At 72.3% G+C, this 56,758-nt stretch carries 49 protein-coding genes (1 of these 49 only partly in view); 29 read left to right on the top strand and 20 right to left on the bottom strand.

The window, feature by feature from the left end; all coding sequences use genetic code 11:
- Positions 1-127 precede the first annotated feature (127 nt).
- The gene (locus tag ACIBG6_RS35590; protein WP_317594017.1) at positions 128-343 is read left to right on the top strand and encodes an I78 family peptidase inhibitor; all 216 of its coding nucleotides are present in this window, start codon (positions 128-130) and stop codon (positions 341-343) included.
- Positions 344-417: 74 nt separating this feature from the next.
- Here ACIBG6_RS35590 and ACIBG6_RS35595 read toward each other — a convergent pair whose 3' ends face one another.
- On the bottom strand, positions 418-1,299 hold the full coding sequence (locus ACIBG6_RS35595; RefSeq protein ID WP_399226869.1) for a phosphatase PAP2 family protein: 882 nt from the start codon (positions 1,297-1,299) through the stop codon (positions 418-420).
- Positions 1,300-1,705: 406 nt separating this feature from the next.
- Between ACIBG6_RS35595 and ACIBG6_RS35600 the strand changes: the two genes are divergently transcribed.
- The gene (locus tag ACIBG6_RS35600) at positions 1,706-3,430 is read left to right on the top strand and encodes an MFS transporter (RefSeq protein WP_399226870.1); all 1,725 of its coding nucleotides are present in this window, start codon (positions 1,706-1,708) and stop codon (positions 3,428-3,430) included.
- Positions 3,431-3,470: 40 nt separating this feature from the next.
- Here the strand turns inward: ACIBG6_RS35600 and ACIBG6_RS35605 are convergent, their stop codons facing one another.
- On the bottom strand, positions 3,471-3,905 hold the full coding sequence (locus ACIBG6_RS35605; RefSeq protein ID WP_317594014.1) for a cell division protein SepF: 435 nt from the start codon (positions 3,903-3,905) through the stop codon (positions 3,471-3,473).
- A gap of 311 nt (positions 3,906-4,216) precedes the next feature.
- Between ACIBG6_RS35605 and ACIBG6_RS35610 the strand changes: the two genes are divergently transcribed.
- The gene (locus ACIBG6_RS35610; protein ID WP_399226872.1) at positions 4,217-5,524 is read left to right on the top strand and encodes a DUF5685 family protein; all 1,308 of its coding nucleotides are present in this window, start codon (positions 4,217-4,219) and stop codon (positions 5,522-5,524) included.
- Positions 5,525-5,582: 58 nt separating this feature from the next.
- On the opposite strand, the gene ACIBG6_RS35615 is transcribed toward ACIBG6_RS35610, so the two are convergent.
- Together ACIBG6_RS35615 and ACIBG6_RS35620 are read right to left on the bottom strand one after the other, a co-directional pair.
- The gene (locus tag ACIBG6_RS35615) at positions 5,583-6,623 is read right to left on the bottom strand and encodes an ABC transporter substrate-binding protein (RefSeq protein WP_399226873.1); all 1,041 of its coding nucleotides are present in this window, start codon (positions 6,621-6,623) and stop codon (positions 5,583-5,585) included.
- Positions 6,620-7,099 (bottom strand): GNAT family N-acetyltransferase, encoded by a 480-nt coding sequence (locus ACIBG6_RS35620; protein ID WP_399226874.1) that lies wholly within the window; start codon positions 7,097-7,099, stop codon positions 6,620-6,622. Before ACIBG6_RS35620 ends, ACIBG6_RS35615 begins: the two co-directional genes overlap by 4 nt.
- Positions 7,100-7,503: 404 nt before the next feature.
- Between ACIBG6_RS35620 and ACIBG6_RS35625 the strand changes: the two genes are divergently transcribed.
- The 8 genes from ACIBG6_RS35625 (at position 7,504) to ACIBG6_RS35660 (ending at position 16,025) form a co-directional block, all read left to right on the top strand.
- Positions 7,504-8,352, top strand: coding sequence for an amino acid ABC transporter permease (locus tag ACIBG6_RS35625; RefSeq protein ID WP_399226875.1), 849 nt, complete (start codon positions 7,504-7,506; stop codon positions 8,350-8,352).
- Entirely contained in the window at positions 8,349-10,208 is a 1,860-nt protein-coding gene (locus ACIBG6_RS35630) for an FAD/NAD(P)-binding protein (RefSeq protein ID WP_399226877.1), read from the top strand. The genes ACIBG6_RS35625 and ACIBG6_RS35630 overlap by 4 nt, the downstream gene beginning before the upstream one ends.
- A gap of 45 nt (positions 10,209-10,253) precedes the next feature.
- A complete protein-coding gene (locus ACIBG6_RS35635) occupies positions 10,254-11,156 on the top strand; it encodes an amino acid ABC transporter permease (RefSeq protein ID WP_399226878.1) in 903 nt (300 codons plus the stop codon).
- Entirely contained in the window at positions 11,153-11,953 is an 801-nt protein-coding gene (locus ACIBG6_RS35640) for an amino acid ABC transporter ATP-binding protein (protein WP_399226879.1), read from the top strand. Before ACIBG6_RS35635 ends, ACIBG6_RS35640 begins: the two co-directional genes overlap by 4 nt.
- A gap of 65 nt (positions 11,954-12,018) precedes the next feature.
- A complete protein-coding gene (locus ACIBG6_RS35645; RefSeq protein WP_399226880.1) occupies positions 12,019-12,993 on the top strand; it encodes an ABC transporter substrate-binding protein in 975 nt (324 codons plus the stop codon).
- A gap of 50 nt (positions 12,994-13,043) precedes the next feature.
- Complete coding sequence (locus ACIBG6_RS35650) at positions 13,044-13,832, top strand: DUF1684 domain-containing protein (RefSeq protein WP_399226881.1); 789 nt, start codon at positions 13,044-13,046, stop codon at positions 13,830-13,832.
- Positions 13,833-14,091: 259 nt separating this feature from the next.
- Positions 14,092-14,946 carry a S1 family peptidase gene (locus ACIBG6_RS35655; RefSeq protein ID WP_399226882.1) on the top strand — a complete coding sequence of 285 codons (855 nt, stop codon included), beginning with the start codon at positions 14,092-14,094 and terminating at the stop codon, positions 14,944-14,946.
- Between the two features lie 185 nt (positions 14,947-15,131).
- On the top strand, positions 15,132-16,025 hold the full coding sequence (locus ACIBG6_RS35660) for a S1 family peptidase (protein ID WP_399226884.1): 894 nt from the start codon (positions 15,132-15,134) through the stop codon (positions 16,023-16,025).
- A 334-nt stretch (positions 16,026-16,359) separates the two neighbouring features.
- Here the strand turns inward: ACIBG6_RS35660 and ACIBG6_RS35665 are convergent, their stop codons facing one another.
- Complete coding sequence (locus ACIBG6_RS35665; protein ID WP_399226886.1) at positions 16,360-17,397, bottom strand: DUF3533 domain-containing protein; 1,038 nt, start codon at positions 17,395-17,397, stop codon at positions 16,360-16,362.
- 204 nt (positions 17,398-17,601) lie between these two features.
- Here ACIBG6_RS35665 and ACIBG6_RS35670 point away from each other — a divergent pair, with 204 nt between their 5' ends.
- The 4 genes from ACIBG6_RS35670 (at position 17,602) to ACIBG6_RS35685 (ending at position 24,175) form a co-directional block, all read left to right on the top strand.
- Complete coding sequence (locus ACIBG6_RS35670) at positions 17,602-21,111, top strand: DNA polymerase III subunit alpha (RefSeq protein ID WP_399226888.1); 3,510 nt, start codon at positions 17,602-17,604, stop codon at positions 21,109-21,111.
- Entirely contained in the window at positions 21,108-22,067 is a 960-nt protein-coding gene (locus ACIBG6_RS35675; RefSeq protein ID WP_399226889.1) for a DNA polymerase thumb domain-containing protein, read from the top strand. Before ACIBG6_RS35670 ends, ACIBG6_RS35675 begins: the two co-directional genes overlap by 4 nt.
- A gap of 341 nt (positions 22,068-22,408) precedes the next feature.
- Entirely contained in the window at positions 22,409-23,296 is an 888-nt protein-coding gene (locus tag ACIBG6_RS35680) for an esterase/lipase family protein (RefSeq protein ID WP_399226890.1), read from the top strand.
- A 126-nt stretch (positions 23,297-23,422) separates the two neighbouring features.
- Entirely contained in the window at positions 23,423-24,175 is a 753-nt protein-coding gene (locus ACIBG6_RS35685; RefSeq protein WP_399226891.1) for a D-Ala-D-Ala carboxypeptidase family metallohydrolase, read from the top strand.
- Positions 24,176-24,181: 6 nt separating this feature from the next.
- Here the strand turns inward: ACIBG6_RS35685 and ACIBG6_RS35690 are convergent, their stop codons facing one another.
- Entirely contained in the window at positions 24,182-25,201 is a 1,020-nt protein-coding gene (locus ACIBG6_RS35690) for a lytic polysaccharide monooxygenase (protein WP_399226892.1), read from the bottom strand.
- Between the two features lie 168 nt (positions 25,202-25,369).
- Positions 25,370-26,038: a response regulator gene (locus ACIBG6_RS35695; RefSeq protein WP_317593995.1), complete on the bottom strand. Its 669-nt coding sequence runs from the start codon at positions 26,036-26,038 to the stop codon at positions 25,370-25,372.
- 133 nt (positions 26,039-26,171) lie between these two features.
- On the opposite strand from ACIBG6_RS35695, the gene ACIBG6_RS35700 reads away from it, so the two are divergent.
- The 5 genes from ACIBG6_RS35700 (at position 26,172) to ACIBG6_RS35720 (ending at position 30,126) form a co-directional block, all read left to right on the top strand.
- Positions 26,172-27,155, top strand: a complete 984-nt coding sequence (locus tag ACIBG6_RS35700; protein WP_399226894.1) for a Bug family tripartite tricarboxylate transporter substrate binding protein — start codon at positions 26,172-26,174, stop codon at positions 27,153-27,155.
- Positions 27,152-27,658, top strand: coding sequence for a tripartite tricarboxylate transporter TctB family protein (locus ACIBG6_RS35705; RefSeq protein ID WP_399226895.1), 507 nt, complete (start codon positions 27,152-27,154; stop codon positions 27,656-27,658). The genes ACIBG6_RS35700 and ACIBG6_RS35705 overlap by 4 nt, the downstream gene beginning before the upstream one ends.
- Before the next feature lie 3 nt (positions 27,659-27,661).
- A complete protein-coding gene (locus ACIBG6_RS35710; RefSeq protein ID WP_399226896.1) occupies positions 27,662-29,158 on the top strand; it encodes a tripartite tricarboxylate transporter permease in 1,497 nt (498 codons plus the stop codon).
- The gene (locus tag ACIBG6_RS35715; protein WP_399226897.1) at positions 29,155-29,619 is read left to right on the top strand and encodes a GNAT family N-acetyltransferase; all 465 of its coding nucleotides are present in this window, start codon (positions 29,155-29,157) and stop codon (positions 29,617-29,619) included. Before ACIBG6_RS35710 ends, ACIBG6_RS35715 begins: the two co-directional genes overlap by 4 nt.
- Positions 29,620-29,706: 87 nt before the next feature.
- Positions 29,707-30,126, top strand: a complete 420-nt coding sequence (locus ACIBG6_RS35720) for a DUF6299 family protein (protein ID WP_399226898.1) — start codon at positions 29,707-29,709, stop codon at positions 30,124-30,126.
- A gap of 46 nt (positions 30,127-30,172) precedes the next feature.
- Here ACIBG6_RS35720 and ACIBG6_RS35725 read toward each other — a convergent pair whose 3' ends face one another.
- Positions 30,173-30,670 (bottom strand): DUF402 domain-containing protein, encoded by a 498-nt coding sequence (locus ACIBG6_RS35725; RefSeq protein ID WP_399226900.1) that lies wholly within the window; start codon positions 30,668-30,670, stop codon positions 30,173-30,175.
- Entirely contained in the window at positions 30,651-31,574 is a 924-nt protein-coding gene (locus ACIBG6_RS35730; RefSeq protein ID WP_399226901.1) for a GNAT family N-acetyltransferase, read from the bottom strand. Before ACIBG6_RS35730 ends, ACIBG6_RS35725 begins: the two co-directional genes overlap by 20 nt.
- A 73-nt stretch (positions 31,575-31,647) precedes the next feature.
- Between ACIBG6_RS35730 and ACIBG6_RS35735 the strand changes: the two genes are divergently transcribed.
- Entirely contained in the window at positions 31,648-32,022 is a 375-nt protein-coding gene (locus ACIBG6_RS35735; RefSeq protein ID WP_399226903.1) for a GntR family transcriptional regulator, read from the top strand.
- Between the two features lie 101 nt (positions 32,023-32,123).
- On the opposite strand, the gene ACIBG6_RS35740 is transcribed toward ACIBG6_RS35735, so the two are convergent.
- From ACIBG6_RS35740 to ACIBG6_RS35755, 4 genes are all read right to left on the bottom strand, one after another.
- On the bottom strand, positions 32,124-33,242 hold the full coding sequence (locus ACIBG6_RS35740) for a DUF5925 domain-containing protein (protein ID WP_399226905.1): 1,119 nt from the start codon (positions 33,240-33,242) through the stop codon (positions 32,124-32,126).
- Between the two features lie 102 nt (positions 33,243-33,344).
- A complete protein-coding gene (locus tag ACIBG6_RS35745; RefSeq protein WP_399226983.1) occupies positions 33,345-34,109 on the bottom strand; it encodes a polysaccharide deacetylase family protein in 765 nt (254 codons plus the stop codon).
- A 50-nt stretch (positions 34,110-34,159) separates the two neighbouring features.
- Complete coding sequence (locus ACIBG6_RS35750) at positions 34,160-35,266, bottom strand: glycosyltransferase family 2 protein (RefSeq protein WP_399226906.1); 1,107 nt, start codon at positions 35,264-35,266, stop codon at positions 34,160-34,162.
- Complete coding sequence (locus ACIBG6_RS35755; protein ID WP_317601816.1) at positions 35,263-36,093, bottom strand: glycosyltransferase family 2 protein; 831 nt, start codon at positions 36,091-36,093, stop codon at positions 35,263-35,265. Before ACIBG6_RS35755 ends, ACIBG6_RS35750 begins: the two co-directional genes overlap by 4 nt.
- 660 nt (positions 36,094-36,753) lie before the next feature.
- Between ACIBG6_RS35755 and ACIBG6_RS35760 the strand changes: the two genes are divergently transcribed.
- On the top strand, positions 36,754-37,560 hold the full coding sequence (locus ACIBG6_RS35760) for an SGNH/GDSL hydrolase family protein (protein ID WP_399226908.1): 807 nt from the start codon (positions 36,754-36,756) through the stop codon (positions 37,558-37,560).
- On the opposite strand, the gene ACIBG6_RS35765 is transcribed toward ACIBG6_RS35760, so the two are convergent.
- The gene (locus tag ACIBG6_RS35765; protein WP_399226909.1) at positions 37,544-38,539 is read right to left on the bottom strand and encodes a protein kinase; all 996 of its coding nucleotides are present in this window, start codon (positions 38,537-38,539) and stop codon (positions 37,544-37,546) included. The two genes, ACIBG6_RS35760 and ACIBG6_RS35765, sit on opposite strands and share 17 nt — an antisense overlap.
- 313 nt (positions 38,540-38,852) lie before the next feature.
- Between ACIBG6_RS35765 and ACIBG6_RS35770 the strand changes: the two genes are divergently transcribed.
- Positions 38,853-39,125, top strand: a complete 273-nt coding sequence (locus ACIBG6_RS35770) for a hypothetical protein (RefSeq protein WP_317593982.1) — start codon at positions 38,853-38,855, stop codon at positions 39,123-39,125.
- Between the two features lie 206 nt (positions 39,126-39,331).
- Here the strand turns inward: ACIBG6_RS35770 and ACIBG6_RS35775 are convergent, their stop codons facing one another.
- From ACIBG6_RS35775 to ACIBG6_RS35785, 3 genes are all read right to left on the bottom strand, one after another.
- Positions 39,332-40,528: a CaiB/BaiF CoA transferase family protein gene (locus ACIBG6_RS35775; RefSeq protein ID WP_399226910.1), complete on the bottom strand. Its 1,197-nt coding sequence runs from the start codon at positions 40,526-40,528 to the stop codon at positions 39,332-39,334.
- 233 nt (positions 40,529-40,761) lie between these two features.
- A complete protein-coding gene (locus tag ACIBG6_RS35780) occupies positions 40,762-41,538 on the bottom strand; it encodes an ABC transporter permease (protein WP_399226911.1) in 777 nt (258 codons plus the stop codon).
- Entirely contained in the window at positions 41,535-42,473 is a 939-nt protein-coding gene (locus ACIBG6_RS35785; protein ID WP_399226912.1) for an ATP-binding cassette domain-containing protein, read from the bottom strand. The genes ACIBG6_RS35780 and ACIBG6_RS35785 overlap by 4 nt, the downstream gene beginning before the upstream one ends.
- 62 nt (positions 42,474-42,535) lie before the next feature.
- Between ACIBG6_RS35785 and ACIBG6_RS35790 the strand changes: the two genes are divergently transcribed.
- The gene (locus ACIBG6_RS35790; RefSeq protein ID WP_399226913.1) at positions 42,536-43,267 is read left to right on the top strand and encodes a TetR/AcrR family transcriptional regulator; all 732 of its coding nucleotides are present in this window, start codon (positions 42,536-42,538) and stop codon (positions 43,265-43,267) included.
- Positions 43,268-43,274: 7 nt separating this feature from the next.
- Here the strand turns inward: ACIBG6_RS35790 and ACIBG6_RS35795 are convergent, their stop codons facing one another.
- Genes ACIBG6_RS35795 through hmgA form a run of 3 tightly spaced genes read right to left on the bottom strand, consistent with a single transcriptional unit; the run spans position 43,275 to position 46,607 of the window.
- A complete protein-coding gene (locus ACIBG6_RS35795) occupies positions 43,275-44,489 on the bottom strand; it encodes a type ISP restriction/modification enzyme (RefSeq protein ID WP_399226914.1) in 1,215 nt (404 codons plus the stop codon).
- A gap of 14 nt (positions 44,490-44,503) precedes the next feature.
- Positions 44,504-45,253, bottom strand: coding sequence for a GntR family transcriptional regulator (locus ACIBG6_RS35800; RefSeq protein WP_399226915.1), 750 nt, complete (start codon positions 45,251-45,253; stop codon positions 44,504-44,506).
- A 40-nt stretch (positions 45,254-45,293) separates the two neighbouring features.
- Positions 45,294-46,607: a homogentisate 1,2-dioxygenase gene (gene hmgA / locus ACIBG6_RS35805; protein WP_399226916.1), complete on the bottom strand. Its 1,314-nt coding sequence runs from the start codon at positions 46,605-46,607 to the stop codon at positions 45,294-45,296.
- A gap of 152 nt (positions 46,608-46,759) precedes the next feature.
- Between hmgA and ACIBG6_RS35810 the strand changes: the two genes are divergently transcribed.
- The 5 genes from ACIBG6_RS35810 to ACIBG6_RS35830 all read left to right on the top strand — a co-directional run.
- A complete protein-coding gene (locus tag ACIBG6_RS35810; protein ID WP_399226917.1) occupies positions 46,760-48,907 on the top strand; it encodes a right-handed parallel beta-helix repeat-containing protein in 2,148 nt (715 codons plus the stop codon).
- A complete protein-coding gene (locus ACIBG6_RS35815) occupies positions 48,904-49,764 on the top strand; it encodes a hypothetical protein (protein WP_399226918.1) in 861 nt (286 codons plus the stop codon). Before ACIBG6_RS35810 ends, ACIBG6_RS35815 begins: the two co-directional genes overlap by 4 nt.
- Positions 49,761-51,074 carry a hypothetical protein gene (locus ACIBG6_RS35820; RefSeq protein ID WP_399226919.1) on the top strand — a complete coding sequence of 438 codons (1,314 nt, stop codon included), beginning with the start codon at positions 49,761-49,763 and terminating at the stop codon, positions 51,072-51,074. Before ACIBG6_RS35815 ends, ACIBG6_RS35820 begins: the two co-directional genes overlap by 4 nt.
- A gap of 390 nt (positions 51,075-51,464) precedes the next feature.
- The gene (locus ACIBG6_RS35825) at positions 51,465-56,372 is read left to right on the top strand and encodes an RICIN domain-containing protein (protein WP_399226984.1); all 4,908 of its coding nucleotides are present in this window, start codon (positions 51,465-51,467) and stop codon (positions 56,370-56,372) included.
- Positions 56,373-56,543: 171 nt separating this feature from the next.
- Positions 56,544-56,758: the 5' portion of a hypothetical protein gene (locus ACIBG6_RS35830; RefSeq protein WP_399226920.1), read on the top strand. Its footprint extends 1,108 nt past the window's final position; the window shows 215 of its 1,323 coding nt (coding positions 1-215); its start codon is at positions 56,544-56,546; its stop codon lies beyond the right edge, outside the window.

Here is a 56,758-nt window from a genome sequence, read left to right on the forward strand (position 1 = left end):
TCGGAAGCCATTCGGAATTGCTGGAGAATCGGCCGGAAACTGTCCCATCGAGTGACGGCGGGCGTGTCAAACATATGTCGAGAACTTGTGACACAAGCGTGACCGCGAAGAGGCTAACGTGAGTCCCATGTCACCCACATCGCGCACTCCCGAACCGCCCCGCGACGCTCCCGAGTCCTATGTGGGACTCGACTCGGGCGGCGCCGAGCGGCTTGCCAGGACACGGGGCTGGAAGGTCGTCAGGTCCCTCCCGCCCGGCTCGATCATCACCATGGAATACCTCTCCGGGCGCATCAACTTCGAGGTGGAGGACGGCACCGTCACCCGCTGTTGGCTGGGGTGACAGGACGGCGGCGGACAGACGAAGGGCCCCGGCCGAGGACGGTCGGGGCCCTTCGCCGAGCGCGGGGGGCGGGGTCAGCCGCGGGTCGCCGGTGCGCGGCCGCGGGCCACTCCCACGGTCTCGCGGACGGGCTCCTCGGCCCCGGCGGGACGCTGCGGGAAGAAGCCCGGGCGTGGGCCACCGGAGGCCACGGGCAGGGAGGGCACCAGCCGGCGACGATCGCGCAGCCGATCGAGCAGCCGGTCGCGCAGCGCGAGGGTCCAGGACTCCGCCACCGCGAGGACCGGCTCGCACCAGGGCAGGGCGAGCAGGACCAGGAGCCCGGCGGCCCAGCCGAGAAGCACGTCGCTCAGCCAGTGCGTGCCCAGGTACACGGTCGTGAGACCGACGCCGAGCGCGACCACGGCGGAGAGCGCCGACAGATAGCGCCTGGCCCGCGGAGTGGTCGCCAGATAGGCGAGGATGCCCCAGGTCACGACCGCGTTCGCGGTGTGGCCGGAAGGGAATATATCGCCGCCCGCGAAGAGCTCGGCGGAGCCGACCTGCGTCGCGTAGTGGGGGCCGAGACGGCCGAGGCCGAGCTTGACCGCGCCGACCGAGACGTTCAGCAGCAGCAGCGCCGCGCCGAGACACAGCAGTGGCCGCAGGGTGTGCTGGCGCCAGGAGCGCCAGCCCAGCCATGCGGCCACCATGACGGCCGTGGGGCCGCGCTGACCGAGGACGACGTAGTAGTCGAGGAAGCCATGGATCTCCGGCCACTGCTGATAGGGCCGGAACAACATGATCTTCCAGTCGAGGGTGACCAGCCAGGTCGACAGCAGCACCGCGACGACAATGCCCAGATAGAACGCCGACGTCCCGCCGAAGAGCGCGAGACGCGTGCGGGTCATCTGCGGGACCTCTATCTTCGGCGGTTCCGGCTCCCGGTCCAGCCGGGCAAAGATGTCGGTACGCACCCAATCGACGTTACAGGGAGTGAGAAGCCGTCCCGGTCGATCCGGTGTCTTCGTGATGACCATGTGATGTGGAGTAGGTCTCAGTCGTCGGTCCATTCCCGACTTCCGTCGGTAAATCCGATGACCTTCAGCCCTATTGGCGGCATGGCTCTTTCCGGAAGAGTGTTTGAACGCAAGGGAATTGCTTCAAACAGATATACGTACGGAATTCCATGCGACGCGCGGCCCCCGCCGAGTGGCGTACGCCACACCACGAGGCCTGCCGGGGTGAGAGCTGCACCACGCGCTCGGGGCGTGAACTCGCGTACGCTGACGGCTCACTCGCCCGTCGATGTCGGGCCGCCCCAGGGGCATACGCCCTGGTCGGGGCCTGCCGAGCGCGAGAGCTTCACTGGGAGGTACGTACATGTCGCGGACGATCACGGCCCGAGCGCGAGAGCGTGCCGCCGACGGCGGAACCAATCGCTGGGTCGTCCTGGTCGTCCTCTGCGTCAGCCTTCTCCTGGTCGCCCTCGACGCGACCATCCTCCACGTCGCCGTCCCCTCGCTCACCGAGGACCTGCGCCCCAGCTCCACCGCGCTGCTCTGGATCGTCGACGCCTACCCACTGATCTGTGCCTCGCTGCTGATCCTCTTCGGCACCCTCGGCGACCGGGTCGGCAGAAGACGCGTCCTCCTCCTCGGCTACGCACTGTTCGGCGTCGCCTCGGCGGTCGCCGCCCTCGCCACCGAGCCGGGGGTCCTCATCGCGGCCCGCGCACTGCTCGGTGTCGGCGGCGCCATGATCATGCCCGCGACGCTCTCCATCCTCCGGGCGGTCTTCCCCGACCGCAGGGAACGCGCCACCGCCATCGGCGTCTGGACAGCGGTCGCCGCGATCGGTGCCGCCACCGGGCCGGTGCTCGGCGGCTTCCTCGTCGAGCACTACTGGTGGGGATCCGTCTTCCTCATCAACATCCCGCTCATGGCGCTGATCCTGCCACTGGGCCGCCGGCTCCTCCCCGAGTCCCGCGGAGACTCCGACGGCCCCTGGGACGTCCTCGGCGCCCTCATGGCCGCCGCCGGAGTCCTCGGCTGCGTCCTCGGGGTCAAGCGCGCCGGGGCCGGCGAGCCGCTGCTCGCCCTCCCGACCGCGGGACCGCTGCTCGTCGGCGCCGCGCTCCTCGTCCTCTTCATCCGCAGGCAGAAGCGGCGCCCGCACCCGCTGATCGACATGCGGCTCTTCTCCCGGGCGGCCTTCACCACCTCGGTCGGCTGCATCGTCCTCGCCATGCTGGCCCTCGTCGGCCTGGAGCTCATCGCCGTCCAGTACCTCCAGCTCGTCCTCGGACTGAGCCCCCTGGAGACCGGTCTCCGGCTCCTGCCGCTCACCTTCGCCGCCATGGCCGCCGGCGCCACAGGCTCGTACACCCTGCGCAGGATCGGCCCGCGCCGGATGGTCGGCTGGGGCTTCGTGCTCACCGCCGCCGCGGTGCTGCTGCTCACCTTCATGGGACAGGACGACCGGCCGCTGCTGCTCACGGTGGGCTTCGTGCTGCTCGGCTTCGGCCTGCAGACCACGCTGTTCTCGGCGTACGAGTCGATGCTCAGCGAGGCGCCGCAGAAGAGTGCGGGCGGCGCCGCCGCGATCGGCGAGACCTCGTACCAGCTCGGTGCCGGCATGGGCATCGCGCTGCTCGGCAGCGTGATGAACGCCGCGTACGCGCCCGGTCTCGCGTCCGTCCCGGGTGTGCCGACGGAGGCGAGCAGTGCCGCGTCGAACTCCCTCGGCGAGGCCTATCAGGTCGCCGACCAGCTCGGCGGCACGGCGGGCGCGGCCCTGTACCAGGCCGCCCGGCACGCCTTCGTGGACGGCCTGCACATCACGCTCTGCGTGAGCGCCGTGCTGCTGCTCGCCGGTGCGGTGATGGCCCGGCGGCTGCCCCGGGTCATGGAGTGTCCGGCGGAACCGGACGACTCGTACGCGTCGTACGAGTCGTGTGAAGCGATCAAGACGCATGAAGCGGTCAAGACGCGTGCAGCGATCGAGATGTGCGAGCCGCCGGTCGAGGCGCGTGAGCCTGCCGAGCCGCGGGTGCCCGCGACCCGGGAAGCGATCGAGCCCGCCGGCTCCGGACGCCCGACGCACTGACCCGACCTCGGGAGGTGCCCGGGCGGGCCGGCGGACCCGCTCAGCTCTGGTTGAAGAAACCGTCCTGCGGACGCCGACGGGTCTCGCCGCCGATGATCTGGGTGTCGGCGGGAGTGAGCAGGAAGACCCGCGTCGCCACGCGCTCGATCGAGCCGCGCAGACCGAAGGCGAGACCGGCGGCGAAGTCGACCACGCGCTTGGCGTCGTGCGGCTCCATCCCGGTCAGGTTCACGATCACCGGAACACCGTCCCGGAAGAGCTCTCCGATGCCCCGGGCGTCCCGGAAGCCGTCGGGGGAGACGGTGGCGATCCGGCGGCCCTGATCCTGGGCGGTGTCCGTGGCCACCCGGACACGGGGGTCCGTCACCCAGGCGTCGCCGTTCTCGGCACCGTCGGCGTACTCGTCGTCGTAGTAACGCTCGTCGTTGTCCTCGACGAGTCCCAGCCAGGCACTTGCCTTGCGCACCGATCCCATGGACGCCTCCTTTCAGCGCGGTCACTTGTGGTTCCGCAATCCCTATCGTCGTCCATGATGCGGATCGCGCGCCAAGTGGATACACGCCGCGCAGGGGATTCGTGACGGTACTGGTGCAGAACGTGAGCATCGAATTCTGGCGATACGTCAGGAAACTTGCGGTATGCGGGGTCTGACGGAGGGGCGCGCAACTTAAAATATGAAAGTCGGGCCAGAAGGGTGACGATGGGCGCGTACGGGTGAACGACCCGGCTCGCTACGATGCCGCGAAGCCGCTCGACGGCACTTCGTACGGCTCACGGGGGCACCTCATGTTCGGAATCGTCAGACCCTGCACGCACCGGCTCACCGACGCGCTCAAAGTCGAGTGGATGGCCCACCTCTGCGGCCTCTGCCTGGCACTTCGCGCGGACCACGGGCAGTTCGCCCGGGTCGTCACCAACTACGACGGGCTCATCGTCTCGGTTCTGACGGAGGCTCAGACCGGCACTGTGGCGGACGGGCGCCGTACCGCGGGACCCTGCCCGCTGCGCGGGATGCGGACCGCGCCCGTGGCCCAGGGGGAGGGCGCGCGCCTCGCCGCCGCCGTCTCGCTCGTCCTCGCCTCGGCGAAGGTACGGGACCACGTCGCCGACCGGGACGGCCTGTTGGCGCGCAAGCCGGTCGCCGCGGCGGCCCGCCGGGTCGCCCGCTCCTGGGACCGGGCCGGCGCCAGGACCGGCCGGGCCCTCGGCTTCGACACCGCCGTCCTCGTCGACGCGGTCGACCGGCAGACCGGCCTCGAGTCCCTCGCCGGCCTCGGGACCCCGCTGCTCGTCGTCACCGAGCCGACCGAGACCGCGACCGCGGCCGCCTTCGCGCACACCGCGGTCCTCGCGGGGCGCCCGGGGAACGCGGCGCCGCTCGCCGAGGCCGGCCGGCTCTTCGGCCGCCTCGCCCACCTCCTCGACGCCGTCGAGGACCAGACCGCGGACGCGGCGGCGGGCGCCTGGAACCCGCTCACCGCGACCGGCACCTCCCGGGAGGAGGCCCGCCGGCTCGCCGACGACGCCCTGCACGGGATCCGCCTCGCGCTGCGGGACGCCGAGTTCGCCGACGGCAAGCTCGTCCACGTCCTCCTCGCCCACGAGCTCCGGACGTCGGTGGACCGCGCCTTCGGCACGACGAGCTGCTCGCACGGGACGCCGGGGCAGGGGGCGGGGTCGGTGCACGGGCAAGGATCGGTGCACGGGCATGGCCCGGTGCCGGGGAACCCGTACGCGCCCCAGGGGCCCGGACCCGTCCCCGGCAACCCGTACGCCCCCGGGCCGGGCGGACCCGGCGGGCCCCACGCCCCCGGCCCCGGTGGCCCCGGGGGTCCCGGCGGGCCGTTCCCGCCCGGGCCGCCGAACCGGCGCGGCCTGATAGCCGGGTGCGCCCTCTGGGTCGGTCTGGCCTGCACCTGCCAGATGTGCTGCGGGACCTTCGAGGATCCCTGGAGCCGGCAGCGTCGCGAGGGGCTCTGCCAGCAGTGCGACCCAGGCAACTGCTGCGACTGCTGTGACTGCTGCAGCAACTGCTCCTCCTGCTGCGAGGGAGACGGCTGCTGCGGGGACTGCAGCTGCGGCTGCGACTGCTGACACCTCGTCGGGGGCCCGGCCTCCTCGCCGGGCGCCGCCCGCCCCGCCCGTGAAGCCGCTACTTCGTCGGCGCCGGGATCTCCGGCGGGGTGATCTGCGACCGCTCGATGCCCGACTCCGTCACCCCCCACTTCTTCAGGATCCGGTCGTACGTCCCGTCGGCCTTCAGGCCGTTCACCGCCGCCTGGAAGGCGGGGGCGAGCGGGGTGCCCTTCTTGAAGGCGAAGCCGACGTCGAGCCGTCGGTACTCGTTGAGGAACTTCACGTTCTTCTGCTGCGTCACCGCGTACCGCACGCCGTTGATCGTGCTCATCACGACATCGCTGCGGCCCTGCTGGAGCGCCATCCAGACCGCTCCCGTCTCGTTGAAGACGTTCACCTCGTACGGCTGCTTCCCGGACTCCGCGCACCGGCCCCTGTTCTGCTCCAGGGTCCGTTCGAAGGTGGTGCCGGCGCCCGTCGCGACCTTCAGCCCGCACAACTGTGTGAGGTCGGTGACCGCCTTCAGCGGGCTGTCGGACCGGGTGGCGAAGCCCTGGCCGTCGTTGACGTACGTGACGAAGTCGATGGTCTTGCGGCGCTCCTCGGTCACCCCGAAGTTCCCGGTGCCGACGTCGTACTTGCCGCTGCCGAGCGCCGGCAGGATCGCCTCGAAGCCGACGGCCTCGCGCTTCACCTCCAGGCCGAGGGCCTTCGCCACGGCGCCCGTGAAGTCGGCGTCCACCCCGACCACGGTCCTGCCGTCGGGCAGGTAGGCCGAGCTGGGCGGGGTGCCGACCGAGGCGGCGACCGTGAAGCTGCCCCGCTGCCGGACGTCGGCGGGGAGCAGCTTCGCCGCGGCCTCGTTCTTCTTCACCGCCGACACCACGTCCTCGCTCGGGAGCGCGCCCTTCGCGGCGCCCGGTGCTCCGGAGGCCCCGGCCGGAGCGGTCGCGGGCTCACCCCCGGCGCAGGCGGTGAGCGTGAGCGCGGCGGCGGTGATCAGCGCGAAGCCGAGGGCCGTGCGGGTCGTGCCGGAAGTCGTGCGGGTGGTGCCGGAAGTCGTGCGGGTGGTGCCGGAAGTCGTGCGGGTGGTGCCGGAACTCGTACGCGTACTCATGGTTTCGGGTTCTCCAGGAGCTTCTCGAACGGCAGGGGGCCGAGCGACTCAAGGTCGGCGGTCACGTCGAAGAGCGGCCGGTAGCCGGTCGCCAGGTAGAGGCCCCTGGCCTCCGGCTGGCGTGCCCCGGTCGTCAGATAGATGCGGGTGTAGCCGCGGGCGGCGGCCTCGCGTTCGAGCACGGTGAGGACGCGGCGGGCGAGCCCGCGCCTGCGGTGCGCCGAGTGGGTCCAGATCCTCTTCAGCTCGGCGGTGTGTTCGTCGTATTGGCGGTACGCGCCTCCGGCGACGGGCCGGCCTTGCTCCAGGAGGAGCAGGAAGGCGCCGTCGGGAGGGGCGAACTCCGCGGCAGGGTAGAGGCTCAGGTCGTGCGCGGAGCCGTACCGGGTCGTGTACTCGTACGCCAGCTCGTCGAGGAGCGGGCGCGCCAGGGGGTCGGTGGTCGTGGTCCGGTACACGGACAACGCGAAGGTCATGACGGTCCTTCAGGGCGAAGGAGAACAGCGGGGCAGGGCGAGGGGAGGGGAGAGCTCAGGCACTCACGAGGGGCCCGGGTGTGAAGGCGCCGCGGAAAACAGCACGCGGGCAGGGGCAGAGCGGAGGGTCAGCTCAACAGGAAGAGGACCACACGCGACCGAAGTCGATGTGGGAGCGCGTGACCAGCTGCTGCTGCGGATGCATGGCCCCAGTGGAACAGGCATCCGTTTCCGCGTCAACCACGATGAGACGCACGGCTCACCCTGTGGACACCCTTGACAGTGGGGCGTGTTGACCGCATAGCCTCGAAGGGCGGATCGGGCTGAGGGGCCCGGATCCGTGCTCTGCGTGTGAAGGCGCACCCCCGTGTTCGATCCGCCTCTGGCATCCACGGAGCCTCCGCATGTCCGCGACCCTCGTCAAGATCCCCTCCACGGCCCCGCCGGCCGAGCCGCCTCCCCGTGTCGTCCCCACCCGCCGCGCCGGCCAGTGGGTCGCCGCGACCGTCGTCCTCGTCCTCCTCGGCCTGGGACTGCTCTCGGTCGTCCGCAACAAGGCCTTCCAATGGGGCGTCGTCGCCGAGTACTTCACGGCCGCGTCCGTCCTGCGCGGCCTGGGCCTCACCCTGTGGCTGACCGCCCTCGTCATGGCCCTGGGCTTCGTCCTCGGCACCCTGCTCGCCGTCTTCCGCCTGTCCGCCAACCCGGTGCTGCGCGCGGTCAGTTGGGGGTACGTCTGGTTCTTCCGGTCCACTCCGATCCTGGTCCAGCTGCTGTTCTGGTTCAACATCGGCGCGCTCTATCCGACCGTCCTCGGCGTGCACACGGTCAACCTCCTCGGTCCCGTCGCCGTCGCCGTCATCGGCCTCACCCTGCACGAGGCCGCCTACGCCGCCGAGGTCGTGCGCGGCGGCATCCTCTCCGTCGACCGCGGCCAGATCGAGGCCGCCCAGTCCCTCGGCCTCGGCCGGTGGCGCCGGCTCACCCGGATCGTGCTGCCCCAGGCGATGCGCTCGATCGTCCCGCCGGCCGGGAACATGCTGATCGGCACCCTCAAGGGCACCTCGATCGTCTCCGTCATCGCCGTCCAGGACCTGCTCTACTCGACCCAGCTCATCTACCACCGCACGTACGAGGTCATCCCGCTGCTCCTCGTCGCCACCCTCTGGTACGTCGCCGTCACCTCGGTCCTCAGCCTCGGCCAGCACTACGTCGAGCGGTACTACGCCCGCGGCACGGGCAGCACCCGATGAGCCCCCGTCCGTCCCTCGCCATCGTGGGCGCCGGGCCGCGGGGGACCGGTTTCCTCGAACGGCTCGCCGCCAGCCTGCCCGAGCTGTACGGCGACGACCCCCTCGACCTCCACCTCGTCGACCCGCACCCGCCGGGCCCGGGCCGGATCTGGCGCACCGAACAGTCCCCGCTGCTCTGGATGAACTCCCAGGCCGAGGACGTCACCATGTTCACCGACGAGACCGTGCGGCTCGACGGGCCCGTCCGGCCGGGTCCCACCCTCGCCGACTGGGCCGCCCTCGACGGCCGCACCTTCCCCACCCGCCCCCAGCAGGGCGCCTACCTGCGCTGGGTGTACGAGCGGGCCCTCGCCGCCCTGCCCGCGTCCGTCACCGTCCACGAGCACCGCACCACCGCGCTGCGGATCGGCGGCCCCCGCGACGGACGCCAGCGGGTCTGGCTGGAGGCCGGCGCCGAGCCCCTCCTCGCCGACCTCGTCGTCCTCACCGTCGGCCATCTCGATGCCGAACCCGACCCGGAGCAGCGGGCGCTCGCCGACTTCGCCGCCCGCCACCGGCTCGTCCACCTCCCGCCCGACTTCACCGCGGACACCGACCTCTCCGCGCTGCCCGCCGGCGAGCCCGTCCTCGTACGCGGCTTCGGCCTCGCCTTCGTCGACCTGATGGTGCTCCTCACCGAGGGCCGCGGCGGACGGTACGAGGGCGAGGGCGACGACCTCGTCTACGTACCCTCCGGTCGGGAGCCCGTGCTGCACGTCGGATCGCGGCGAGGCGTCCCGTACCACTCGAAGATCGGGTACGTCCTCGACGGCGAACGGCCCCCGCTGCCCCGGTTCTTCGGGGCCGAGCAGACCGACGCCCTCCTCGAACGGGCCGGGGCGCTCGACTTCCGGCGCGACGTGTGGCCGCTCGTCGACAAGGAACTCGGCTGGGCCCATTACCACCGGCTCTTCTCCACCCACCCCGAGCGGACGTCCCTCGCCTGGAGCGACTTCGAGAAGGCCTACGCGGAGGCGCCGCCGCGCGGGGCGGAGGTCGCCGCGCTCGTCGCCGCGGCCGTCCCCGACCCCGCCGACCGCTTCGACCCCGACGCCCTCGACCACCCCCTCGACGGGGTCCGCTTCGGCTCAGCCGAGGAGCTCCAGCACGGCCTGCGCGACTACGTCACCGACGATCTGACCCGCCGCCACGACCCGGCCCACAGCCCCGACGCCGCCGTCTTCGCCGCGCTGCTCTCCGTCTACGCGCAGCTCCTCAGGCTCGGCGACCGGATCGACACCGGCGGCTGGTGGCACGGCTTCTTCAGCTACCTCGCCTCCGGCCCGCCCGGACCCCGGCTGCGGCAGCTCCTCGCGCTCTCCCGCGCCGGCGTGGTCCGCTTCCTCGGACCCCAGGTCACCGTCGAGACCGACGAGGAGCGCGGGGTCTTCCGGGCCGCGTCCACCGCCGTCCCGGGGGAGCGGACCGAGGCGCGCGCCCTCGTCGAGGCCCGGCTGCCCGACCCCACCCTGGAACTCACCGGCAGCCCGCTGCTGCGCGCCCTGTACGAGGACGGGGCGCGGGCCACCGCCAGCGGGCTCCTCGTCGTCGACCCCGCCGACGCCCGGATCCTGGAGCGCGACGGACGACCGCACCCGCGCCGCTTCGCGCTCGGCCCGCACACCACCGCCCGGGCCGGCGGCGCCTTCACCCGGCCCCGTACCGGCGGGATCGCCTTCGGGCAGAACGACGTCGCCGCGCGAGCAGCCCTGACCTTCCTGCGCGAGCGGAGCGACCGGAGCGGCCGCGGCGACCGGAGCGATGGCAGCGACCGCGGCGACCGGAGCTGTCGTCTTCCGGCCCCGCTGAGCGCCTGATCCGGGCTCCCCCTCTGCTTCCCGACCCGTTCCCGAGGAACCGCCATGTCTCTCACCAGCGATCCGCCCTCCACCGCCCCCCTCACGAAAGACCCGACCGTCACCCCCGTCCCCTCGGCGTCCGCCGACCTCGTGGTCGTCCCCGTGCGCCACCCCTGGCGCTGGGTGGCCGTCGCCGCCACCGCCGTCCTGCTCGTGCAGTTCGCCCACGGGCTGATCACCAACCCCGGCTGGGAGTGGGACGTCTTCGCCGCGTTCTTCACCACCGAGACGATCCTCCAGGCCGTCTGGGTCACCCTCCAGCTCACCTTCTACGGCACGGCCCTCGGCTTCGCGATCGGCATCGTGCTGGCCTTCATGCGGCTCTCGGCCAACCCGTTCCTGCGGTCGGTCGCCTTCGCCTACATCTGGGCCTTCCGCTCCATCCCGCTCATCGTCCAGCTGCTGTTCTGGTTCAACCTCGCCTATCTCTACAAGGAGTTGAGCATCGGCATCCCCTTCGGGCCGAGCTTCCTCTCCTTCGACACGATGGGCCTCGTCGGCGAGATGAGCGCCGCCGTCCTCGGGCTCGCCCTCCACCAGGCGGCCTACGCGGCGGAGATCGTCCGGGGCGGCGTACTCGCCGTGGACGAGGGCCAGTCAGAGGCGGCGGCCTCCCTCGGCATCCCGAAGCTCCGGCAGCTGCGGCGGATCGTGCTGCCGCAGGCGATGCGCTCGATCCTGCCCAACGCCGCCAACGAGATCATCTCGCTCTTCAAGGGCACCTCGATCGTCTCCGTCATGGCGATCGGCGAACTCTTCTACCAGGTGCAGGTCGTCTACGGCCGTAACGGACGGGTCGTCCCGCTCCTGATGGTCGCCACCGCCTGGTACGTCCTGCTCACCACCGCGCTCTCCGTCGTCCAGCACTACGTCGAACGCCACTACGCGAAGGGGAGCGCCCGATGAGCGCCACCGCCACCGCCCCGAAGACCACCGAGGCCACCACCGCCAAGGTCGAGATCCGCTCCGTCCACAAGAACTTCGGCCCGCTCCACGTCCTGCGCGGCATCGACCTCGACGTCCGGGCGGGTGAGGTCACCGTCGTCCTCGGCCCCTCGGGCTCCGGCAAGTCGACCCTCCTGCGGACCATCAACCACCTGGAGAAGGTCGACAGCGGCACGGTCAGCGTCGACGGCACCCTCGTCGGCTACCGCCGCTCCGGGAACAAGCTCTACGAGCTGCGGGAGCGCGACATCCTCAAGCAGCGCACCCGCATCGGCTTCGTCTTCCAGAACTTCCACCTCTTCCCGCACCTGACGGTCCTGGAGAACATCGTCGAGGCGCCCGTCTCCGCGCTGAAGCGCCCCCGCAAGGACGCCGAGGCCGCGGCCCGGAAGCTCCTCGACCGCGTCGGACTCGCCGACAAGGCGGGGGCGTACCCCAAGCAGCTCTCCGGCGGACAGCAGCAGCGGGTCGCCATCGCCCGCGCGCTCGCCCTGGAACCGGGGCTGCTCCTCTTCGACGAGCCGACCTCCGCGCTCGACCCCGAACTGGTCGGCGAGGTCCTCGACGTCATCAAGGACCTGGCCGCCTCCGGCACCACCATGATCGTCGTCACGCACGAGATCGGCTTCGCCCGCGAGGTCGCCGACACCGTGGTCTTCATGGACGAGGGCCGGATCGTCGAGCAGGGCCCGCCGGCCGAGGTGCTCGACAGCCCGCGCCACGAGCGCACCCGCGCCTTCCTCTCCAAGGTCCTCTGACCGTCCGTTCCCCGTCGCCCTTCCCGTCCGACCGCCCATCCCCGTTCCCGTACCAGGAGTCCGTCATGAAGTCCCGCCGCACCGTCCTCACCGCCCTCGCCTCGCTCACCGCCCTCGGGCTTCTCACCGCCTGCGGTTCGGGGGAGGCCGCGACCGGCGAGATCAAGCCCGAGGGGCAGAAGGGGAACGGCATCAACGTGGGCCCGGACCAGAAGCGCGTCCACACCGCCAAGGTCGACGCCATCGCCGCGCAGGTGCCCGAGGCCGTCCGCAAGAGAGGCACGCTCGTCGTCGGGGTCTCGGCCAACAGCAGTCCGCCGCTCGCCTTCCGCGCCACCGACGACAAGACGCTGATCGGCGCCGAGCTCGACCTCGCGACCCTGGTGGCCGACACCCTCGGCCTGAAGCCCGAGTTCGACCCGGTGTCCTGGGAGAACCTCTTCGTCGGCCTCGACAGCGGCAAGTATGACGCCGTCTTCTCCAACGTCACCGTGACCGAGGAGCGCAAGGACAAGTACGACTTCGCCACCTACCGCCTCGACGACCTGGCCTTCGAGGCGAAGAAGGGCTCCGGCTGGACGGTGAAGGGGCCCGAGGACGTGGCGGGGAAGAAGATCGCCGTCGGCTCCGGCACCAACCAGGAGAAGATCCTCGTCGAGTGGTCCGAGCAGAACGAGAAGGCGGGCCGCAAGGGCGTCGACATCACGTACTTCCAGAACACCAGCGACTACTACCTGGCCCTCCAGTCCGGACGGATCGACGGCTACCTCGGCCCCAATCCCGTCGTCGCCTACCACGTGGCCTCGGCCGGGGAGACCGAGGTCGCCGGGAAGTTCTCCGGCGCGGGCGCCGGGCTCCAGGGCAAGATCGCGGCCACCACGAAGAAGGACAGCGGCCTCGTCGCCGCCTACGCGGCCGCGATCGACCACATCGTCGGGAACGGCACCTACGCCCAGGTGCTCAAGCGGTGGGGACTGGACAGCGAGGCAGTGGAGAAGTCGGAGGTCAACCCGCTCGGCCTGCCCCGCACCAAGAACTGACCCACGCCGCGCCACGGGCTTCCCGAGCCCGTATGGAAAGGTGGAACACCATGAGTACGGATCCCCAGCAGCACTGGCAGCACTGGCACGAGCACCGTGAGGCGGCGGTCGCCTCCTCGTACGGCCCGCTCTCCCTCACGGGCACGCACTGGCTCGCGGATCACCCGGAGGGTCGAATTCCGGCCGTTCCCGGCGCGTGGCGGGAGGACGGCGACGAGGTGCTCCTGACGGCGGAGGCCGAGGACGCGATCACCGTCGACGGGAAGCCCTTCGCCGGCACCGTACGGCTCACCGCCGACCACGCCCCGATCCACGAGTCCCGGGTCGAGTCGGCGGGCCGGCGGCTCGTGGTCCTGCGGCGCGAAGGGCTCTGGGCCGTACGGGACTTCGACCCCGGCTCGGAGGCGCGCCGCGCCTTCGCGGGCATCGAGGCCACCCCGTACGACGAGCGCTGGGTGGTGCCCGGCGTCTTCCGTCCGTACGAGGAGACGCGCAGCGTGCGGGTCGAGAACGCCGACGGACGGGAGCGCGGCCTCGGGCTGGCCGGGGAGCTGGCCTTCGAGCTGCACGGTGGCGAGCACACCCTCCAGGTGGCCGTCGAGGACGACGGTTCGCTGTGGGCGGTCTTCGCGGACGCCACCAGCGGCCGGGACAGCTACCGCTTCCGGTTCCTGCGGCCGGAGGCCCCGGCGGCGGACGGCTCGGTGACGGTGGACTTCAACCGGGCGCTGCTGCCGCCGTGCGCCTTCGCCGACCACTTCATCTGCCCGTTCCCGCCGCCGGGCAACACGCTCGACACCGCGGTCCCGGCGGGGGAGCGGCGGCTGAACCCCTCCTGACCCTTCCGACCAGGGTCTTCCGCGCGGTGCGCGGACGCACGGGCGCCCCCGGCCGCGACGGCCGGGGGCGCCCGTGCGTCCGGCGGTCTTGTGCGTCCGCTCCACGGGGGGTCACTATCACTCACGGCGCATGTCAGGAACACGTCATCTGGCGATGGGGTCCCCCCTGCTCGAACGGAGTTGAGAGCTTGGGGGACTCACGGGCCCGCCACCCACGGGCCCCTCCGCTTTTCCCAGAAGGAGAACAGTGAGGAGCACAGTGAGGATCACCAGCACCCGACTGCTCGCGATCGCCGCGGGATTCGCCGCCGTGACGGCCCTCGGACTTCCGGGCGCCCAGGCCGCCCCCACCCCCGGTCCGGCGGGAGCGGCGCAGCTCGCCCGCGCCGACGCCGCCGTCGACGCCGCCGGGGTCGGCGGCACCGCCTGGTACGTGGACAGAGCGGCGGGCAGAGTCGTCGTCACCGCCGACTCCACCGTCACCGAAGCGGGGATCGCGAAGATCCGCGCGGCGGCCGGCGCCGACGCCGGAACCCTCCGCGTCCAGCGCACCTCCGGCGTCTTCACGCCCCTGCTCGGGGCCGGAGACGCCATCTACGGCAGCGGATACCGCTGCTCGCTCGGCTTCAACGTCCGCAGCGGCAGCACCTACTACTTCCTCACCGCCGGCCACTGCGGCAACTCAGTGAAGACCTGGTACACCAACTCGGCGCAGTCCACCCTGATCGGCGCCACCGTGGGCTCCAGCTTCCCCGGCAACGACTACGCGCTCGTCCGCTACGACAACGCCTCGCTCAGCCACACCGGCGGCTTCACCGCCGCCGACGCCTACGTGGGGGAGTCGGTCAAGCGCTCCGGCTCCACCACGGGCACCCGCAGCGGCACGGTCACCGGCCTCGACGCCACCGTCCACTACTCCGGCGGCGGCACCGTCCGCGGCATGATCCAGACCAACGTCTGCGCCGAGCCCGGCGATTCCGGCGGGGCGCTCTACGACGGCACCAAGGCGCTCGGCCTCACCTCCGGAGGCAGCGGCAACTGCTCCACCGGCGGCACGACCTTCTACCAGCCGGTGCCGGAGGCCCTCGCCAAGTACAAGGTCAGCCTGTACTGAGCCACTGCAACTCCCTTGAGGACAGGGCTTGTTGAAGGCCGTACGGCTGAAAGGCGCCCTTGCGGCCTGAAGTCGTACGGACCGACACTCCCCCACAGCGCAGGCCCAAGGCACCCCCTGGGGCCGCGCCTCACGGGCCCGACCCCCCACGGCGGGCCCCCGATTCCCCTCTGGAGGAACGAGAAGTGAGGACCACGCGCACCACCCCCACGAGAACCGTCCGGATGCTCGCCGTCGCCGCCGGACTCGCCGCCGTCGCGGCGCTCGCCGTCCCCACCGCGAGCGCCGACTCCACGCAGGCCTTCGGCGCGGACCGGCTCGCGGCGGCGAGCGACGCCGTGCTCGCCGCCGACGTGGCCGGCACCGCCTGGCACGTCGACACCGCCACCGGCGCGGTCGTCGTCACCGCCGACTCCACGGTCTCCGCCGCCGAGATCGCGAAGATCAAGCGGCAGGCCGGCGCCGACGCGGGCGCGATCCGTGTCGAGCGGACCCCCGGGAAGTTCACCAAACTGATCTCCGGCGGCGACGCGATCTACGCCGACGGGGGCTGGCGCTGCTCCCTGGGCTTCAACGTCCGGGACAGCGCGGGCGCCTACTACTTCCTCACCGCCGGTCACTGCACCGACGGCGCGGGCACCTGGTACTCCAACTCCTCGCGGTCGACCGTCCTCGGCTCCACCGCCGGGTCGAGCTTCCCGACCAACGACTACGGCATCGTCCGCTACACCAACTCCTCGGTCACCAAGTCCGGCACGGTCGGCAGTGTGGACATCACCAGCGCCGCCAATGCCACGGTCGGCATGTCGGTCACCCGCCGGGGCTCCACCACCGGCACCCACAGCGGCTCGGTGACCGGCCTCAACGCCACCGTGAACTACGGCGGCGGCGACATCGTCTACGGCATGATCCGCACGAACGTCTGCGCCGAGCCGGGCGACTCCGGCGGCCCGCTCTACTCCGGCAGCCGGGCCATCGGCCTCACCTCGGGCGGCAGCGGCAACTGCTCCTCGGGCGGCACGACCTTCTTCCAGCCGGTGACGGAGGCGCTGAACGCGTACGGCGTCAGCGTCTTCTAGGCAGCACGGCGGACGGGGGCCGGAATCCTCTCGTGAATTCGTTCACAAGAGGACTTCCGGCCCCTCCCTCCGGGCCCTTTTCCGGACCTTTTCGCAGGTCATCGGGTGTCGAATGGAGACATCAGAGAGAAAAAGGGACCCGAAGAAGGAGTACCTGCCATGGAGGCCGAGGAGATGGTGGACGGACTGGTCCAGGGCGCGCTCGCGGCGCTCGACCGGTTCGAGACCTTCGACCAGGAGCAGGTCGACCACATCGTCCTGGCGTGAAGGTCCTGACGCGAAGGTCCTGGCGTGACGAAGGCCCCCGCCGCGGCGGGGGCCTTCTCCGCGTGCCTTACGGGCGGGCCTCGCCCAGCTCCTCCGCGATCGGCTCCGACTCGGGCTTGCGCTTCAGCGAGGACATCACCAGGGTGACGGCGGCGCCGACGACCGCCCAGGCCGAGAGGACCAGCATCGAGGAGGTCATGTCGTTGCCCTTGAAGTACGCGATCGAGCGCGCCGCCCAGGTACCGGCGCCCGGCGGCAGGGCGGGGCCGATCGCCTTCCAGAACGGGGGCAGCATCGGCAGCGGGAAGGCGCCGCCCGCGCTCGGGTTGCCCGCGACCACGATGAGGAGGATCGCCAGGCCGATGCCGACGATCCCGAAGACCGACTGCAGGGCGAGCGTGGCGGCGCCGACGGCGAAGACGACCAGGGTGCCCAGGCCCCACAGGGCGGCGATGCTGCCGGGCAGGGCGCCCAGGATCGGTCCGACGATGATCGCGCCGCCGAGGCCGCCGAGGATCGCGTAGAGCGCCAGGACGCCGAGGCGGATGATCGCGCGCTCGCGGTTCGCGGGCCGGGAGCCCGCGCTGATCGCCAGGATCGCGGCGCAGATGTAGCCGCCGACGCACCAGCCGACGACGAGGTAGAAGGCGGAGAGTCCGTCGAAGTCCTCCGGCGACGCGGGGGCCACGTCGACCGTCCGCACGGTGCGCTGCTGGGTCGCCTCCACCGTGGTGAGGATCGTCTCCAGGGCGGAGGAGAGCACGGTGCCGCCGCCGGAGGCGACGAGCAGGGTGTCGGTGCGGCCGGTCGGGTCGACGAGGAGGGCCCCGTCGATGTCCCGGTTCAGGATCTGGTTCCGCGCCTCGGCCTCGTCGGTGACGGCCCGGGGGTCGAGCGGGGCGCCGGGGAGCTGGTCCAGCTGCCCGACGAGCTGCGTGGAGACCGCTGGGGGTGCGACGACGCCGAAGGGTACGTCCGTCGGCTTCGGGTGGTGCAGGGCCCCGACGTACGAGGTGATGAACAGGAGCTGGAGGGCGAAGACGCCGACGACGAGCAGGGCGGCTCGGGGGGTGACGGCGCTTTTCAGTTCATCGACGAGGCTCATGCCCCCCAGGTTCGGGGGAGGCGGGTGTTTCCGCAGGTGGGAGGGGTCCGAATGGCTGACCTGGGCAGGGGTGGGGTGTCCTCCGGGTGTCCCGGGGGTGTCCCGCGCACCGGTTATCGTACGGACGTTCGAAATGGGCTAGGGTGGGAGCGAGGGGGTGGGAACGTACGTACGAATTCGATGCGGGAGTGCGGGAGGTGCGCCATGCCGGGATTCACGCACCTGCACACCGCGTCGGGCTACTCCCTGCGCTACGGGGCCTCGCACCCCGAACGGCTGGCGAAGCGCGCCGCCGAGCGGGGCATGGACGCGCTCGCCCTGACCGACCGCGACACCCTCTCCGGCGCGGTCCGCTTCGCGAAGGCGTGCGCGAAGGAGGGCGTCCGCCCCCTGTTCGGCGTGGACCTCGCCTACGAGGTGGCGGAGCCGGCGGACGACGCGGGCCCGGGCTCCGCTCGCCGGGTGCCCGTCCGGGGCGGCGCCTTCGTCGACGAGTCCGCGCCGCGCGCCCTCTTCCTCGCCCGCTCCCGCGCCGGCTGGGCCTCCCTCTGCGCCATGATCACCGCCGCCCATGCCGGGGGCGGTGCGAGTGGTGCGGGCGGGACAGGCAGGACGGGCGGTGCGGGTGGGGCAGGCGGGATGGGCGGTACGGGCGGGCGGCCCCTGCTGCCCTGGACCGCCGGGCACGACGAGGGCCTGATCGTGCTGCTCGGCCCCGCGTCCGACGTCGGCCGCGCCCTCGCCGCGGGCCGCCCCGACCGGGCCGCCCGGCTGCTCGCCCCCTGGCGCGAGCGGTACGGCGACGCGCTGCGCCTGGAGGCCGTCCACCACGGCCGTACCGGCACCGGCCCCGGATCCCTGCGGCTCGCCGCCCGTACCGTCGGCTTCGCCGCCGAGCAGGGCGTCCCGCCCGTCCTCGCCAACGCCGTCCGCTACGCCGACCCCGGCCAGGGGTCCGCCGCCGACGTCCTCGACTCCGCCCGCCGCCTCGTCCCGATCGACCCCCGCAAGGAGCTCGACAGCGGAGAGGCCTGGCTCAAGGGCCCCGAAGGCCCCGACGGCATGCCGGCCGTCGCCGAGCTGATCGTCGAGGCCGCCGGCTTCCGCCGGGACGCCGCCCACCGGCTGCTCGACCGGACCGCGGCGGTCGCCGCCGACTGCCTGGTCGACCCCGAGGACGACCTCGGCATCGGCTCCGCGCACTTCCCGGAGCCGTACCTCGTCGGCGCCGAGCACCGCACCGCCCAGCGCGTCCTCGCCTCCCGGGCCGCCGCCGGCATGATCCTCAAGGGGTACGAGAAGCGTCGCGCCTACTGGGACCGCATGCACCGCGAGCTGGACGTCATCGCCCACCACGGATTCGCCACCTACTTCCTGACGGTCGCTCAAGTCGTCGACGACGTACGGGACATGGGGATACGGGTCGCCGCCCGCGGCTCCGGCGCCGGCTCCCTCGTCAACCACCTCCTCGGCATCGCCCACGCCGACCCGATCGAGCACGGCCTGCTCATGGAGCGCTTCCTGTCCAAGCGCCGCACCGCCCTGCCCGACATCGACGTCGACGTGGAGTCCGCCCGCCGCCTGGAGGTGTACCGGGCGATCATCGGCCGCTTCGGCACCGAGCGCGTCGCCACCGTCTCCATGCCCGAGACCTACCGGGTCCGCCACGCGGTACGGGACGTCGGCGCGGCCCTCTCCCTCGACCCGGCCGAGACCGACCGGATCGCCAAGGCCTTCCCGCACATCCGCGCCCGGGACGCGCTCGCCGCCCTCGACGAACTGCCCGAACTGCGCGAACTCGCGGGGGAGCGGGGCAAGTACGGCCGGCTCTGGGAGCTGGTCGAGGCGCTCGACGCCCTCCCGCGCGGCATCGCCATGCACCCCTGCGGGGTGCTGCTCTCGGACGCCTCGCTGCTCACCCGCACCCCCGTGGTGCCGACCAGCGGCGAGGGATTCCCCATGTCCCAGTTCGACAAGGAGGACGTGGAGGACCTCGGGCTGCTCAAGCTCGACGTCCTCGGCGTGCGCATGCAGTCCGCGATGGCCCACGCCGTCACCGAGGTCGAGCGTGCCACCGGCGCCCGGCCGGACATCGACGCGATCCCGGAGGGCGACCCCGAGACGTACCGGCTCATCCGCTCCACCGAGACCCTCGGCTGCTTCCAGATCGAGTCCCCGGGCCAGCGCGACCTCGTCGGCCGGCTCCAGCCCGCGACCTTCCACGACCTCGTCGTCGACATCTCGCTCTTCCGGCCCGGGCCGGTCGCCGCCGACATGGTCCGCCCCTTCATCGAGGCCCGGCACGGCCGCGCTCCCGTCCGCTACCCGCACCCCGATCTGGAGGGACCGCTGAAGGAGACGTACGGCGTGGTCGTCTTCCACGAGCAGATCATCGAGATCGTCCGGATCATGACCGGCTGCCGCCGCGACGAGGCCGACCAGGTGCGGCGCGGGCTCTCGGACCCCGGGTCGCAGGGCCGGATCAAGGCCTGGTTCGCGCAACAGGCCTCGGCGCGCGGGTACGACACCGAGGTCGTCGCCCGCACCTGGGAGATCGTGGAGGCCTTCGGCTCGTACGGCTTCTGCAAGGCGCACGCGGTGGCCTTCGCCGTACCGACCTACCAGTCGGCCTGGCTCAAGGCGCACCACCCGGCGGCCTTCTACGCGGGGCTGCTCACCCACGACCCCGGCATGTACCCCAAGCGGCTGCTGCTCGCGGACGCGCGGCGGCGCGGGGTGCCGGTGCTGCCGCTGGACGTGAACCGCTCGGCGGTCGCCCACCGTATCGAACTGGTGTCCGATCAGCCGGTGGTGTGGGGGCTCCGGCTCGGCCTCGCCGACGTCCACGGCATCGGCGAGACCGAGAGCGCCCGCATCGAGGCCGGACAGCCCTACGCCTCCCTGCTCGACTTCTGGGAGCGGGCCCGCCCGCGCACCCCCGTCGCCGAACGGCTCGCCCAGGTCGGCGCGTTGGACGCCTTCGGCGCCAACCGCCGCGACCTGCTGCTCCACCTCACCGAACTCCGGCGCATCCACCGGGGAGCCGCCTCCCACGGCGGCCAACTCCCGCTCGCCCAGGGCGGGAAGACCGCTCCCGTCGGCCTGCCCGACCTCGACGACACGGAACGCCTCAGCGCCGAGCTCGGCATCCTCGGCATGGACACCTCCCGCCACCTCATGGACGACCACCACGCCTTCCTCCGCGAACTCGGCGTCGTCTCCGCCCAGCGGCTGCGCGACACCCCCCACGGCCGGACCGTCCTGGTCGCGGGCGCCAAGGCCGCCACCCAGACCCCGCCGATCCGCTCCGGGAAACGGGTCATCTTCAGCACACTCGACGACGGTACGGGCCTGGTCGACCTCGCCTTCTTCGACGACGCCCACGAGCGGTGCGCCCACACCGTCTTCCATTCCTGGCTGCTCCTCGTCCGGGGCGTCGTGCAGCGGCGCGGCCCGCGCAGCCTCAGCGTGGTCGGCTCGGCCGCCTGGAACCTCGCCGAACTGGTCGAACTGCGGGCGTCCGGCGGTCTGGAGGCGGTGGGGGCACGGCTCGCGGAGCCCGTACCGACCGGAGGGGACGGCGACTCCGGCCGCCGCATCACGATGCCCACCGGCTACGAGATGAACCCCTGGGCCGACCTCCGGCCGGCCGGCGAAGGCGCGACGCAGCCGCCCAGGAAGCTCTGGCACAGCAGCCCGGGGAGCGCGGGATGATCCTCTGCGTACGCTTCCGCCTCGAACCGATGTGGGAAGCCCTGCTGCCCCAACTGGTCGAACTCCTCGGCGAGTTCACCCCGACGGTCGAGGTGGCCCCGCCCTCCGAGGTGCTCGCCGACGTGCGCGGCGCGCTGCGCTACTTCGACCGGAGCCCCGCCGAGCTCGCCTCGGTGATCCGGGTCAGGGCGCTCGCCCTGTACGGAGTCGACTGTGTCATCGGTGCCGGGCCCAACCCCATGCTGGCCAGGATGGCGGCCCGCGAGGCCCGGCCCGGCGTGACCCTCGTCGTCGAGGACCCGGCCGCCTTCCTGCGCGACCGGCCGGTCGTCGCGCTCGACGGCGTCGGCCGCACCACCGCCCGTACCCTCTGCGGCTACGGGCTCGACTCCGTCGGCCGGGTCGCCGACGCGCCGCTCGGCGTGCTCCAGCGGCTCGTCGGCGCGAAGACCGGCCGCGAGCTGTGGGAACGGGCGCGAGGCATCGACCGCACCCCCGTCGTCCCGAACGCGGTCTCCCGGTCGGCGGCGGCCGAACGCTCCTTCCCGCACGACGAGATCGACCGGACGGAACAGCGCCGGGCCCTCCTCTCGCTCGCCGAGGAGCTGGGCACCCGGCTGCGCACGGAGGAGCAGGTCTGCCGCTCGCTCGCGCTCACCGTGCGGTACGCGGACCGGAGCACGACGACCCGGAGCCGTACCCTGCCCGAACCGACCGCCCACTCGGCGGCGCTCGTCTCCCTCGCGTACGCGCTCCACGACTCCCTCGGCCTCCAGCGGGCCCGGGTACGGGGCATCGCGCTACGCGCCGAGGGGCTGTCGGGTGCCGAGGGGGCCGCGCACCAGCTGTCCCTGGACCCGTCGGACGAGAAGGCCCGACGGATCGAGGCGGTGGCGGACCGGGCGCGGGCGAAGTTCGGACCGAGGGCGGTGCTGCCGGGCTCACTGGTGGCCTGATCTCGCTCGTACCCACGGCTCGTGACGACACCTCACTTTTTACCGACGCGTAACTTCCCAGCCAAGGCTACCCGTGCGTAGCTTGGCTGAAGCGCATCCCCACCGCGCATCCCCACTTGTGGTCCGGGCCGCAGGGCTTAGGGGGTGCCTTGTCGATCATGCCGGGCTCGCGGGGTCTGGCACCGCGCCTCGCCGCGTTGTCGTCGGTCGCCAACGCTCCGCGTTGACTCCCTCCTCCGCCTTGCGATGCACGGCACCAGACCCCGCTCCCTGATCAGGCCTGACCGGCAAGGCACCCCCAGCACCCCCACCATCCCCTTGAGCCGCAAGGAGATCGCCCGATGCTGCCCCGGAAATCCCTGAAGTCCTGGACGCACGCCGTCAGAGCGCTGTCCGTCCTGCTGCTGACCGCCGCCGCCACGCTCGCTCCCACCGCCACCGCCTCGGCCCAGACGGAGACCGTCACCTCCAGTCGTGGCTGGAACGACTTCTCCTGCAAGCCCTCCGCCGCGCACCCGCGCCCGGTCGTCCTCGTCCACGGCACCTTCGGGAACTCCGTCGACAACTGGCTGGTCCTCGCGCCGTACCTGGTCAACCGCGGGTACTGCGTCTTCTCGCTCGACTACGGCCAGCTGCCGAACGTGCCCTTCTTCCACGGCCTCGGCCCCATCGCGAAGTCCGCCGAGCAGCTCGACGCGTACGTGGACCGGGTCCTGGCCGCGACCGGCGCCCCCGAGGCGGACCTCGTCGGACACTCGCAGGGCGGCATGATGCCCCGCTGGTACCTCAAGTTCCTCGGCGGAGCCGACAAGGTGAACGCGCTCGTCGGGATCGCCCCCGACAACCACGGCACCACCCTCCTCGGCCTCACCAAGCTCCTGCCGTACTTCCCCGGGGCCGAGGACCTGATCAGCTCCACGACCCCGGGCCTCGCCGACCAGATCGCCGGCTCGCCGTTCATCACCAAGCTCAACGAGGGCGGCGACACCGTCCCCGGGGTCCGCTACCACGTCATCGCGACCCAGTACGACGAGGTGGTCACCCCGTACCGCTCGCAGTTCCTGTCCGGCCCGAACGTCACCAACGTCCTCATCCAGGACAAGTGCGCGCTCGACCTCTCGGAGCACGTGGCGATCGGCACGGTGGACCGGGTCACCTTCCACGAGGTGGCCAACGCCCTCGACCCGGCCCGCGCGACCCCGACCACCTGCCTGTCGGTGATCGGCTAGGGCTCCCGCCATTGGGCCGACAAATGACGCTCGTCAGGTGTGGTTGACGCGCGTCGACGGGGCGGCCAGTCTCGGGGGTGGCCCGGCCACGGGTCACCCCCGGTCTTGTGAGGCAATGGAGGCTCGATGCCCCGCCGTACCGCACATTCCAAGCCCGTCCGCCTTCTCCTATCGATTGTCATGCTCATGGCTTCCGTGGTGGGCGGGGTGGTGGCGACCGCCGGTACCGCTCACGCGGACGGCTGCTACACCTGGTCGCGCACCCTCTCCGAAGGAGCCTCCGGCTCCGATGTGACGCAACTGCAGATCCGGGTCGCCGGCTACCCCGGCTACGGCGCCGTCCTCGCGATCGACGGGGCCTACGGCCCCGGGACCGCCGCGGCCGTCAAACGCTTCCAGGCCGCCTACGGGCTGGCCGCCGACGGTGTCGCGGGCCCCGCGACCTTCAGCAAGATCTACAGCCTTCAGGACGACGACTGCACGCCGATCCACTTCACCTACGCCGAGCTGAACAACTGCAACACCACCTGGGCGGGCGGCGCGGTGAGCGCCACCACCGCCAAGTCCAACGCGCTGCGCACCATGTGGAAGCTGGAGGCCCTCCGCCACGCGCTCGGTGACCAGTCCATCCGCGTCACCAGCGGGTTCCGCAGCCACGCGTGCAACGACGCGGTGGGCGGAGCCTCGTCGAGCCGTCATCTGTACGGTGACGCGGCCGACCTGGGCTCCGGCCCCCACTCGCTGTGCCGCCTGGCCCAGCAGGCCCGCAACCACGGCTTCAACGGCATCCTCGGGCCCGGCTATCCCGGCCACAGCGACCACACCCACGTCGACCACCGCGCCGGTCGCTTCTGGTCGGCCTCGGGCTGCGGAATCTGACAGACCCTATCGGTGGGTCCGGCGTCGCCGGGCCGTCCCGAAGAGCACGGCCGCACCGAGCGCGAGCACGGCGGCGCCACCGACCGCGAGGTACGGGGTGGTGGCGTCGCCCCCGGTCTCGGCCAGGAGCTCCCCGGAACCGGAACCGGAACCGGCGGCCGGGGCAGGCGCGTTGGGAGTCTCGGCAGCGGCCTCGGTCGGGGCCTCGGCGGCGGGGGTGGTGGCCGTCTCCTCGGCCGACCGCGTGGACTCAGGAGCGGCCGCCGTCTGCTCCGCCCCGGTCGACGGGTCGGCGTCCCCGTGCCCGCCGTGCTCGACGGAGGACTCGTCCTTCCCGTCCTCGATCTGCTCCTCGCTCGGAGCGGAAGCGGTCGGCGCGGGGGCGGTCCCGCCGCTCTCCTCCCCGAACACCACGTCCGAGCAGGTGTAGAACGCCTCGGGGGAGTCGGAGCGCTGCCAGATCGAGTAGATCAGGTGACGGCCCGACTTCTTCGGCACCGTCCCCTCGAAGACGTAGTCGCCGTTCTCCATCCGCGGGTCGGTGACCGTCGCGAACGGCTTCTCCTCCAGGTCCGACCACGCCAGCGGCTTCGACGGGTCGTACCCGTCCTTCGTCACGTACAGCTCGAACGAGCCCCGGTGCGGGGCGGTCCCCTTGTAACGGAAGGTGTGCGCCCCGGAGCCCAGGGCGCTCGCCGGCCAGTCGGCCCGCGCCAGGTCGAGCCCCCGGTACTTGTCGTTGCCCGCGCTGCACAGCTTGCCGTCCGGGATCAGCTCCCGGTGCTTCCCGGCGGCGTTCGCGATGTTCACCGCGTTCCAGTCGTAGAACGCCTGAGCCCCGCTCGCCGCCACCGCGGCCTGACAGGCCGCCGACCGCGGAGACTCGGGCCCCTCCGCGTAACAGGCCGAGACCCGGCTCACCGGATCCGTCATCGACCCGTGCGCGAACGCGGGCCCGGACGCGAGCCCGGACAGGCCCAGCAGCGCGGTTGCGGTGACGGCCGCGGCCGTACGGCGAGAAGTCATGGGGGGACAGCTCCTTCACGAGGGTGGGGCGTGGGGGGTTGGCAAGGAAACTAGCCGCCCGGACCCGCGAAAAAGCCGGTGAGGAGGGGGAGATGGCGATCCTTAGGGCCGCTTTAAGGCGGACGTAAGAAGCTCCTGAGAAACCAGTGTCCGAGGCCGTCCTCGGTGTCAGCCCAGGCGGCGGTAGCGGCGTTCCGGGCGGCCTGTGCCGCCGTAGCGGAGGGTGATCTCCGCGCGGCCCGTCTGGGCGAAGTACTCCAGGTAGCGGCGGGCGCTGACGCGGGAGAGGGCGCCGGCTTCCGCGCATTCCGTTGCCGAGAGGCCCTCCGGGTGGGCGCGGAGGACCGAGTCGACCAGGTCGGCCGTGTGGGCGGCGAGGCCCTTCGGGAGTTCGCGGGAGCCGCGCGGGCGGGTGCCGAAGATCTGGTCCACGTCCTCCTGGCGGGCCTCGTCGAGGTCGTCGAGGCGGCTGCGCAGCGAGGCCACGTGGCGCAGCTGCTCGTGGAGCGCCGCCTGGCTGAACGGCTTGATCAGATAGTGCAGCGCCCCCGCCCGCAGAGCCTCACGGATCGTCGCCACGTCCCGCGCCGCCGTGATGAAGAGCGCGTCCGTGGCCAGGCCCGCCGCGCGCAGCTCGCGCAGCACCTGGATGCCGTCCATGTCCGGCAGGAAGACGTCGAGCAGCACCAGGTCGGGTCGGAGCCGCTCGGCCGCGCGCAGCGCCTCGGCGCCGTTGTGCGCGACCCCGGACACCGTGAAGCCCTCCACCGCCGACACATAGCGGCAGTGCAGCTTGGCGACCATGAAGTCGTCGTCCACCACCAGCACGTTCGTCACCCCGACACGCTAGGTCGCGACCACAACGACCACAACGTCCATTGATTGCGGAAGAGAGACAGCTTCTTCACGTACCGGCAACATGTGGGCCACCTCACACCCCCCTTTCCCTCCTGCCTGAGAGGCGGCACACGTGCGTCTGCGCACTCCCCTCGCTCTCCTCGGGTCGGCGTTGCTGGTCCTCGTCGGTCCGCCGCTGCTCACCAGCGGCAGCGACACCGACACCGGCACGCGGATACCCGGACTGCGCTTCATGGTCCCCAACACCCCCGGCGGCGGATACGACATCACCGCCCGCACGGCCGCCAGGAACGCCGAGGAAGCCGGTCTCACCGGCGACATCGAGGTCTTCAACCTGCCCGGCGCGGGCGGCACCGTCGGCCTCACCCGGCTCGTCGGCGAGCGCGGCAACGGCCGCCTCGCCATGTCCATGGGCCTCGGCGTCGTCGGCGCCGTCCACACCAACAAGACCCCCAGGACCCTCGCCGACACCACCCCGATCGCCCGGCTCACCGAGGAGCAGGACATCGTCGTGGTCGGGAAGGACTCCCCGTACAAGACGATCCAGGAGCTGCTGGCCGTCTGGAAGAAGGATCCCGGGAAGGTGCCCGTCGGCGGCGGGTCCTCGCCCGGCGGGCCCGACCACCTCGCCCCGATGCTGATGGCCCAGGCCGCCGGGATCGCCCCCAAGGACGTCAACTACGTCCCCTTCGACGGCGGCGGCGAACTCCTCGCCTCCATCCTCGGCAACAAGGTCGGCTTCGGCGTCTCCGGCGTCGGCGAGTACCTCGACCAGATCAAGGCGGGCGAGCTGCGCCTCCTCGCCGTCACCGGCCCGAAGCGGGTCCCCGGCCTCGACGCCCCCACGCTCCGCGAGGCCGGACTCGACACCGAGTTCACCAACTGGCGCGGCATCGTCGCACCTCCCGGTCTCTCCGACGCCGAACGCGAGAAGCTCGTCGGCCTCGTCACCGAGCTGCACGACTCGCCGCAGTGGCGCGAGTCCCTCAAGACCCACGGCTGGAACGACGCCTTCCTGCCCGGCGAGGAGTTCGGCACCTTCCTCACCGCACAGGACCGACGCGTCGCCTCCGTCCTCAAGGAGCTCGGCCTGTGACCACCCCACCGAAGGACCGGCTGCGCGGGCGTTCCGAGCTCGGCGTCGGCGCCCTCCTCTTCCTCCTCGGCGTCCTCGTCCTCACCGACGCCCTCACCCTCGACACCGACGTCACCGGCCGCGGCCCCGTCGGCCCCGCCACCGTCCCCCTCGTCGTCGGCTGCGGCCTCCTCGTCGTCGCCGTCCTCCTCACCGTCGACGTCCTGCGCGGCGGCCGCGGCGAGGCCGAGGCCGGCGAGGACGTCGACCTGACCGAGCCCGCCGACTGGCGCACCGTCCTCCTCCTCGCCGGTGTCTTCCTCGCCTTCGCCGTCCTCATCGGCCCCCTCGGCTTCCCCGTGGCCGGCGCCCTCCTCTTCTGGGGAGCGGCCTACGCCCTCGGCAGCCGCCACCTCCACCGCGACCCGCTCATCGCGGCCGCCCTCTCCCTCTTCACCTACGGCGTCTTCGACAAGCTGCTCGGCGTCCCGCTGCCCGGCGGCCCGCTGATGGGAGTGATCTGATCCATGGATTCCCTCTACTCCCTCATCGACGGCTTCGGGACCGCCCTCACCCCGATGAACCTGCTGTGGGCCGCCGTCGGCGTGCTCCTCGGCACCGCCATCGGCGTCCTGCCCGGCATCGGCCCCGCCATGGCCGTCGCCCTGCTGCTCCCGGTGACGTACGGACTCGAACCGACCGGCGCCTTCATCATGTTCGCCGGCATCTACTACGGCGCCATGTTCGGCGGCTCCACGACCTCGATCCTGCTCAACACCCCCGGCGAGAGCGCCGCCGTCGTCGCCGCCATCGAGGGCAATCCGATGGCCAAGGCGGGCCGGGGCGCGCAGGCGCTCGCCGCCGCCGCCATCGGCCACTTCGCCGGCGGCATGATCGGCACGATCCTGCTCGTCGTCCTCGCCCCGACCGTCGCCGCGCTCGCCGTCGACATCGGCGCCCCGGACTACTTCGCCCTCATGGTCCTCGCCTTCATCGCGGTGACCTCCGTCCTCGGCTCCTCCCGCATCCGCGGCCTCGCCTCCCTCCTCATCGGCCTCACGATCGGCCTCGTCGGCCTCGACCAGATGACCGGCCAGCAGCGCCTCACCTTCGGTTCGCTCCAGCTCGCCGACGGCGTCGACGTCGTGATCGTCGCGGTCGGCCTCTTCGCGATCGGCGAGGCCCTGTGGGTCGCCGCGCACCTGCGCCGCACGACGGGCGAGGCCATCCCCGTCGGCCGGCCCTGGCTCGGCAGGGACGACGTGAAGCGGACCTGGAAGTCCTGGCTGCGCGGTCCCTTCATCGGCTTCCCGCTCGGCGCGATCCCGGCCGGCGGCGCCGAGATCCCCACCTTCCTCTCGTACGTCACGGAGAAGCGGCTCTCGAAGCACAAGGAGCAGTTCGGCAAGGGCGCCATCGAGGGCGTCGCGGGACCCGAGTCGGCGGCCTCCGCCTCCGCCGCGGGCACGCTCGTCTCGATGCTCACCCTCGGCCTGCCCACGACCGCCGTCGCCGCCGTGATGCTCGCCGCCTTCCAGCAGTACGGCATCCAGCCCGGCCCCCTGCTCTTCGAGCGGGAACCCGACCTGGTCTGGGGCCTGATCGCCTCGCTCTTCGTCGGCATGGTGCTGCTGCTCGCCCTCAACCTGCCGCTCGCGCCGGTCTGGGCCAAGCTGCTGCGCATCCCGCGCCCGTACCTCTACGCCGGCATCCTCTTCTTCGCCGCCGTCGGCGCGTACGCGGTGGGCGGCGAGGCGCTCGACCTCGTGGTCCTGCTCGTCATCGGGCTCATCGGCCTCGGCATGCGGCGCTACGGACTCCCGGTGCTGCCCGCCGTCATCGGCGTCATCCTCGGACCGGCCGCCGAACAGCAGCTCCGCCGTGCCCTCCAGATCAGCGACGGCTCCCTGACGGGCCTGGTGAACACCCCGTTCTCGGTCACCGTGTACGCCGTCGTCGTGGTCCTGCTCGCCTGGCCGCTGCTGAGGAAGGTGATCATCCGCCGTCGTAACGTGACGGTATGACAGATGCCTTGATCCGCCCGGCGGTCACCGCCGACGTGCCCGCCGTGAAGGCCGTGATCGACGCGGCCTTCCACCCCTACATCGAACGGATCGGTCTCGTGCCGGCCCCGATGGAGGCGGACCACGCGGCGAACGTGGCCGCCGGGCTCGTGTTCGTCACCGGCGATCCGGTACGGGGCCTGGTGGTCGTCGTCCCCGAGGCGGACCACCTCTACCTCGACGCGATCGCCGTCCACCCCGACGCCCGGGGCACGGGACTGGGCCGCGCCCTCCTGCGGTGGGTGGAGGCGCGGGCGCGGCAGCTCGGCCGGCCCGAGGTACGGCTGCTGACCAACGCGATGATGTGGGAGAACCAGAAGCTGTACGAGCGGTACGGCTACGAGGTCGTCGAGCGGCGCGCGGACGGACCGTACGATCGTATCCACTACCGAAAAGTCCTCAACGCGCCCCCAATGGGGTGAGTTTCGGACATCGGGCAGCTTGATCCGGTATCCCTGGCGGGCAGCACCATCCCCCCATCCCCCCATGCCCCCGAAGGGACCCCGCTCATGCGCGTACGCAACTCCCTCGCCGCCCTCGCCGCAGGCATCCTGCTCGCCGCCGCCGTCGCCCCTCTCGCCCACGCGGGAGAGGCCGACGGCCTCTCCGTCCACGGATACGGGACCGTCGCCGCCGACAGCACCGTGACCCTCTCCGGCACATACCGCTGCGTCGACGACACCGCGGGTCCCGTCTTCGTCAGCTCCACCCTCCGCCAGGGGAACCGTTCCGCCGGGATCGGCGGCACCCGGGCCGTCTGCGACGGGCAGGTCCACGAGTGGGTCAACACCTCCGTGGTGAAGGACCCCGCCTACCAGCCAGGCGCCGCCCGGGTCGAGGCCACCCTCGTGCAGCTCACGGCCGGCCCGGCGGGCCTGCCGACGCCCGGCTTCCTCGCGACGGAGCAGTCGGACGTCGAGCTGTACTGACCGCTACCGGCTCTACCGGCTCTACCGGCTCTACCGGTTACGGGCTCTACCGACCCAGCAGGTCGATCAGGCCCTCACGGCCGAGCACTTCGAGCTCGTCGAGGGCCACGACGGCACGGGCCGCCGCCTCCGGGTCGGAGGCGGCGAGGCCGCTCGCCTCGAACTCGTCCTCGTCGAGCCGCAGCACCTCGCTGCCGTCCGCCGACACCCACAGGTCCAGGTCCAGGTCCTCGACCACCACCCCCGAGCCGTCGATCTCGGCCGGCCGGGTGATGTCGCAGTACCAGCCCTTGAGGGTGCCGTCGGCGGACCACACCTCCTTGACCGTGTACCAGCGGTCGCGCCAGTAGTGCTCCACGAAGACGTCGCCCGGTTCGAACCGTACGAAGCCGAAGTCCCGTACCCCCTCGGCGGCCCACGGGGCACGGACCGAGAGCCGGCCGCCCTCCTCCGTGAGGCCCTCCTCCGTGAGCACTTCCGCCGGGTAGCGGATCTTCGTCCGTCCCGCCTTCACCAGGGTGATCTCAACCGATCGTCCGGACATGCCGCACCTCCACCGCGCCGATCTCGTAACCGAACCACTCGTTGATCGCCAGCATCGGCTCGTTGCCGGCATCGTTGCTGGTGAAGGCCTCCACGCAGCCCGCCGCACGGGCCCGGTGCAGGGACGCGTTCTTGGCGAGCTTCGCGAGCCCGCGGCCGCGGAAGGCGGGCGCCGTGCCCGTCATTCCCGAGTTGTACCGGCCGAGCCCGTCCGTCTGCGCCGCGCTGAACGCCGCGGGCACCCCGTCCACCACCGCGACCGTCGTCAGCGCCCGGTCGTGCAGGGGGTGGTTCCAGGTGGTCTCCCGCCAGTGCGCGTAGTCGTCCAGCGAGGCCCCCACGTCACCCGGCTCGTCGGCGGTCGTCACCGCGTCCAGCTCGAAGATCGCCCGCGGATCGGCCGCGAAGTCCGCGGCCGTCAGCAGTTCGACACCGGCCGGCGGCTCCTGGAGCGGCGGCAGTTCGGCCGTCGTCAGGTCGAGACGGAGGAAGTGGGCGGAACGGCTGGGCGCGTAGCCCCGCCGCTCGGCCCACGCGCGGTCCTCCGGCGTGTCCATGACCCAGCTGTACAGGGTCCGCGCGCCCTGCTCCGCGAGGTGCTCCTCGGCGGCGCGCAGCAGCGCCGTCCCGGCACCGAGCCGCTGGCGCGCGGGGTCCACGTACACGTTGACGGAGCCGATGCCGGGCTCCGGCGCGTCGTGGGCGATCCGCTGCTGGACGGTCCCGATGACCTCGCCGTCCTCGGTCACCGCGACGAGCGGCCGCTCGTGGCTGTCGGGGTGGGCGTGCGCCCAGTCGAAGACGAGCTGCTCGGCGGTCACGAGCATGAAGGGCACGGCGGCACGGCGGACCCGGGCGAAACCCTCGGCGTCCTCGGCTCGTACATCACGGACGATCACAGTCATGTGGCCGCACGCTACGGGTGGAGGGTGCGCAGCCGCCTCCCATTTTCCCGCGGGGTGGGGGCAGAATCGGCGCGTGACACTCACCATCGCCGTGGACCACGACTCCACCACCGCTCCGTACGAACAGCTGCGTGCCCAGATCTCGGAGCGGGCCCGGTCGGGCAGACTGCCGGTCGGATACAAGCTGCCGACGGTACGGGGACTCGCGGAGGAACTGGGACTCGCCGCCAACACCGTCGCCAAGGCCTACAAGGCGCTGGAGGCGGACGGAGTGATCGAGACGCGCGGGCGCCACGGGACCTTCGTCGCGGCGGCCGGCGACGCGGCGACCCGCCGGGCCGCCACCGCCGCCGCCCAGTACGCCGAGGAGGCCCGTCGCCTCGGCCTCAGCCGCGAGGCCGCGCAGGCGGCGGTGAGCGAGGCCCTGCGGGCGGCGTACGACAACTGACCGGCCCCTGAGCGGGGCCTTGACCGGGCCCCGCCTTTCACAGGCCCCGCCTCTCCACAGGACCCGCCTCTCCACAGGACCCGCCTCCGCAAGACCCGTCTCTACAGGTAGAGTCCCGCCCCCGCCGTACGGGGTTCCGGGAGTTCCGCCGGGGGCGTGCCGCGGCGCAGCGCGAACAGCTCCGCCAGCGTCGCGCCCTCGCGCGGCACGCCCTCCTCGCGTCCGAGCCAGGTGACGGACTCCGCCCTGGTCAGCGGCCCGACCTCGATCCGCGCCAGACAGCGCCCCGGGCGGACGACGGCCGGGTGGAGCCGCTCCAGGTCCTCGTTGGTGGTGACCCCGACCAGGACGTTACGTCCCTGCCCGAGCAGCCCGTCCGTCAGGTTGAGCAGCCGCGACAGGGCCTGCCCCGCCGTGTGCTTCGCCTCGCCCCGGATCAGCTCGTCGCAGTCCTCCAGGAGCAGCAGCCGCCAGCGGCCCTTCGCCGTGCCCTCGTCCTCCCCGATGGCGATGTCCATCAGATAGCCGACGTCGTTGAACAGCCGCTCAGGGTCCAGGACACAGTCCACCTGGCACCACTCCCGCCAGGACCGGGCCAGGGTCCGCAGCGCGGACGTCTTGCCCGTCCCCGGCGGCCCGTGCAGCAGCAGGAGCCGGCCCGCGATCGACTCCGGGGTCACCGTCATCAGGCGGTCCATGGAATCGGCCACCGGCGCCGAGTAGTTGGGCCGGACCTCGTCCCAGGTCCCGGCGCTGATCTGCCGGGTGGTGCGGTGCGGGCCGCGCCGGGGCGACACGTACCAGAAGCCCATCGTCACGTTCTCCGGCTGCGGTTCCGGCTCGTCCTTCGCCCCGTCGGTCGCCTCCTTGAGGACCCGCTCCGCGAGTTCCGCGTCCGAGGCCGTGACGGTGACGTCCGCGCCGCGGTTCCAGCGGGAGATCAGCAGCGTCCAGCCCTCGCCCTCGGCGAGCACGGCGCTGCGGTCGTCGTCCTTCGCGGCCCGCAGGACCCGGGCGTCCGCGGGAAGGAGCGTCGCCTCGGGCTTGACCCGGTCCAGGGTGGTGCTGTGCGAGTGAGGCTGCTCGCCGGTCGCGAAGCGGCCGAGGAAGAGCGCGTCGACGACGTCGGCCGGCGAGTCGCTGTCGTCGAGGTTGAGCCTGATGGGCAGCGCCCGCTGAGGCTCGGACGGTACCGGTGGGGTGTCAGCCATGGCGCCCATGATCCGGCAACCGGGCATTCCGTGCACCGTGTTTTGAACGGGACGTTCCCCCCGGTCGCCGGTCGCCGGTCGCCGGTCGCCGGTCGCCGGTCCGGCGGTACGTCAGATCCAGTGACCCCGTGCGACGCCCCGGGCGCGCCGGACGAGCGCGTACCCCTTCGTCACGGTCCGGTCCGCCGCGAAGTTCCAGGCGATCGCCCGGCCCTCCACGAGCCGGGTGAACTCCTTGATCCCCGTCGACCGGCGCACGGTGACCCGCTCCAGGGCGTACGGCCCCTGCCCGCGGCAGGCCAGGGCGTTGCCGACGGCGAGCGCCTGCGTGAACCCGGCCTCCCGGACCGTGCGCCTGACCCGCCGGCTGGAGTATCCGTACGGGTACGCGAAGGAGGCCGGGGCGCTGCCGAGCTCCTCGCCGACGATCTCCCGGCAGCGGAGCGTCTCGAAACGCAGCCGCCGCGCGTCGAGCTGGTCGAGCTGCGGATGGGTGTGGCTGTGGCCGCCGATCTCCGTGCCCGCGTCGGCCAGTTCGCGCACCTGCTCCCAGTCGAGCATGGTGTCGAGCGCCCCGCCCTCGTCGTGCTTGCCGCGCAGCCAGCCGGTGGAGACGAAGACGGTGCTCGCGAAGGAGTGCGCGGCGAGCACGGGGAGGGCGTGCCGGTGCACGCCCTCGTATCCGTCGTCGAAGGTGACGAGGAGCGGCCGGGCGGGCAGCGGGCTGCCGGTGCGCCAGGCGTCGGCGAGCGCCGCGGTCGTCAGCGGGGTGAAGCCGCGCTCGGCGACCACCGCCATCTGCGCGGCGAAGGCCTCGGGGGTGACGGAGAGCCCCAGGGTGGCGGGAGCGGGATCCCGGTCGACGGCGTGGTACATGAGGACGGGCACGCCGCGGTTGCGTACGGCGCCGGTCTCCGCCTCCGCGTTCACGAGGCGGCCCCCTCGACGGCGCTGTCCTTGGCCGTACGCTCGTCGGTCGTACGGTCGTCGGTCCTACGGCCAACGGTGGTGCCGTTCCGGGCCGCACCGTCCCCCGCCCGTTCGATCGGTCCCCAGGAGAACGTCGGGTCGCCCCGCCGTGCCCGCAGCGTGCCGAGCGCGTAGCCGCCGGCCGCGACCGTCACCCCGGTCACGATCGCCCCGGCCCGCCCCGCGCCGCCGGACCGGCCGCGCAGCGCGTCGCGCACCCCGCGCAGGACACCGGCGGGCAACACCCTTGTGGTGTAGCGCCGTTCGGACTCCAGCCCCTTCTGCGCGCCGACGCTCCGCGCGACGAGCGCCTTGGAGAGACCCTCGGCGTAGACCCGGGTACGGAAGTAGCCGAAGCGCTCACGGACGGCGGGCACCTTGTGGTGGATGACCGCCCGGTCGTCGATCAGCAGGATCGCCCCGGGCAGTGCCTTGGCGAGCCGGATGCACAGCTCGGTCTCCTCGCCGCCGAGGGGCCGCCGGTCGCCGTCCCGGCCGATGCCGGTGGCGAAGCCGCCCGCCGCGTCGAAGGCGGTGCGGCGGAAGGAGGCGTTGCCGCCGAGGACGTTGCGCACGCGGGCCCGGCCCGGGGGCAGGCCCCGGTACGTACAGCCGACGACCCAGTCGAACTCCTCGGGGAACCAGGTCGGGCGGCGGCCGGAGGCCCAGGCGGGCAGGGTCCGGCCGCCGACGGCCATGACCTCGGGGCCGTCGTAGGCGGCGGCGAAGTGGTGGAGCCAGTCCCGCTCGGCGACGGCGTCGTCGTCGAGGAAGGCCACGAACTCGCCGCGGGCGGCGGAGATCCCGGTGTTGCGGCCGGAGGAGAGGCCGCGGGGGCCCGCGTTGGCGAGCACCCGCACCTCCTCATGGAGCCGCTCGTCCGCGTACTCCTCGGTGAGCCGTTCCAGGAGACGCTCGTTGTGGTCGACCACGAGCAGCGTCTCCAGCGGCGGCAGCGACTGCTTCCGTACGGAGTCGACGGCGGCGAGGATGTCCTCCCACCGCTCCTCCGTGTAGACGCAGATCACCACCGAGAAGCCGTGCGGGGACGTGCGGTCGTTCAAGACACCTCTCCCCGGGGGACGTTGACCGAGAACGCGGCGGGCCGGCGGCGGGCGGCCTTGCGGACGCCCTTCTCCTTCAGGATGACCTTGAGGACCCGGATCCCGTCGCGCACGGCGTTGAGGTTGCTCACGCCGTGGATGCGCAGGTATTCGTGGCTGGGCACTTCCTGGACCTTGAGGCCGGCCTTGACCACCCGGATGTTGATGAGCGTCTCGATCTCGAATCCGGTGCAGTCGAGCGTGACCTTGTCGAGGCAGTGGCGCCAGAAGGCGTTGTAGCCGTAGCAGAGGTCGGTGTAGCGGGCGCCGAACTTGCGGTTGACGAGCGTGCAGAGCGCCCAGTTGCCGAGTCTGCGAATGGTCGTCATGTCGTCCGTGCCGCCGCCGTTGGCGAATCGCGAGCCCTTGGCGAAGTCGGCACCGCCGACGAGAGCGGACACGTAGGAGACGATCTCCTGGCCGTCGGCCGAGCCGTCGGCGTCGACCATGACGATGATGTCGCCGGTGCAGGCGGCGAAGCCGCTGATCAGGGCGTCGCCCTTGCCCTTGCCGACCTGCTTGACCACCTTGACGTCCGGCCAGAGTTCGCGGGCGACGTTCACGGTGTCGTCGGTGGAATTTCCGTCGACGAGGACGACTTCGTGGATCCATTCCGGCAGCGTCTTGAAGACGTACGGAAGATTTTCGGCCTCATTCATCGCGGGAATGACGACACTCACCGGCGGAGTGATCGCCAAATGCGAAGTGATGGCCCGATACTGGGCCGCTATTCGACTCGGCTCGGTCATTTCTTGGCCCGTAGTGGCCGGGCGCAGGAACGAGCTCATGGGTCTGGATTCCCTCTCGTCCGGTGGGCCGCCCACCCCTTGGGCGGTCCGATGGTGTGTCCGGTTCGAAAGGGGGGTGCTCACCTCGCCCGCACAAGATCGACCACAGGGTCGATCCCCTTGCGGGATCGGCGAGTTGGCATGACTGGCCGCGCGGTACCCGCGGCTCGGCGCACGTGCGAACACCGAGCACGGCACCCCCCTACCGCGCCCCGCACCGGAGCCATCGCGACGCTAGAGCCCTCCCCTGAGCCGCTTTGCTTGATGGTCCTGTGTGCGGGTGAGATGTACGACGGTATTGATGAATGGGACTGTATGGCAAGTCCCGGATCTGTGGCCCGCTTTTCCGCAGTTTGGCGAAGCTTCGTCGGTCAGATGCGCAACTGTCCCGATCGGATTCGGTCAATCCGTTTGCATGCAGGGAACAGTGATGCGGGATCACTCTTCTGTGGTTTGTTGTGTGAATGTGTCGCGATCCCGTTCGATCGCACATCGGGACCGGAAGTTCCGCTTCCCGTCGTGGCCGGATCTCGACGGTCGCCACCGGAGGATCGCCTGAGCGGCGCTGGAGTTCATCCCCAGTTTTGACATGAACACTTCCGGTCCGGCGGATCCGATGCTACTACCTGGTAGCGCAGAGATCCTGCTACAGGAGGTTCCATGAGACTGTCCCGCTTCGCGGCCCTTTCGTCCTCGCTCCTGCTCGGCGCCGTCCTCGCCCTCACCGGGGCGAGCGCGGCTCAGGCGGCCGAAACCGCCGCCCTCGACTACGTGGCACTGGGAGACTCGTACTCCTCCGGCGTCGGCGCCGGCAGCTACGACAGCGCCAGTGGCGACTGCAAGCGCTCCACGAAGGCGTTTCCGGTCCTCTGGAAGAACGCCAACGCCCCTTCCTCCTTCGCGTTCACGGCCTGCTCGGGCGCCCGAACGGGTGATGTGACCGCCAATCAGCTCGGCCCCCTCTCCGCCGCCACCGACCTGGTCTCCGTCACGATCGGGGGAAATGACGCCGGATTCGCCGACGTCATGACGACCTGTGTGCTGCAGTCCGAAGCCACCTGTATCAACCGTGTGAATCAGGCCAAGGCGTACGTGGACTCGACGCTGCCCGGCAAGCTCGACTCCGTCTACACGGCCATCAGGAACAAGGCGCCCGCCGCCCGGGTCGTCGTCCTCGGCTACCCGCGCTTCTACAAGCTGGGCGGCAACTGCGTCGCCGGGCTGAGCGAGAGCGAGCGCAGCGCCATCAACGGCGCCTCGGACTACCTCAACGCGGCCGTGGCCAAGCGCGCGGCCGACCACGGCTACACCTTCGCCAGCGTCGTCCCGCCCTTCACCGGCCACGAGATCTGCTCGGGCTCCGCCTGGCTGCACAGCGTCAACTGGCTCAACATCGGCGAGTCCTACCACCCGACCGCCGCCGGCCAGTCGGGCGGCTACCTGCCGTCCTTCAACGGGGCGGTGTAGCCGATCCGTCCCCCGTACCCGTGGAGCCGGGACCGGCCGGAGCGGTGCTCGTCACCCCGCCCGGACCGGGACCGGTGCCCGGTTCCCCGTCCCGTACGAGGTGGTACGTCAACGCCCCTGTGATCAGCAGGGTCCCGATGAGCCCGGCCGCGAGGACCGGGCCCCGGCGGGGCCGTGAGGGTCGCCGGGGCGGAGGCGTGCGGTCCGGCGGAGGTGGCGGACTCCCGGCCCGCGGACCCTCGCCGTCGCCGTCACCGTCTCCTCTCCGTGGTGTGGAGGACTCCACCCTCACGGGTCCCGTGACCCGTGGTGTGCCCCCGGGGGCGATCCGCCGCAGCTCCCGCTCGGCCTGATCCACGGTCAGGGCCGACTCCGGGTCCTCGCTCCGCAGCCGCTCGACCACGGCGGCCAGCGGTCCAGGCCGGCCCCCCGCGGCCACGCCGAGGAGCGCCCCGAGGGACCGCAGGTCCGCCGCCGCGTCCGGCTCGTCCTCCGGCGGCGTGGTGGATTCTGTGCCGAATCCGGTGACGACGACCCGTCCGTCATTGGCGAGCAGGACATGTCCGGGGTCCACGCCCGGGTGAGGGACACCGACCTCGCGCGCCGCCCGGAGCGCGGCGAGGACCTCGGCGCCGACGCGCGCGGCCTCCGGCGGAGGCAGCGGACCGGCGGCCTCCAGCGTCTCGGCGAGGCTGAGGCCGCGGACCAGCTCCATCACGACCCACGGCCGGCCGTCCTCGGCGGCCACGCCGTGCACCGTCACCACCGAGGGGTGGGAGATCCGGGCGGCCGCCCGCGCCGCGCGCTCCAGGCGCGCGTACAGGAGGGGGACTTCGTCGGCCGGGAGCCCGGCCGGTGCGCGGAACTCCTTCAGGGCCACCTCGTGGACGAGCGTCTCGTCGAGGGCGCGCCAGACCGTGGCCGTCGCCCCTTCCGCGAGGACGTCCAGCAGCCGGTAACGACCCGCGATCACCGTCATGGCTCCACGGTAACCGAACGGTGTGCGTCCGACTCCGGTCCGTACGGGACCGGACGAGGGAACGATCTTGGTGGTGGAGATCACATACGTCTCCGTGCCCGGAGGTCGGGGCCCCGGGTGCAGGATGGTTCGTGACGGTTCGACAGGTGTTCGATGCCTGTCCAACTCACCCTGGAATCAGATGGATTCGCACAGTGACCGTCAACCCTCGTACGGGTGCGGTGAATCCCGTCGGCGGGATACACGGGTGTGACAGTGGAGCGATAGGGTTAGCCTGCCCGGGCCGGGTGCCCTTGTACGGGTGGGGAGTGACATGGAACAGATAGCAATGCGCAGCAGGCCGCGAGTGCCTGCCATCACCTGCGGGAGCAGCGCGACGAGTTCGCGCCTCGACCGCCATCTCGCGGTGCTCGGCGGTCCCGCCGTGCCCCAACGCGAGGTGGCCGAGGCGACGCTGCTGATGCGGGAACTGACGTCGCGTATGCCGGAGGCGTCGGTGCACAGCCACCGCGGCCGCAGCGCGCGCGTCTCGCTCTTCGCTCCGCTCCGCCGTCTGCGTCGCTCGCTCTTCGGCGCGCGCCGCTAGCGGGCCGGGGGCCGGGCCGCGTACCCCGAGGTCGCCCGCCCGCTTCCGCCCGGCCTCTCCCGTACGACTCGGCTCGCGACGACGCCGGACGTGTCCCCGCCCGTCCGGCGTTCCGTCGTGTCCGAACCGGTCGACGGCCCTCGTGGTCCGCCGGTCGACCGCCTCCGTGTGCCGCCGGTCGGCTGCCCCCGTGTGCCGGGTGGTCGTCAGGCGATCACGCCCGCGCTCCGGAGCTCCTTCACCTCCGCCTCGGGCACTCCGAGCTCCCCGAGGACCTCGTCCGTGTCCTGGCCGAGGGCCGGGATCCGGTCCATACGCGGCTCCGGACCGTCCGGGAAGACGATCGGCGGCAGCAGTGAACGCAGCGGCCCGACCGGGGAGTCCACCGGCCTCCAGCGGTCCCGGGCCGTCAGCTGAGGGTGGTCCGCGAGCTCCGCGACCGAGTTGAGCCGGGCGCAGGCGACGCCCGCCGCGTCGAGACGCGCCAGCGCCTCCGGGGCCGTGAGCGGGGCCAGCGCCTCCGCCACCACCGCGTCCGTCGCCGCGCGTCCGGCGACCCGGGCCGTGTTCGTCGCGAAGGCCGGGTCCTCGGCGAGCTCGGGGCGGCCGATGACCTGTTCGGCGAGCCGTCGCCACTCGCGGTCGTTCTGTACGGAGAGCAGCACCAGACCCCCGTCGGCCGTCGGATAGGCGTCGTACGGCGCGATCACCGCGTGCGCGAGCCCCGTTCGCGCCGGGGCCGTGCCTCCGTGCGACCCGTGGTGCAGCGGATGCCCCATCCACTCGGCCAGCGCGTCGAGCAGGGAGACCTCCACAGGACCGCCGCGCCCGGTCGTGCCGCGCCGGACGAGAGCGGCGAGGACACCCGAGAAGGCGTACATCCCGGCGGCGATGTCGGCCGCCGGGATCCCCGACTTGACCGGCTGGTCCGGGGTGCCGGTCACCGAGACGAGACCTGCCTCGCACTGGACGAGCATGTCGTACGCCCGCTTGTGCGCGTACGGGCCGGCCGCTCCGTACCCCGAGACGTCCACCGCGATCAGCCGCGGGTGCGCGGCGCACAGCGTGGCGGCGTCGAGGCCGAGCCGGGCCGCGGAGCCCTGCGCCAGGTTCTGGACGAAGACGTCGGCGCCGGCCACCAGGCGCCGGACCAGCGCCAGCCCCCGGGGGTCCTTGAGATCGACCGCCACCGACTCCTTGCCGCGGTTGCACCAGACGAAGTGCGAGGCGAGGCCGCGGGCGGCCGTGTCGTACCCCCGGGCGAAGTCCCCGCCGTCGGGGCGCTCGATCTTGACGACACGGGCGCCGAGGTCCGCGAGCTGCCGGGTGGCGAAGGGGGCGGCGACGGCCTGCTCGACGGCGACGACCGTGATCCCTTCGAGGGGGAGTGGCTGAGTGCTCATGACAGCCCTGCCTACCCTGCCGGGCCGCCCCCTGTCATCAGGGGATGCGTCACGTCCCCTGACGGGGGGTAGGGCCTGTCCGGCGGATCATGGCCGGGGTCGCGGGGCCTGGCACGGCACCTCGCCGCGTTGCCGAACCGCCCCCATAGCTCCGCTATGAGGGCGCTCCGGCGCCTTGCGATGCACCGCACCAGACCCCGCGCCCTATCCGACCCTGATCCGCCGGACAGGCCCTAGCGTCGGGCGTAGCGGCGGACCGCGAGCGGGGCGAAGAGCGCGATCAGGGCCAGCGACCAGAGCAGCGCCCCCGCCACCGGGTGGGCCACCGGCCAGGCGGCGTCCGTCGGTACGGGCGCGTTGCCGAAGAGCAGCCGTACCGCCGTGGTGACCGCCGAGATCGGGTTCCATTCGGCGACCGTCCGCAGCCACCCCGGCATGCCGTCCGTCGGGATGTAGGCGTTGGAGAGCAGCGGCAGCATGAACGTGGCGCTGCCGAGCTGGCCGGCGGCCTCCTCGCTCTGCGAGGCCAGGCCGAGCAGGATGCCGATCCAGGTCGTCGCGAAGCGGAAGAGGAGCAGCAGGCCGAAGGCGCCCAGGGCCTCCAGGGCGGTGCCCTCGATCCGCCAGCCGATGGCGAGTCCGACGAGGATCAGCGGGACCGTGCCGACCGCGCTCGCCACCAGGTCGGCGAGTGCCTGCCCGAGGGGGACGGCGGCCCGGCTCACGGGCAGGGTGCGGAAGCGGTCCATGACGCCCCGGTGCGAGTCCTGCGCGGCCTGGAACATGCCGGTCATCAGGCCGCCGGCGGCCGTGGCGACGAGCATGCCGGGGACCAGGAAGGCCCGGTACTCGGCGCCCGGCATGGCGAGCGCGCTGCCGAAGACGTACCCGAAGAAGAGGAGGAAGACGATCGGCATCGTCTGGGTCATGACGGTGATGGCGGGGGCGTGCCGGATCCGCTGGAGGTGGCGGCCGAGGACGGCGGTCCCGTCGTGCACGAGTGCGCTCACGCGGCGAACTCCTTCCGGGCGGTGAGGCGCAGGAACACCTCGTCCAGGGTGGGCGTACGCAGGGACGCGTCGACGATGTGGACCCCGGCGGCGTCGATCTCGCGGACGATCCGGGGGAGGGTGAGCGTGGTGTCCACGGTCACCGCGCCGACCGTGTGCCGCTCGGCGTCCAGGGCCGGGGCCGCGCCGGTGAGCCGGTCGAGGACGGCGGCGGCCGCTTCCAGGAGGGAGGGGTCGGCGACGACGACCTCGGCGTAGTGGCCGATGAGCGCCTTGAGTTCGGCGGGCGTGCCGCGCTGGGCGACCCGTCCGTCGTCGATCAGGACGATGTCGTCGGCGAGCCGGTCGGCCTCCTCCAGGTACTGGGTGGTGAGCAGGACGGTCGTGCCCTCGGACGCCAACCCCCGTACGGCGTCCCAGATGCCGTTCCGGCTGTGCGGGTCGAGGCCGGTCGTCGGCTCGTCGAGGAAGAGGACGTCGGGCCGGACGAGCAGGCTCGCGGCCAGGTCGAGGCGGCGCCGCATCCCGCCCGAGTACGTGCGCGCGGGCCGGTCGGCCGCGGCGGTCAGGCCGAACCGCTCCAGGAGTTCGTCGGCGCGGGAGCGCGGGGCGCGCAGGAGTCGGGCGAAGAGCCGGAGGTTCTCGGCGCCGGTCAGGTCGCCGTCGATGGAGGCGTACTGGCCGGTGACCGCGATCTTGCGGCGTACGCCCGCCGGGTCGCGCACCACGTCGTGGCCGGCGACCCGCGCGCTGCCCGCGTCGGGTGCGACCAGGGTCGTCAGGATCCGGACGGCGGTGGTCTTGCCGGCACCGTTGGGGCCGAGGACGCCGCAGACCGTGCCTTCGGGGACGGCCAGGTCGAGCCCGCGCAGGGCGTGGACCTCCCCGTACCGTTTCTGCAGACCCTCACTAAGTACAGCGTACGTAGTCGTCATGGCGCGACCCTACCCCACTACGTACGGCGTACGTAACTAGGATGGGGGCGAGGTGGTGATCCATGGCGGGCCGAGCGGCCGAACCGGAAGTGATCTGGGCGCGGCCCGAGCGCGCGGGCCGAGGCCCGAAGCCGGCGTACAGCAGGAGCGACATCGTGGCCGCCGCGGTCCGCATCGCCGACGCCGACGGCATCGACGCGGTCTCGATGCGCCGCATCGCGGGCGACATCGGCTGCGGCACGATGTCGCTCTACAACTACGTCCCCCGCAAGGAGGACCTGTACGAGCTGATGGTCGACGCCGTCAGCGCCGAGTACGCGCTCTCCGACCCGCTCGGCACGTCCGGCGGTGACTGGCGCGCGGACATGTTCGACATGGGCCGGCAGGCGCGCGGGATCCTGCGCCGCCACCCCTGGGTGATCCGGCTGATGACCACCGGCTACGCCTACGGCCCGAACGCCCTGCGGTTCCTGGAGCACTGCCTCGGCTGCCTGGACGGCCTCGACCTGCCCGGCGGCACCAAGATGGAACTCATCGCGAGCGTCAACGGCACCGTGATGACCATCGTCGCCAACGAGATCGCCCTCGCCGAGCGCGCCCGCTCCCTGCCCTGGTCCGGCGAACAGGAACTGGCCGTCCGCACCGCCTACCTGAGCCGGCAGATCGCGGGCGGCGGCTACCCCCGGCTGGCCTCCGTACTGGCCGGGTCGGGGATCGAACGGCTCGACCCCGAAGAGGTCTTCGAGCGGACCCTGGGGCGGGTGCTCGACTCCTTCGTGCCCGCGACTGCCTGAGACGCCGCTACAGCAGGGCGAACTGGCCCTCCGGGCCCTCTTCCCGATGATCCAGTACGGACGCGGGGCGGCGGGCCCGGTCCGGCACCGGCAGCACCCCGGCCGCCCGCAGCTCCTCCCGGGAAGGGCCACCGGCCGTCGCGAAGGCGGCGCGCTCCGGCTCCCGCGCGCCGAGCAGCGCCAGGACCGTGACCAGGTCGAGCAGCTCCGAGGTCCACTCCTGCGGCCAGGCGGCCGGCCCGAGAGCCTCCAGGGAGCCCGGCTCGGCCACCGCCGTCCGGTGCGCGAACCACTGCTCCAGGACACGCACCCCGCCGACCCGGAACTCCCAGGCCTCCGCCGGTACGGGGGAGATCCGGCCCTCCCCGAGGCCCAGGACCTCGTCCCCCGCGTCGTACGTCACGTCCCCGGGCCGCGCCGGGACCGCCGCCCGCACATAGGGGCGGCGTCCGCCCGGCAGCCTCGGCTTCGACCCGCTCAGGGCGCCCCGCAGCTGCACGTCGGCGAGCTCCCGGCCCAGCGCCACACCCGCCGCCCAGACCTCCGGGTCCGCGGGGAGCGGGACGCGGCAGCCGGCGGGGGAGGGGACGGCCGCCGCCAGCGTCCAGGCGAGCCACTCGCGGGCGTCGACCCCGTGTCCGTACCGGTCGGTGAGGAACCGCAGCAGGCCCGGCGCGAGATTGGGCTCGTGGCCGCCCGGGCGCCGGAACAGCGGGCGGATCCGGCCGGGACGGCCCGCCGGGGAGCGCCCCTCGGGGAGCGCGGCCGTCACCAGGAGCGCGGGGCCGGCCGCCCCGGGGACGTACCCCTGCTCGACGGCGAAGATCTGCGGCTCCCCGGCGACCCGCCACAGCTCGGGGCGCGCGGTGTCGATGAGCCGGTGGTCGGGGAGCAGCCACTGCTCGTCGAACGGCCCGTGCGCGACGCGTACCGGCTCCGGGCACGGGCCCGACTCGCGGGCGAAGCGCGCGGTCCCGGTGCGCTGACCGGGCAGCGCCGCCACCGCGCTTGCCGGGGTCCGGGCCCGGCTCGGCCGGAAGAGCGCCTCGCGCTCGGCCCCCTCGGCGGCGGTCAGCCGGTCCCAGCGGACCCGCAGAGTCCGTGCGTCCGGCGCCACGATCCAGGACCGCCCGAAGCGCAGCGGCGCGACGGACCACGGCATGAGGTCGTCGAGGAGGGGCAGGTCGTCATACGAACCTGAGGCTTCCGTCACGCCCCGCATGCTAACCAGCGCTGTCAGTGCGCCTCCACCGTCACGGTGAAGGAGAAGCGGTCGCCGCGGTACCGGATGCGGGCCACGTCGACGACCCTGCCGTCCTCGTCGTAGGTCACGCCGGTGTAGTGGAGGATCGGCGAGAGCAGCGGGACCTGGAGCAGGCCCGCCGTCTCCGGGTCGGCGAGGCGGGCCTCGACCGTGTCCGTGATGCGGCTGATCCGCACCCCGACCACGTCCCGCAGCACCTTCGTCATCGGCCACCGCTCCAGGTCGGCCGGGTCGATCGCGGCCGCGAGCTCCGGCCGCACCGCGTTCTCCACCCAGTTCGTCGGCTCGCCGCTCTCCCCGTCACGGCGCAGCCGCCGGTACGCCACGACCTCCGTCAGGTCCGGGAAGTACTCGATGAGCTCGCCCGGCACCGGCCCGGCGCCGTGCCCGAGGACCGTCGTCCGCTCGCCCGACTGCTGGGCCACGATCGCGTCGATCGAGCCGAGCAGCCGGCGCGGGGTGGAGCGGCGGGCACCCGGCTCGATGAAGGTGCCGCGCCGCCGGTGCCGGCTGATCAGGCCCTCCTCCTCCAGCTCCTTGAGGGCCTGGCGCATGGTCAGCACGCTCACGCCGTAGTGGGCGGCGAGCTGCTCCTCGGTGGGCAGCCGCAGCGAGGCGTCGGGCGTGCGGCCCAGTATCGAGGCGCGCAACGACTGTGAGACCTGATACCAGAGCGGCAGCTTGCGGTTCAGGACCAGCGAGTCGGGTGCGAAGGCGGTCACGTGTTCTCCGTACGACGGCTACGGGCTTACGGCCGGGACTCTACGGCCGGAAGTGGCGCTCAAGACCCTGCCATACGTCGTCGTACCCCTTCTGCAGATGGTCGGCGTTCGCGGCCTGCGGGGTCGCGGTCACCGGCCAGCGGGTCTCGAACATGAAGGCGAGGCCGTCGTCGATCCGCTGCGGCCGCAGCTCCGCCGCGCTGGCCTTGTCGAAGGTCTCCCGGTCGGGGCCGTGCGCGGACATCATGTTGTGCAGCGAACCGCCGCCGGGCACGAAGCCTTCGGCCTTGGCGTCGTACGCGCCCTCGATGAGGCCCATGTACTCGCTCATCACGTTGCGGTGGAAGTACGGCGGGCGGAAGGTGTCCTCGCCGACGAGCCAGCGCGGGGCGAAGACGACGAAGTCGACGCCCGCGAGCCCCGGGGTGTCGGACGGCGCCGTGAGGACCGTGAAGATCGACGGGTCGGGGTGGTCGTAGGAGATCGTCCCGATGACGTTGAAGCGGTGCAGGTCGTAGACGTACGGGGTGTGGTTGCCGTGCCAGGCGACGACGTCCAGCGGGGAGTGGCCGTAGATCGCCGACCAGAGGTGGCCGCAGTACTTGTTGACCACCTCGACCGGCCCCTCGACGTCCTCGTAGGCGGCGACGGGGGCCCGGAAGTCGCGGGCGTTGGCGAGGCCGTTGGCGCCGATCGGGCCGAGGTCGGGGAGCTGGAAGGGCGCCCCGTAGTTCTCGCAGACGTAGCCCCGGGCGGTCTCTTCGAGGAGCTCGACGCGGAAACGGACGCCGCGGGGGATCAGCGCGACCTCGCCGGGGTACGCGGCGAGCAGGCCCAGCTCCGTACGGAGGAGCAGGCCGCCGCGCTCGGGGACGATCAGGAGCTCGCCGTCGGCGTTGCCGAAGACCCGCTCCATGGAGGCGTTGGCGTGGTAGAGGTGCACGGCCATGCCGCTGCGCTGGGTCGCGTCGCCGTTGCCGCCGAGGGTCCACAGACCGGCGAGCCAGTCGGTGCCGGGCGCCGGCTCGGGCAGCGGGTTCCAGCGGAGCCGGTTGGGGTCGGGCACGGTCTCGGTGAAGGGGGCCCCGCGCAGCGCGCCGTCGTCGGTCCGGGTGAACGGCGGGTGCGCGGCCGAGGGGCGGATCCGGTAGAGCCAGGAGCGGCGGTTGTGCGCCCGCGGCTCGGTGAAGGCGCTGCCGCTGAGCTGCTCGGCGTACAGGCCGAGGGGTGCGCGCTGCGGCGAGTTGCGGCCGTGCGGCAGCGCGCCGGGGACCGCCTCCGAGCTGTGCTCGTTGCCGAAACCGGTGCTGTAGGTGAGCGCCTCGGCCGTCTTCCTGGCCTGCTCCGTGGTCATCGCCCGCTCCTGTCCTGAGCCCGCAAGGGAATCCTATGGATGACCGTAGGATTCCGCGGCGCTCCCGTCAACGGGGCGCGGGTGAGAGGCGTTCCGGATTGGTAGCGCACGAGGGGGTCAGAAAAGATGAACAATGCTCTACTCTCACGCGCATGTCCTGGTCCCGAAGATTCGTCCTCGCCCTTTCGGTCGTGCTCGCGGCCCTTGCCGCGACCCTGCTCACCGCGCCCGGGGCCCAGGCCCACGAGGAGCGGCCCGTCACCTTCCCCGACGGCTCCGGCACCGTGCCGACGCTCCGCACGGGCGAGCCCGACCTCCTCGTCTGCAAGACCGACCGCGCCGACTTCGCGCGCCGGATATCCGCCTTCCCGGCCCCGCTCAAGGCCCGCAACCTCGCCCTCCTCGACCGCTGCGCCCGCGAGGGGTACCGCCACCTCCAGCAGGCCGTCGACGCCGTCGACCGGCCGGGCATGACGATCGCGATCCTCCCCGGCCTCTACGAGGAGGAGCCCTCGCTGCCCGCGCCCACCGGCGCCTGCGCCTCGCTCAAGGCACCGACCTCGTCGTTCGGCTACCAGATCCTCAGCTACGAGCAGCAGCGGCAGTGCCCGCACAACCAGAACCTGGTCGCGATCTTCGGCAAGAAGAACCTCCAGATCGAGGGCACCGGCGCCACCCGTATGGACGTCGTCATCGACGCCAAGTACCAGAAGCTCAACGGCGTCCGGGCCGACCAGTCCGACGGCGTCTACTTCCGCAACTTCACCGCCCAGCGCACCACCTTCAACTCGCTGTACGTGCTCGCCGCCGACGGCTTCGTCATCGACGACGTCCTCACCCGCTGGAACGACGAGTACGGCTTCCTCACGTTCGCCTCCGACCACGGCCTCTACAAGAACTGCGAGTCGTACGGCAACGGCGACTCCGGCATCTACCCCGGCTCGGCCTCGAACATCAACGACGGCCGCGGCTACGACGTACCCCGCTACTCCATCGAGATCACCGGCTGCCGCAGCCACCACAACATGGTCGGCTACTCCGGCACCGCCGGAGACTCGGTCTGGGTCCACGACAACGAGTTCGACCACAACATGGGCGGCGCCTCCATGGACTCCGCCTTCCCCGGCCACCCCGGACTTCCCCAGAACCACGCCCGCTTCGAGCGCAACCTGATCCACGACAACAACCAGAACTACTACCCGTACGTCGCCGACGGCACCTGCGCCAAGCCGCCCGTCGACCGCGGCTACGAACGGGGCGTCGTCTGCCCCCAGATCTCCATGCCGCCCGGCACCGGCATCATCACCGCCGGCGGCAACTGGAACCTCTACGAGAACAACTGGGTCTACGGCCACCAGCGCACCGCCTTCTACCTCAACGCCGTGCCCGCCTTCATCCGCGGCGAGTCCGCCTGGGGCAAGCAGACCGACACCTCCCACCACAACCGCTACGCCGCCAACCACCTCGGCGTCGACAAGGCCGGAAACTCCCGCCCCAACCGCACCGACGTCTCCTGGGACGGCCAGGGCAGCGGCAACTGCTGGCAGTCCGACGCCGGCGCGTCCAGCCCCGGCGCCCTGCCCGGCTGCGGAGAACGCCGAGGCGACGTCTCCGGCAACACCGACCGCCTCGTCGGCGAGCCCGTCAAGCTCGCCCAGCTCCTCGTCTGCGCCGACTACAGCGTCCCGGAGCGCCGCCTCCCGGCAGGTTGCGACTGGTACGGCGCCCGCGGCCTGGAGCGCGTCGAGACCCAACTCGCCCTCGGCAGTGCCCTCGTCCTCGCCCTGACCGGCTTCGCCCTGTGGTGGCGCCGCCTGCGCGGCCACCGGCTCGCGGGCGTGGCCACCCTCGTCGGCCTCGCCGGCCTGGCCCTGGACGTGGTCGGCTCGACCCTCGCCCTCACCCCGACCGTCGTCCCGGCCCTCGCGCTGCTCCTCACCGGCGTGTGGTGGACCCTCATCGGCCTCGCCCTGCGGCCCACCCGCCCCGGCTTCGCCTGGACCACGGTCGTCCTCGGCGCCCTCACCCTGCTCGACGCCTTCGACAAGGCGGTCCTGATGCTCCCGGGCATCCCGCTCAGCCCCGCCTGGGTCCGCCTGCTGCTCGGCGTCGTCTGGGTCCTCTGGGCGGTGATCGCGGCAGGCACCCGCACACCGGAACCGACCGACCCCGACCGGGAGACGGAGCTCATGGAGGCACCCGCCACCACCCTCGCGGCCACCCCCTCCGCGGCCGCCACCGCCGAGTCCACCACCGCCGAGTCCGCCGACCCGCGCCCCCGTGAGGAGGGGACGGCGTGACGCACCACCCCCGCCGGGCGTCGACGTCCCTCCTCTCCGCGGCGCTCGTCCTGACGGCGGCACTGTCCCTCGCGGGCTGCGGCGACCGGCCCACCACCCACCACAACCCCGGCACCAGCCATGAGGAGGCCACCGGGAGCAGCGGCACCCTGCTCCCGGCCCGCGACGAGGCCGGCCACCGGCTGCGGGAGGTCCCCGCCGCGACCGCGCCCACCGTCCGGATCGACACCAGGCCCGACACCGAGGGCGGCTGGAACGTCCACCTCACGGTGGAGAGGTTCCGCTTCACCCCGGACAGCACCGGCGGCGCCGCCCTCCCCGGCCGGGGCCACGCCCGTCTCCTGGCCGACGGCAAGGAGACCACCCGTCTGTACGGCGCCTGGGGGTACGTACCGCCCGGGGTCCGCACCCTGACCGTCCGCCTCCACGCGGACGACCACACGGTCTGGGCCGTCGAGGGTGCCCCCGTCCAGGCCACCGTCCGCCTGGACGGCGCCCCCGCCCCCTCGACCCCGCCGAGCCCCCGCCCCTCCGCCACGGCCACAGCCACCACCACCGCCACCGTCGCGCCGCCGAGCCCCCAGCCGTCCGAAACCGGCCGGACCGTCGCCCTCACCATCACCGGGAAGACCGTCCAGCCACCTCCCTCCCGCATCGAGTTGAAGAAGGGCGAGCGCCTCACCCTCCGGGTCACCGGCGACCGCGCCGACACCCTCCACGTCCACGGCTACGACCGCGAACTCCCCCTCTCTCCCGGCGTCCCCGCCACCCTCACCCTCACCGCCGACCGCACCGGTCTCTTCGAGGTCGAGACCCACGAGTCCGGACTCCTCCTGACCCAACTCGTCGTCCGATGACCGGCGTCCCGGTCCCCGTCCCCGGCCTCCCGCTCGCCCCGACGTCCGGCCTCCCACTGGCCCACGGTGTCGGCTCGCAGCACGACCTCCCCCTCTCGCCCTTCTACGCCTACGCGGGCGCCTTCACCGCACTCCTCGTCTCCTTCCTCGCCCTCGGGCTGCTCTGGTCCTCGTCCCGCTTCCGCGGTGACGAGGCCGGGCGGCCCGTCCCGGCGGCCGTCCAGCGGGTGGCCGACGCGCCGGTCACCCGCACCGCGCTCCGGCTCCTCGGCGCCGCCGCCGCCCTGCTCTTCCTCGCCCACCTCCTCCTCGGCCCCGACGACCCGGACCGCAACCCCGCGCCCGGCGCCCTCTACGTCCTCCTCTGGGTCGGCCTCGTCCCCGCCTCCCTCCTCCTCGGCCCCGTCTGGCGCCTCCTCAACCCGCTCCGCACCCTTCACTCCCTCCGCCCGCCACGGAGCCCCCGCCCCCTGCCCGCCGCGGTCGGCATCCGCCCCGCCGCCGCCGGGCTCCTCCTCTTCACCTGGCTCGAGCTCGTCGCCCCCGACAACACCTCCGCCACCACCCTCCTCATCGCCCTCGCCGTCCACGCCGGCGTCCAACTCCTCGGCGCCGCCCGCTACGGCGACCGATGGTTCGCCCACGCCGACCCCTTCGAGGTCTACTCCTCCCTCCTCGCCCGGCTCTCCCCGCTCGGCCGCCGCGCCGACGGCCGCCTGGTCCTGCGCTCCCCCTTCCACAGCCTCGACTCCACCCCGCAGACCCCCGGTCTCGTCGCCACCGTCTGCGTCCTCCTCGGCTCCACCGCCTACGACGGCCTCTCCGACAACCCCCGCTGGATCACCACCCTCCAGACCTCCTCCCTCGACCCCACCGTCACCGCCACGCTCGGCCTCCTCGCCGTCGTCGCCCTCGCCGCCGCCTGCTACGGCCTCTGCGCGGGCGCCCTCCGCCTCATGGACCGGTCCCTCACCACGCCCCTCACCTCCTTCGCGCACTCGCTCCTGCCCATCGCCCTCGGCTACCTCGTCGCCCACTACTTCTCGCTCTTCGTCACCGAAGGACCACGTACCGTCATCATGGCAGCGGGCACTGACAACGCCCTCTCACCCGCCCCACCACTGGGTCCCGGCGGCCTCGCGACCCTCCAGGTCGCCGCGATCGTCACCGGTCACGTCCTCGGTGTCGTCGCCGCCCACGACCGGTCCGTCCGGCTCTTCCCGCCCGCCCGGGCCGTCGCGGGCCAGCTGCCGCTGTTCGTGCTGATGATCGCGTACACCCTCGGAGGCATCGGCCTGCTCATCGCCTGACGCGAGGCGAACTCTTCAGTAACCCTCTTGATCAAGGGGGTTGGCCTGTGTCTATGGTGATCCCCGCGCGCCGGACGGAGCCTGACCACTCCACGACGGCACGCACATCACCGGCGGCCGGGGGAACAGTGCCGCCACGGGGAGGGACGGACCACCATGCCGCGACACAGGCTCGTCATGCCCGCCGAGAGGGGCTGCATCGCCCTGCTCCGCGCGCGATCCGGCGCGCCCGTGTAGATCCGTCGGGTCCGTCGGGTCCGTCGGGTCCGCGGGATCCGCTGGATCGGATGGATCCGTCGGATCCACGCGCGGAGGTCCGGTCCCTCCTCAGGGGCGCCCCCACCGTCCTCGTTCCATACGAAGGATGCACTCTTGCGTTTCAGACCAGGCATGCTCATACCCGGATCACGGTTGTCCGTGATCCTGACCCCCCTCACCACCGCCGTGACCGGCCTCGCCGTGCTCGGCGGCCTCGCCGTCCAGCCCGGCGCCGTCGCCCCGCGCATGGCCGCGGTCGGCAACGACTACGACTGGTACGACGAGACCGCCGCGGAGGAACTGCGGCAGGACCAGTGCCTGATGGCCGACGTGCTGCGCGTGGGCGGGCCCGCCATGGCCGCCGTCGCCCAGGGCGGGCTCGATCTGCCGCCCGAGGGCCTCCACACCGCGGCCAACCGCAAGTACTGGGAGACCACTCCGCTCGCCGCGGCGTTCACGAAGGACAAGGCCGCCGCCGACAAGGAGTTGGCGGACATCTACGCCCTCCGGGAGAGCTGGAAGAAGCCCGTGTACGGGCTGACCACTCCCGCGGGCATCAACAACACCACCTTCCACTGGCCGCCCGGCGTCAGCGAGGGCGAGGACTTCCACACCCAGACCGGTCTGACCAAGTGGATCGCCGACCGGTTCTGGAAGGACGAGGGCGACTTCTACGTCGATCCCACCCCGAAGGCCGACGAGAAGACCCGCAAGGCCGTCACCGACCTGGGCACGCCCCTCTACGGCACGGCTCCCAACCCGCAGACGAGTACCGACTGGTACCGCGACGGAGCCGAGCACGAGGGCTTCAAGTGGCTGAAGGAAGCCACCTTCGAGCCCACGGGCGCCGACAACGCCCGGCTCTTCCTGGCCGCCGGCGGCTTCCCCCGTAAGGCCCCCGTCCCGGGATCCGCGGAATTCCGCATCGCCGTCGAGGACATGAAGACCCGGTACTCGACGTGCGCCTGGCGCGACGCGATCGACCCGAACAAGGTCCTCGGCCCCGTCGCCGACACGGCCGCCGCCGAGTGGCAGCAGGAGATCGCCTCCCAGGCCACCCAGCGCAACCAGGTCGTGGACGCGAGCGAGAACGCCACCAAGGCGCTCGCGACCGGCGCCAGGGCGCTCGGCCAGATGCTCGGCCACTCGTGGGTCGCCGACCACCTCACCCGCTGGCAGGACTACTGGTCCGCGGGCGGCGTCGGCTGGACCGGTGACGTCGAGTCCACGATCGAGCTGAAGGCGGCGCCGGGCAAGTGCCTGGAGTCCCAGGGCGGCGGCACCGCCAACGGCACCCCGGTCCAGGTCTACACCTGCAACGGCGGGGCCGGGCAGAAGTGGCGCATGGAAGGTGACGACCACGGTCTGCACCTGCGCAACGTCAAGTCCATGACCTGCCTCGACGTCGCCAACGGCGGTACGGCGGTCGGCACGAAGATCCAGCTGTACACGTGCAACAGCTCCGCGGCGCAGACCTGGGCGTACACCCCCCGGTCCACCACCGCGCTGAAGGGCGTCGGCTCGGGCAAGTGCCTGAACTTCCCGACGTACGACCTCAGCAGGGACGCGCTGCTCGCCACCTGCAACAACACCGGCCCGCAGCAGCTCACCATCAAGCCGTCCGGTCACAACGGCGAGGTGCAGCCCAAGGCCCACTTCGACCAGGCGACGAAGGGCGTCACGGACGCCCGCACGGGCGCGAAGGCTCAGCTCGCGGTCATCAAGCAGCAGGCCGCCGCCGCGAAGACGGCCGTGGCCGCCTCCGACGCCGCCGAGCAGGCCGCGTACGCCATCGCCGACGCCAAGGGCGCTCCGCGTGGCCGCGGACTGCTGGTGGGTCTGCAGAAGGCCCAGGTCACCAAGGGTGTCTCCGCCGCGCTCGACGCGATGGTGAAGGCCGGCGAGACCGCCGAGGCCGCCACCCGCGCCGCCGCCGCGGACAGCGAGACGATCGCGCAGCGCGCGCTCGCCCAGGCCTCCCTGTCGAAGGCCGAGTTCCGCAAGGAGGCGGCCCGCGCCGCCGAGTGGCAGGCCAAGGCCGCCGCGGACGGGGCCAAGTTCCAGCGCGACACCGCCAAGAAGGAGAAGGAGACCGCCGAGGCCAAGCTGGCCGTCGCCGTCCAGGCGGAGGCGGACGCCAAGGCGGCCGCCGCCGACGCCCGCGCCCGCAGGCTCTCGGCGGAGGCGGAGGAGAAGACCGCCGAGAAGGAGAAGCTGACCGCCGTCGCCAAGCAGGGCGAGGCGGCCCAGCACCGGAAGAACGCCGAGGCGGAGGCGGTGAAGGCGGACGACGCCAGGAAGCTCGCCGAGTCCGCCGAATCCACCGCGGTCCAGAAGAAGAACGACGCCGTGAAGGCCAAGGACAAGGCCCGCGACCTGCGGGACGACGCCTGGGCCGCCGAGCAGAAGGCCGACGCCGCCCGCGCCAAGGCCGACGCCAAGGAGGCCTTCGCCCAGGCCCACGAGTCGGACGAGGCCGCGCAGGCGTCCCGGGAGGCCGCGAACGCCGCCGACACGCACGCGGACAACGCGGAGGCGGCGGCCGGCAGGGCACGTGGTGAGGCCGACGCGGCGACGCAGGCCGCCGCCGAGGCGGACGCCGCGGCCACCCGCGCCGAGGCCGCCGCGGGCCGGGCCCGTGCCGACGCGGACGCGGCCCAGGCCGCCAAGCTCAAGTCCGAGGCCGCGGTGAAGACCGCGACCAGCGCCGTCGCCGACGCCCTGGAGGCCTCGCAGCGGGCCGCCGACGCGGCGAAGACCGCGCAGAAGCTGGCCGACGAAGCCGACGCCCGGGCGAAGGAGGCCAAGACCCACGCGGACGAGGCGAGCAAGGAGGCGGCGAAGGCCCTGGCCGCCGCCGCCAAGGCCGCCGGCTTCGCCCACGTCACGGCCCAGGCCGCGGTCGACGCGGGGAACTCCGCCGCGCAGGTCGCCCAGCCCGCCAACGACGCGATCCAGCTCGGCTCCCCGTACGTCACGACCGACTCGGCCGCCGGCCTGGTCGTCCTGACCGGCCAGGCGTCGAAGACCATCGCCGAGCAGCAGAAGGCCGTCGCCGACGCCCACGCCCAGAACGCGAAGGACGAGGCGGCCGCCGCCAAGGTCATCGCGGACGCGGCCACCGGCGAGGCCAAGCAGGCGTACGTGCACGCCGCCAACGCCGCCGCCCACGCGGCCGACGCGCGCACCTACGCCAAGGAGGCCCTCGGCTACGCGGGCGACGCCGCCCGCGCCGCGGCCAAGGCGGCCGAGTCCCTGGCCCGTACGGTCGAGTACGACCGTCAGGCCGGCGAGGACGCCGCCGCCGCCGACAAGGCGGCCGGGCGCGCGGAGGGGCACGCCAAGTCAGCCCGCGAGTCCGCCGACCAGGCCGCCCTGGACGCCCAGGGCGCCCGCGACGCGGCAGCCGCCGCCGAGCAGGCCGCCAAGGACGCCCGAGCGGCGGCCGACCGCGCCGACGCCGCCGCGACCGAGGCCGAGGAAGCGGCCAAGGACGCGCTGAGGTACGCCAAGGAGGCGCAGGAGGCGGCCGACTCCGCCGCCCGTAAGCAGGCCAACCAGCAGATCAAGGACGGCGCGGGCACGGGCGGGATCGGCGGCACGTTCTTCGTCGTCGACGAGGACAGCCTCAAGGTCACCGAATCCAAGCAGCGGGCCCCCTGCGTGCTCGAGCCCGGCTGGACCGGTTGCACCGTCACGTTCGACGTCACGTTCGACGTCGAGGTCGACTTCTTCATGTGCACCAACCCGAACGTGCCGGCCACGGCCGCGGGTTGCCCGTCCGAGGACACCCTGCCGCTCCAACGGCAGTCGTTCAAGGGGCTGAAGAAGGAGGTCACCCGCTACTTCAGCAAGTGGGACCTCATCGAGGAAACCGTCGCCTACAAGATCATCAAGGCCGTCCTGCTGCAGGACTTCATCGACTGCTGGAAGGGCAGCGCCGGCGCCTGCGCCTGGGCCGCGAGCAACTTCATCCCGGGCAAGGCGTTCGTCAAGGCCGGCGAGGCGATCACCGCCCTGCACGCCGCGCTGAACACCGGGATCGGCGTCCGTGACGCGTGGAACACGCTCAAGGCGCTGGACGGGCTGGACCCGGCGACCCTCGCGCGGCTCGAGAACACTGTCAACCTCTACGAGGACATGCTGACGTCCTGCAAGGTCAACAGCTTCCCGGGAGCCACCCGGGTGCTGATGGCGGACGGCAGCCACAAGCCGATCGCCGACGTGCGCGTCGGCGACCGCGTCCTCGCGGCGGACCCGGACAGCGGTGAGCGGCGCTCCCAGACGGTCTCCGCGACCTACGCGCACGACACCGACCGGCTCGTCGACATCACCTTCGCCGACGGGTCCGTCCTGACGAGCACCGCCGGACACCGGGTGTACGTCGAGGGGCGCGACTGGACGGTCGTCTCCGCGCTGCGCACGGGCGACGCCCTGCGCGCGCCCGACGGCTCGCTGCTCGCCGTCACCGGACTGCGGGACCGCGCGGGCCTCGCTCCGCGCGAGGTCCACGACCTGACGGTCGAGGGCCTGCACACGTTCTACGTGCGCGCCGAGGGGCAGCGGGCGAAGGACCTCCTGGTCCACAACTGCACGAAGCTCACCGACGAGATCGACTTCCCCAACAGCGGGGCGCACACGCTGAGCCGCCACGTCGACCCGACGCCCGAGGAGGCCAAGCTCTTCGCGATCCAGAACCGGGACAAGGGCCTGGCTCCGATCAGCAGCGTCTGGACCAGCCAGGCCGTCGCGCAGGAGGCGGTCGACGCCGTCATCAAGTACTACTTCTTCCCGAACGGCAACAGGCGGGAGGCCAGCTTCACGGCCCTGGACAACTTCCTCAACAAGCGGGGCCAGTGGCGCAACAAGACCGAGTTCCCCATCTCCGGCAGGTACGACGGACACTCATCGCTCGGGAAGGTGTACGACGCCGACGGCGGGTGGACCGCGGCCGGCAACCAGGTCAAGGTGGTGCTCAAGAGGCTGCCGCGACAGGACGGACACGACGGGTACATCATCTTCACGGCGTATCCGGTCTGACGACTCCATCGGTCGACGGACTCCATCGGTCGACGGACTCCATCGATCGACGGATTCCGTCGGTTGACGGAGGCCGGTGATCTGATCGCCGGCTGACCCATGACAGCGGGCCCGCTCCTGTTACGGAGCGGGCCCGTACGCCGTGGGACGAGGAAGCGAGAGGAAGTGAGCATGGCAAGACAACGCGAGGCGTACGGAGCCTTCTACGAGGGGGACTTCGGTCTCAGCGCGCTCGCCGCGCGCATTCACGCCTCCGCCGAGCCCGTCGACCCTCCGATGTTCCTGAGCCTCGCCGCGGACGTGGCCGGGCTCTGCGAAGGCGAGGGCGCCGTCGAGCTCGGAACGGACGTACGGCTCCTGCTGGACTCCGCCGTCCCCGACGAGGC

The organism is Streptomyces sp. NPDC050842 (assembly GCF_044456565.1).
Taxonomy (GTDB): domain Bacteria; phylum Actinomycetota; class Actinomycetes; order Streptomycetales; family Streptomycetaceae; genus Streptomyces.

What these genes read in the sequence shown, in the direction of transcription:
- ACIBG6_RS35620 (WP_399226874.1), bottom strand. Translation starts at nt 7,099, where the DNA reads ATGACCTTCGCGTTGTCCGTGTACCGGACCACGACCACCGACCCCCTG.
- ACIBG6_RS35810 (WP_399226917.1), top strand. Translation starts at nt 46,760, where the DNA reads ATGTCCTGGTCCCGAAGATTCGTCCTCGCCCTTTCGGTCGTGCTCGCG.
- ACIBG6_RS35640 (WP_399226879.1), top strand. Translation starts at nt 11,153, where the DNA reads ATGAGCGCCACCGCCACCGCCCCGAAGACCACCGAGGCCACCACCGCC.
- ACIBG6_RS35785 (WP_399226912.1), bottom strand. Translation starts at nt 42,473, where the DNA reads ATGACGACTACGTACGCTGTACTTAGTGAGGGTCTGCAGAAACGGTAC.
- ACIBG6_RS35775 (WP_399226910.1), bottom strand. Translation starts at nt 40,528, where the DNA reads ATGAGCACTCAGCCACTCCCCCTCGAAGGGATCACGGTCGTCGCCGTC.
- ACIBG6_RS35715 (WP_399226897.1), top strand. Translation starts at nt 29,155, where the DNA reads ATGACAGATGCCTTGATCCGCCCGGCGGTCACCGCCGACGTGCCCGCC.
- ACIBG6_RS35670 (WP_399226888.1), top strand. Translation starts at nt 17,602, where the DNA reads ATGCCGGGATTCACGCACCTGCACACCGCGTCGGGCTACTCCCTGCGC.
- ACIBG6_RS35645 (WP_399226880.1), top strand. Translation starts at nt 12,019, where the DNA reads ATGAAGTCCCGCCGCACCGTCCTCACCGCCCTCGCCTCGCTCACCGCC.
- ACIBG6_RS35610 (WP_399226872.1), top strand. Translation starts at nt 4,217, where the DNA reads ATGTTCGGAATCGTCAGACCCTGCACGCACCGGCTCACCGACGCGCTC.
- ACIBG6_RS35760 (WP_399226908.1), top strand. Translation starts at nt 36,754, where the DNA reads ATGAGACTGTCCCGCTTCGCGGCCCTTTCGTCCTCGCTCCTGCTCGGC.
- ACIBG6_RS35650 (WP_399226881.1), top strand. Translation starts at nt 13,044, where the DNA reads ATGAGTACGGATCCCCAGCAGCACTGGCAGCACTGGCACGAGCACCGT.
- ACIBG6_RS35635 (WP_399226878.1), top strand. Translation starts at nt 10,254, where the DNA reads ATGTCTCTCACCAGCGATCCGCCCTCCACCGCCCCCCTCACGAAAGAC.
- ACIBG6_RS35685 (WP_399226891.1), top strand. Translation starts at nt 23,423, where the DNA reads ATGCCCCGCCGTACCGCACATTCCAAGCCCGTCCGCCTTCTCCTATCG.
- ACIBG6_RS35820 (WP_399226919.1), top strand. Translation starts at nt 49,761, where the DNA reads ATGACCGGCGTCCCGGTCCCCGTCCCCGGCCTCCCGCTCGCCCCGACG.
- ACIBG6_RS35795 (WP_399226914.1), bottom strand. Translation starts at nt 44,489, where the DNA reads ATGCGGGGCGTGACGGAAGCCTCAGGTTCGTATGACGACCTGCCCCTC.
- ACIBG6_RS35745 (WP_399226983.1), bottom strand. Translation starts at nt 34,109, where the DNA reads ATGTACCACGCCGTCGACCGGGATCCCGCTCCCGCCACCCTGGGGCTC.
- ACIBG6_RS35730 (WP_399226901.1), bottom strand. Translation starts at nt 31,574, where the DNA reads ATGACTGTGATCGTCCGTGATGTACGAGCCGAGGACGCCGAGGGTTTC.
- ACIBG6_RS35680 (WP_399226890.1), top strand. Translation starts at nt 22,409, where the DNA reads ATGCTGCCCCGGAAATCCCTGAAGTCCTGGACGCACGCCGTCAGAGCG.
- ACIBG6_RS35825 (WP_399226984.1), top strand. Translation starts at nt 51,465, where the DNA reads ATGCTCATACCCGGATCACGGTTGTCCGTGATCCTGACCCCCCTCACC.
- ACIBG6_RS35770 (WP_317593982.1), top strand. Translation starts at nt 38,853, where the DNA reads ATGGAACAGATAGCAATGCGCAGCAGGCCGCGAGTGCCTGCCATCACC.
- ACIBG6_RS35790 (WP_399226913.1), top strand. Translation starts at nt 42,536, where the DNA reads ATGGCGGGCCGAGCGGCCGAACCGGAAGTGATCTGGGCGCGGCCCGAG.
- ACIBG6_RS35725 (WP_399226900.1), bottom strand. Translation starts at nt 30,670, where the DNA reads ATGTCCGGACGATCGGTTGAGATCACCCTGGTGAAGGCGGGACGGACG.
- hmgA (WP_399226916.1), bottom strand. Translation starts at nt 46,607, where the DNA reads ATGACCACGGAGCAGGCCAGGAAGACGGCCGAGGCGCTCACCTACAGC.
- ACIBG6_RS35690 (WP_399226892.1), bottom strand. Translation starts at nt 25,201, where the DNA reads ATGACTTCTCGCCGTACGGCCGCGGCCGTCACCGCAACCGCGCTGCTG.
- ACIBG6_RS35675 (WP_399226889.1), top strand. Translation starts at nt 21,108, where the DNA reads ATGATCCTCTGCGTACGCTTCCGCCTCGAACCGATGTGGGAAGCCCTG.
- ACIBG6_RS35765 (WP_399226909.1), bottom strand. Translation starts at nt 38,539, where the DNA reads ATGACGGTGATCGCGGGTCGTTACCGGCTGCTGGACGTCCTCGCGGAA.
- ACIBG6_RS35740 (WP_399226905.1), bottom strand. Translation starts at nt 33,242, where the DNA reads ATGGGCGCCATGGCTGACACCCCACCGGTACCGTCCGAGCCTCAGCGG.
- ACIBG6_RS35615 (WP_399226873.1), bottom strand. Translation starts at nt 6,623, where the DNA reads ATGAGTACGCGTACGAGTTCCGGCACCACCCGCACGACTTCCGGCACC.
- ACIBG6_RS35720 (WP_399226898.1), top strand. Translation starts at nt 29,707, where the DNA reads ATGCGCGTACGCAACTCCCTCGCCGCCCTCGCCGCAGGCATCCTGCTC.
- ACIBG6_RS35625 (WP_399226875.1), top strand. Translation starts at nt 7,504, where the DNA reads ATGTCCGCGACCCTCGTCAAGATCCCCTCCACGGCCCCGCCGGCCGAG.
- ACIBG6_RS35630 (WP_399226877.1), top strand. Translation starts at nt 8,349, where the DNA reads ATGAGCCCCCGTCCGTCCCTCGCCATCGTGGGCGCCGGGCCGCGGGGG.
- ACIBG6_RS35665 (WP_399226886.1), bottom strand. Translation starts at nt 17,397, where the DNA reads ATGAGCCTCGTCGATGAACTGAAAAGCGCCGTCACCCCCCGAGCCGCC.
- ACIBG6_RS35755 (WP_317601816.1), bottom strand. Translation starts at nt 36,093, where the DNA reads ATGAGCTCGTTCCTGCGCCCGGCCACTACGGGCCAAGAAATGACCGAG.
- ACIBG6_RS35710 (WP_399226896.1), top strand. Translation starts at nt 27,662, where the DNA reads ATGGATTCCCTCTACTCCCTCATCGACGGCTTCGGGACCGCCCTCACC.
- ACIBG6_RS35605 (WP_317594014.1), bottom strand. Translation starts at nt 3,905, where the DNA reads ATGGGATCGGTGCGCAAGGCAAGTGCCTGGCTGGGACTCGTCGAGGAC.
- ACIBG6_RS35600 (WP_399226870.1), top strand. Translation starts at nt 1,706, where the DNA reads ATGTCGCGGACGATCACGGCCCGAGCGCGAGAGCGTGCCGCCGACGGC.
- ACIBG6_RS35590 (WP_317594017.1), top strand. Translation starts at nt 128, where the DNA reads ATGTCACCCACATCGCGCACTCCCGAACCGCCCCGCGACGCTCCCGAG.